Genomic DNA, 57033 nt, shown 5'->3' with positions numbered 1-57033 from the left:
CCGGGAAGATCGTTGCGCGTGCCGCGGCTGAGAAATTGATCCCGGTTACGCTCGAACTCGGCGGCAAGTCGCCGATGATCGTCTTCGCCGATTGCGACTTCGACAAGACGGTGTCCGGCGCGCTGACCTCCATGCGCTTCACGCGCCAGGGCCAGTCCTGCACGGCGGCGTCGCGCATCTATGTCGAGCGCCCGATCTTCGACCGCTTCGTGAAGGCGATGACCGATGCGGTGAACGGGATGGTGATGGGCGATCCGCTCGACGAGAAGACCGACATCGGCACCATCGTCAGCGAAGGTCAGCTCGAGAAGGTGAAGGGCTTCATCGCCGAAGGCACGGCGACGCCGGGCGCGACCGCGCATGTGTGTTCCGCCATGCCGAAGGATCCGGCGCTGAAAAAGGGGCTGTTCATCCAGCCCGTCATCTTCACCGGCCTGACCAAGGACAGCCGCCTGGTGAAGGAGGAGATCTTCGGGCCCGTCACCGTGATCCAGGCCTTTGACAGCCCCGAAGCCGTGCTCGCCGAGGCGAATGATTCCGACTACGGCCTCGCCGCCTCGCTGTGGACGAACAACCTCAAGGTCGGGCTCGATCTCGCGCATCGGCTGGAAGCGGGCCTGGTGCAGATCAACCAGAACCTCGTGGTTCAGGCGAACCTGTCCTATGGCGGGGTGAAGTCCTCGGGTCTCGGCAAGGAAGCCTCGCTGGAAGCGATGCTCGAGCACTTCACGCACAAGAAGACCATCATGGTGAACATGGCGTGACGCCGATGCGTCGGCTCGCGGTCCTGGCGTTGCTGCTGGCCGGCTGTGCGGCGGAACCACCGCCGCCGGCCGCCGAGCCACCGCCGCCCCCACCCCCGGTGGGCTGGCGCCCGATCTCCACGCTCAGCACCGATGGCACCATCACCGGCGGCTATGTGCAGGATCGCGGCCTGGTCACCACCGGTGCGGTGCGTCGCGCCTGGATCCTGCTGAACCTGCGCGAGCCGATTCCAATTCCGGAAACCGGCGGCCGGGCGCAGTCGGTGCGCTTCGTCGGCGAGTACCGTTGTGCGCAGCGGCAATGGCGGCCACTCGAAGGTGCGTGGTTCGCCAAGCCGAACGCGCAGGATCCGGTGCATGCGGAACGCCGCCGCGGCGGCTTCCAGGCGGCTCCGGCCGGGACGCTCGACGGTGCCTTCCTGGACGCGGCCTGCGGGCTGTAGCCGCCGGCCGGGGACGTAGCCCCGGCCTGTCAGTCGTATTCCCCGAACAGCCGGAAGCGCAGCGCGCGGACGGTCTGCGCATCCGCCCCCAGCGCCACGGCGCGGCGATAGGCCTCGAGCGCTGGTTTCACTCGCTTGCGCAGGCGCTCCGCATCGGACAGGCCAACCCAGCCGGCGGGCAGGTCCGGCGCCGCTGCGGTGACGCGCTCGAACAATGCCGCGCCTTCATCATAGCGGCCGTCATCCAACAGTAGCTGGCCGAGGCGTGCCTCGGTTTCGACATGCCCGGGCGCGGCGGCGACCGCCGACAGCAACAGTTGCAGCGCCTCCCGCCGCCGGCCCTGGCGCAGCCAGGCGTCGGCCATGGCCAGGCTCACCGCCGGCGATCCGGCGTCCTCCTCGATGGCTTCGGCAAGGGCGTCGCGCGCGGCCTCCGCCTCCCCTCGCCCAAGCAGCAATTGACCGAGGAGGGCGCGCAGTTCCCGCGCCTCGGGCTGCGCCACCAGGCCGGTCCGCGCGACCTCCTCGGCCTCGGCCAATCGGCCCGCGGCCTCCAGCGCCTCGGCATGGCCGACCCAGGCCTGTCGCGGCGGATCGGCCATCGCGGTTGCGCGGGCGAAGGTCTCGGCCGCGCCATCGTAGTCCTTGTCGTCCAGCAGCATGCGCCCGAGCCGCAGGGCCACATGCACGCTGCCGCCGGGGCCGTCGAGCACGGATCGCGCGTGGCCGATCGCATCGCGGTTGCGGTGCTGCCGGCGCAATGCATCGATGAGGATGAGATGACCGCCATCGGTCGCCGGGGCGAGTTCGACCGCGCGGCGAGCTTCGCGCTCCGCTGCAACGCCGTCGTCCAACGCCAGCAGGAATGCCGCATGCCGCGTCGCGATCAGCGCATCCTGCGGATGCAGCACGGCCGCCCGAGCGGTTACATCGCGTCCGTCGGCATGCCGGCGCAGGACCATCAGCGCATCGGCCAGGCCATGCCAAGCCTGTAGCTCCTCCGGTGCCGCCCGTGTCAGTTCCTCGAAGCAGGCGACGGCGGCTTCCTCCCTCCCCGCGCCGAGCAGGATCCGCCCGCGCCGCTGCGCCAGGACCGTCGCACGCGGGTGCAGGCGTTGCCCGGCAGCGGCCGCATGGAGCGCGCTATCAACCCGGCCGGAGTGCCACAGCCGGTCGATCGCTCGCAGCCACTCCGCCTCCGGCGCCGCTCCGGTGGCGAGGAGGTCGATCAGCACCGCAAGGTGGATGCCGGCCGACCCATCCGGTGACGCCGGCTCCATCGCCGCGAGGCCGAGTCGGCTCGCACGATGGCCGGGCAGCTCCCGCAGTGCACGCAGGAAGGCGGCCTCCGCATCCGCCTCCCGCCTCGCCCAAAGATAGATCTCGCCAAGCAGGGCCAGAGCATCGGCATCGCGCGGCATCGCGGCCACCGCGGCCTCCGCCGCCGCCAGCGCCTCGTCGGTGCGGCCCAGGTGACGCAGCACCCGCACCAGGGCAAGGTGCAGCCTGTCATCGCGCAGCCCGGCGCGCATCGCCTCAAACAGGGCGGCTGCGGCATCCTCGTGGCGGCCAAGCAGTTGCAGGCATTGGATCAGATGCAGACGTGGCGCGACAGAGCCGGGTTCGGCTTCGATCCATTGCCGCGTGACCGCCGCCTCGGCCTCATGCTTGCGCTGCACGCGCAAGGCGCGCGCCTGGATCGCCAGGCGACGGCCCTCGTTGGCCACTACGGGCGCAGCCGCCACGGGCCGCCGCAAGGCGGCCGCGCACGTGCCGTGGCCGCGCGCCTCGAGCGCGTTGGCCAAGGCGGCGCGCAGGGTCGCCGAGGCGCGGCGCGCCTCACGCAGGATCGAAACGGCCCTTGCCCCGTCGCCCTCAAGCGCCACGGTCAGCAGCATGCCAAGCCGCCCCGTCTCCACGAGCATCGTCGCCAATCCCTGCCCGCCGCGCGGGACCGGCACGGCGCGCAGACGATGCATCGCGGCCAGGCGCCGCGCCTGGGCAGTATCCCGCTCCACCAGAGGATCGAAGGCGATGATCGGCAACAGGCTGAGATCGGCCGGCCGGACCGCCATGCCGGCATTGCGCCGTGGATCGAACACGCGCTGCGCACGTGGATCATCGGGCATGTCGGCAGGATCGATCGAATAGGCCGCGGACAGCGCGAGCGTCGCTTCGGCAACGAGGGCGCGGCCGAATTTCAAGGCCGCATAGCCGCCCATGCCGAGCCCGTAGGTAATGCGCGGGCCGGGTGGCATGGCCTGCAATGCCAGCGGCAGCAGCGTCGCCATCTCGTCGGCGGGGTACCAGCTCGGCTGGTGGGCCGCAAAAGCGACGGTGCTCCAGCCCGACCGCGCCGCCTGGCCGTACGCCCACCAATCGGCAGGCCCCGCCGGTTTGCCGCTCGGTGGCGTGAACACCACCAGGGTGCCCGGTCCCTGCCCCGGCCAGTGCCAGAGCCGGATGCTCGCGGTTTCCCCCAGCAGCCGTGGCGCAGGGCGCACGGCGGAGGGCTGCGGCGCCGGCGCAGCCGCGATGATGGGCCGTTGCTGGGGCCGGGCGAGCCGCGCCGCAGCGGCGGCCTCCCGCAAGGCATCACGCAGGCGATCATCGGCGAGGCCGGCCGCGATGGATTGCCGTGCGATGTCCTCCGCCTCGGCAGGGCGACCCAGCGCCATCAGGCGCTCGACCAGGCGCAGGCGCGGCTCGAAATCCCCTGGTGTCGCCGCCAGCCACTCGCGCAGGGCGGCGATCTCCCGCACCTCGTCGCCGATCCGGGCGAAGGCGCGCGCACGGGCCTCGATGGCACGGCCGTCATTGACCGAGCGCCGTTCGGCCTGCCGCTGCGCCAGCGCCGCCCAGCGCGGGTGGCCGTGGGCCTCCAGCAGCGCCGAGGCGGCGAGCAGCACGGTCGGTGCTTCGCGTCGCGCCGCGCGAATGCCGGCGACGGCATCGTCGTGGTGGCCGGCGAGCAATGCCTCGGCCACCGGGACCAACCGTCCCGTCTCGGAGAAGATCGCCGGCGTCGCGTGCCCGGCAAGCCGCAGCTTCACCGCCCGGATCCCCGGAAGCCGGGCAATAGCGCGTGCATGGCGGTCGTCGGATTGGGCTTCAGGATCCCACAGCAGCAACGCGCCATCGGGATAGTCACCGGGCGTGATCCGCATGTCCCTGTGGCGAAGCGGATCGAAGTAGGTCATCCCCCGCTCGCCGGTCGTCCCATCCGCCGGGTCGATCGAGTATTGCGCCGATAGCGCCAGCACCCCGCGTGAGCCGAGGGCCGAGCCGTATTTGAGCGCGGCATACCCGCCCATGCTGAAGCCATAGGTCACGATGGCCGGTTTGGCGGCCGCCCGGATGACGGGCAGCAATTCGGCCATGATGTCGCGCGGATACCAATCATAGGCCGTGGCCGCGACGCCAATGACATCGATCCCCTCGCGGCGGCCCAGGCCCACGCCCCACCACCGGTCGCCCACGAGATGAGCCTGCCGCGGCCCGAAGGTGACCAACGTCCAGTCGGTGCGTCCCGGCCGATGGAAGACTCGGGTACCACCGGCTTCGTGCAGCAGATGGGAGCGGGGCGGCATCGTCATGCCCTTGGGGTTAGAGCAGATCACGATCGGTTGGAATCACCCAGGGCCACGGAAGGACCCCGGTCCGGGAGAGGCAGCCCGGGCTTCCGTTCCGCGCCATGCGCACCCATTGTGACGCCATGTCCTTGATTCTGCGTTGGGCAGGCCGCGCGGCAGCGGCCCTCATCCTCCTTGCCGTCACGGGAACCATTCTGCTCCTCGGCGCGGTCTGGTGGACGCTGCCGGCGCGCGATGGGCGGCTCGTGTTGCCCGGCCTGTCGGCCACCGTCGATGTCGCCTTTGACGGGCACGGTATCCCGCATGTCACCGCGGCCTCCGACTCGGATGCCTGGACCGCGCTGGGCTGGCTGCATGCGAGAGATCGCATGTTCCAGATGGACTCGATGCGCCGCGGCGCCGCCGGGCGCCTGGCGGAGATCACCGGGGCGCCGGCGGTACGACTTGACCGGTACATGCGCATGCTTGGCCTGGTGCCGCGGGCCGAGGCCGATCTCGCCGCCCTGCCGCCCGAGGCACGACGCAGCCTCGAAGCCTATGCGGCCGGGGTGAACGCCTGGATCGCCGTGCGCGGGCGCTTCGCCGGGCCGGAATTCGTCCTGCTCGGCGCCCCGGAGCCTTGGCGGCCGGTGGACAGCCTGCTCTGGGGCAAGGTGATGGGTCTCTGGCTGTCGGGGAACTGGCGCACCGAGCTCGACCGTGCGCGCCTCGCGGCGATCCTGCCGCCGGATCGGCTGGAGGACCTCTGGCCGATCGATGCATCGCCCGGCCGACCGGATGAACCCTCCCGGCCGCGCGGAACCGCGGCGCATTCGGCGATGCCGGACGAACAGGCTACGGCATCGCGGCTGGACGGGCTTGAGGGCCTGGTCGCGCAATTGCCGACCTTCCCGCTCGATGCGCCGCTGCCGGCCATGGCCTCCAACGCCTGGACCGTCACCGGACCGCGGACGGCGCGCGGCGCACCGTTGCTGGCAAGCGACCCGCATCTTGGCTACACCGCGCCGATCCTGTGGTACCTGGCGCGCATCGAACTGCCAGGCGGGCATGTGCTGGCCGGCGCGACGGCCCCCGGCGTTCCCGGCATCGTGATCGGGCGGAACGAGCGCCTGGCCTGGGGTTTCACCACCACCCATTCCGACACGCAGGACATCTTCATCGAGCGTCTGGCGGGCCCCGCCGCCTACCAGACCCCGGACGGCCCCCGCGCTTTTTCGACGCGTGAGGAAGTGATTCGCGTCCGCTGGGGCGATCCCGTCCCGGTGACGGTGCGAGAGACGCGGCATGGCCCGGTGATCTCGGATCTCGACGCGCCCCAGGGGCGCCCGGACGGCACGGTTCTCGCGCTTGCCATGGCGAGCCTCGCACCGGGCGACACCGCCGCGGCGGGGCTGCTGGCATTGAATGCCGCCCGGAGCATCGAGGCGGCGCGCGACGCTGCGCGGCTGATCAGCAGCCCCGCGCAGAACCTGATGGTCGCCGATGCCGGAGGGGGCATTGCCATGTACCTCACAGGCCGGGTGCCGCTGCGCCGGTCGGGAGATGGCAGCCGGCCGGTGCCGGGTTGGGACGGGCGGGCCGATTGGGATGGCTTCCTACCCTTCACTGCCCTGCCCCACGTCGAGAACCCGACGAGCAACCTCCTCGCCAACGCCAATAACCGCATCGTTCCGCCGGGCCATCCCGCCTTCCTCGGCCGCGACTGGTTTGGCGATTGGCGCTTCCGCCGCATCGGGGCGATGCTCGAGGCACGGCCGCGGCTGGAGCCCTCCGACTTCTCGGCCATGCAGGGCGACACGGTATCGTTGTTCGCGCGTGAGGTGCTGCCGGCCATCCTGGCGGCCCCGCGGCCGGATGGCGCCGGCGGGGCGGCCTACGACCTGCTTGCCGCCTGGGACGGATCAATGGAGGGTCAGCGGCCGCAGCCGCTGATCTTCCATGCGACCCTTGGCCGGTTTGCCCGAGACATCCTGGCGCGCGCCGGCGTGCAGGATGATGCCTGGCGTGCGAGCCCGGAGTTCCTACATCGGTTGCTGACGGTGCCGGAACGCGGCCAGGCCTGGTGTGGCGCGCCTGGCTGCGGACCGCTGCTGTCGGCAGCCTTGGGGCGGGCGGTCGCCGACCTTGCGCCGATCCATGGGGCCGATCCTTCCGCATGGCGCTGGGCCGCCGCACACCAGGCCCGGTTCGAGCACCCGCTGTTCCGCTTCATCCCCGGCATCGACAGCCTCACCCGCCTCGTGACCCCGTCGGCCGGGGATGGCGAGACGGTCAACCGGGCGGGGCTGCGCGCCGAAGCGGACGGCAAGTTCGGCAATATCCACGGTGCCGGGTTCCGCGGCGTCTTCGACCTGTCGGACCCGGCGGGAGCGTGGGTGGTGATCGCGACCGGCCAGTCGGGCCATCCGATGAGCCGCCACTGGTCGGACCTGCTGCAGGCCTGGCGCGACGGTGCGTTGCTGCGGCTGGGTCCGATCCAGGGGGAACCGGCAGGTCGCCTGCGCTTGCTGCCATGATCCCGGGCAGTGGTTGATTCCGGGCCCCGGGACGCCGACACTAGCATGCGGATATCGGAGGGCACCGCGGGCGCGGCGGCCTTCATCACGGACCGCCGGCCTTCATCCCCGGCGGCCTGCGCTTCAACACCTTTCGCCGCGGCACGCGGCGAGCTTCGCGGGCAGGACACCAGGGACCCACCGATGCTGCAGCGTTCCGCCCGCCGACCGCAGTTCTTCTACACGACCGCACCGCTTCCCTGCCCCTACCTGGTCGGCCGGACCGAGCGGAAGGTAGTGACGGAACTCTCGGGCACGGATGCCGAGGCGCTGCACGACAGGCTGTCGCGCGCGGGCTTCCGGCGCAGCCACAACATCGCCTACTCGCCGGTCTGCCCGGGCTGCCAGGCCTGCATTCCCATCCGCATCGACGCCCGCGCCTTCGAACCCGATCGGACGCAGCGACGCGTCGCCCGCGACAATGCCGGCATCGTCTCCGCCGAGATGCCCCCGCGTGCGAGCGCCGAACAGTTCGCGCTGTTCAACCGATACCAGAAGGCGCGGCACGCCGATGGCGACATGGCCGCGATGGGCTTCTACGACTACCGCGCGATGGTCGAGGACACGCCGATCAGTAGTAGCATCGTCGAGTTGCGCGACGGCACCGACCGGTTGCTCGGCGCCTGCCTGACCGACCGGCTCTCCGACGGGCTGTCGGCCGTCTACTCCTTCTACGATCCGGGCGAGGAGAAGCGCTCGATCGGCACCTACATCGTGCTTTGGCTGGTGCAGCGCGCGCGCGAATTGCGCCTGCCCTACGTCTACCTCGGCTATTGGGTGCCTGAGAGCCGGAAGATGGCCTACAAGGCCCGCTTCCGCCCGAGCGAGGTGCTGATGGGTGGAAGCTGGCGGGTGTTGACCGAGGAAGCCGCCCCATCGCCGGTCGGCGCCGCGATGACGACCAGCGTCGAGGCTTGAGCCGCCGGCCGGCGCCCCTTCCGGCGCCTGCCACGAAACCTTGTGTCAACTCCATCACTGCCGGATTGCCCGCACGGAAGTAGTGGCTTCGTCCCGGGGCCTTTGGCATGGGAACGCCCGCCACACGCCGGCGCCTTGTTCTCCGATTGTTGGATTTCTTTACATCCGGCGGTTTCATCAGCGCCATTGGGTTTCAATTATTTGATATATCAACAGAAAATGTAACGGCATGCGAATTGCTGCAGGGGCATGGGGCCGGATTGAGCTCACCGCCGGCCGTACAGAAGGGAACCTCCAGATGCGCGCTGGCAGACAAGGCTTTACGCTCCCGGCACTCCTCTTCGCGGCCATGGGGATCGCAGGCGCGCAGGCCGCGCCGACCACATTTTCCGGGATTGACGCGAACGGCAACGGCGCGGTTCCACTGGCCTCCACCCCCAATGCCGACGCCGCCCGCAACGCCTTCTTCTCGAACCTGTCCGGTGTCGGCACGGAGACCTTCGAAGCGCGTTCCGGTGGTGCTCCACTCGCCATCAACTTCGGCGCCGCCGGCACGGCGACCGTTACCGGCCCTGGTGGCGTTTCCATCGTCACGCCGGGCACGACGAACGGATTCGGCCGATACAGCGTGCCGTCCGCCACGTCATCCAGGTTCTGGGAGGCCCAGGCCGGCACCGGCGGCATCAAAGTCACCTTCAGCGCGCCGATCGCCGCCTTCGGCTTCTACGGCATCGATATCGGCGACTTCGCCGGCACTGTTGCCCTGCAACTGACGGATACGGGCGGCAATCTCTCCACGTTGAACATTCCCGCCGCGGCAGCAAACAGCGCGGACGGCTCCGTCCTGTACTTCGGCTTCTTTGACACGGCCGTTCAGTACACGAGCGTGGCCTTCCTCACGACCGGCGGCACCGGCGACGTCTTCGCCTTCGACAATTTCAGCATCGGCTCGATTGAGCAGGTGGTGCCGGTGCCGGAGCCCATGTCGCTCGCACTCTTCGGCCTCGGCTTGGCCGGCCTCGGCATGATCCGTAGGCGCGCATAGGAACGGATCGCGAGAGCCGCGCGGCTCTGCCCTTCGAAGGCGGCCGGCGGCATCGCGCCTGTGTGACGCCACGATACCCATTGGGCTTTTGGCAGCGCCAATGGGTATCGGATGGCGGACGAAATGCTCCCCCAGCCGTCCTCTACGCGGCCTTGCGCACCATCTCCGCCGCGCGTTCGGCCAGCATCAGCACCGCCGGGTGAATGTTGGACGACGGCACCAGCGGGAAGACCGACGCATCCACCACCCGCAAGCCGGACACGCCACGCACCCGCAGTTCCGGGTCCACCACCGACCGGTCATCCGAGCCCATCCGGTTGGTGCCGCAAGGGTGGTAGACGGTCGCGCCATTGGCGCGGATGTAGTCCAGCACCTGGTCGTCCGTCTGCGTGCCGGCACCTGGGAATTCTTCGCTTTCGATCAGGCCGGCGAAGGGCTTGGTCTCGGCGATGCGCCGGCCCAGCCTGTGGCTTTCCAGCATGATGCGGATGTCGGAGGGCGCGGAGAGGTAGTTCGCACGGATCACCGGCTTGATGTCCGCGCTCGGTGCGCGAAGGGTCAGTTCACCGCGGCTGTCCGGCCGGCAGACACAGTAGTTGAAGGTGAAGCCGGGATACTTCGCGAGCGAACTTGCCCCGCGCGACTGGTCGCCCAGGCTGAAGTTGACGAATTGGAACTGCACCTCGGGCTCCTCCGACCCCGGCAGGACGCGCGCGAACAGGCTGGCTTCCGAGGCGCCGACCGCCATCTGATTCTTCCGCCGCAGGAACCAGCCGAGGCCAAGGCCCGCCGCGCGCATCGGGTTCGCCATGATCTCGTTCAGCGTACCGCAAGGCTTGGTACGGAAGGCGTAGCGGACCATGAAGTGGTCCTGCAGGTTCTTGCCGACCTCCGGCGCATGCGCCGTGACGGGGATGCCCATCGCCTGCAGCGCCGCGCCATCTCCAACGCCTGACAGCATCAGCAGCTTCGGGCTTTCTATCGCGCCGGCGCAAACGATGACCTCCCGCCGCGCCAGCCAGGTTTCCTCACCTTGCGGTCCGCGCACCACAACGCCGATGGCGCGCCCGTCACGGAACAGGATGCGCTGGCCGACCCGTTCGGTTTCCACACGCAGGTTCGGCCGATGCAATGCGGGCTTCAGGTAAGCGGTGGCCGGCGACCAGCGCCAGCCGCGATGGACGTTGAGCTGGTTCGGCGCGACGCCCTCGAACCACGCCGCGTTGTTGTCTGGGTTGCGTTCAAAGCCAAGCTGCGTGCAGGCCTGGACGAAGGCGCGGCAGCCTTCGGAGGGTTCCGGCACCTCGCCCACCTGCACCGGGCCATCCTTGCCGCGGAATTCGCTGTCCGGGCCGGCGAAGGTCTCCAGCTTGCGGAAGGCCGGCAGGCAGTCGTCATAGGACCAGCCGCGCGCACCGGATTGCGACCAGCGATCGTAGTCGCGCGGCGATCCGCGCAGGAAGACCAGCCCATTGACGCTGCCGGACCCGCCGATGACCCGCCCGCGCGGCCAGTAGAGGCTGCGGCCGCCGAGTTCGGGTTCGGCCTCGGTCTGGTAGTTCCAGTCGAATTTCCGCGTCACGTAGAGCCGCGCGAAGCCCATCGGGATGTGGATCCAGGGATTGCGGTCCCAGGGGCCGGCCTCGAGCAAGGCAACCTGCGATGCCGGGTCCTCCGACAGGCGCCCGGCCATGACGCAGCCGGCAGAACCACCGCCGAGGATGACGTAGTCGGCTTCCCTGTTGATCAACGCGTAGCCCCCCTTGGGTCTATTCGAGAACGATGTTGGCGCTGCGGGCGAGGCCGCGGAAGGTCTCGAGTTCCCGCACCATGAAGGCCGCAAAGGCTTCCGGCGTCGTCTGCGCGGGCATCTCCAGGAACTGGCGTCGATAGGCCTCGGCCGTGTCCGGCAGGGCGAGGAAGGCCGCGGTCTCGGCAGCCAGCCGTGCGACGACCGGCGCGGGCGTGCCGGCCGGCGCGGCGAGCCCGTGCCACGAGGCAAGCTCGGCGCCCGGATAGGTCTCATTCAGAGCGGGCACGTCCGGGAAGCCGGGCATGCGCGTCGCCATGGTGGTGGCGAGCGCGCGCAGCCGCCCTTCCTGGATCACCTGCGAGGTCGTGGCAGCGACGTCGAGCGTCGTCTCGACCGTGCCGGCGAGGATCGCCTGCAGCATCGGCCCGCCGCCGGTGAAGGGCACATGCGTCAGTTGGATTCCCGCCTTCTGCTGGAACAGCTCCATGCCGAGATGCAGCGAGGATCCGACGCCGGAGGAGCCGTAGTTGATCGTCCCCGGCCGCGCCTTCGCCGCTGCGACGAGGTCGGCAACGGTCCATACATCCGGCAGTTTCTGCGGATTGACCAGCAGCAGCGCCGGCGTGACGGCGAGGTTGGAGACCGGAGCGAAGTCGCGGATCGGGTCGTAGGGCGGCGGCTGGCGTCGCACCGCCGGCAGGATCGCATTGGCCGCGATGTTGATAAGGCCGATCGTATGGCCGTCCGGCGTAGCCTTGGCCAGCAGGTCCACGCCGATTGAGCTCCCCGCGCCGGGACGGTTCTCGACCACGAAGGGCCTGCCGAGCACCTGTTGCAGGCGGGCAGCCAGCATCCGCCCGACAATGTCGGCCGCCCCGGCGGGCGGAAAGGGGACGATGAAGCGCACCGGGCGGTCCGGCCAAGCGGTCCGGGCCGGGGCGAGGCGCGGCGTAGCGGCCAGGGCACTGGCCACCAGCAGGGCACGCCGTGTTGCGGCCATGGTCCATTCCCTCCGCTGTTCTGCTGCGGCATCGTTGCGGGGCGCTTCGCCACGGTCAACGGCGGAGCACGGAGGAGATTGCGCATGGCGTCCCTGCACGGCGTCTTCCCGGTGCTGCCGACACCCTTCGCGCCCGATGGCACGCCGGACAAGGCAGCCTTCGCGGAGCTGATCGATTTCGCCGTCGCATCGGGCGTGCAGGGCGTCGTCTATCCCGGCATGGCAAGCGAAGTGGAGACGCTGAGTGCGGAGGAGCGCGCTGGGATGGTCGCCGCACTCGGCCGGGAACTGCGCGGGCGCTTGCCTTTCGTGGTCGGCGCTTCCGACGCCGATCCGGACCGAGCGGCCGCGCGGGCACGCGAGGGGATCGCGACCGGGGCCGTCGCGGCCATGGTCATGGCACCGCCGGGGGCGGGCCAGGATGTCGCCAAGCAATCAGCCTTCTTCGCCGCGATGGCCGCCGGCGTGCCGGGCCTGCCGATCATGCTGCAAAACGCGCCGCCGCCGAACGGCGCAGGGTTGGCCCCGGACGCGGTCGCCGCCGTGTGCCGCGCGGTCCCCGCCATCCGCTACGTGAAGGAGGAGACGCTACCCTGCGGCCAGCATGTCTCGCGAATCCTCGCGGCGACGGGGGATCGGCTGGACGGCGTGCTCGGTGGGGCAGGCGCGCGCTTCGTGATGGATGAACTCGCGCGCGGCGCCTGCGGCACCATGCCGGCCCTCGAGGTCGCGGATGCGCATGCGCTTCTGTGGTCGCTCTGGCGTGCGGGCGACGCCGCCGGCGCGCGCCGCATCTACGACGCGACCCTGCCGCTGCTGTGCAGCCAGATGGTCTTCCGCGTGCGCGTGACCAAGGAAGTGCTACGTCGCCGTGGCATTCTGGCGCACACGGCCGCGCGCGCGGCCGGCCCGGTGCCGGATGAGGCGGATGTCGCCGAGATCGGCGCGCTGCTCGCCACCGCGGCACCCGTGCTGCCGATACCCCTGCCGTGAGCGCGATCGACGCCATCCGCAAGGTCGAGGCGCTGATCGTCGAGATTCCGCGGGACGAGCCGTACCTAGGGCCGTTGCGCGAGGGGGAAAGCGTCAACCGCCGCGGATACATCGTGCGTCGTGGCAACCGCACGCTCTATCCCACCAAGGACCGATCCGTCGTGGTGCGGCTCGAGGGGGAGAGCGGTACCGTCGGATGGGGCGAAACCTACGGCATCGTGGCCCCCGGCGCCGTGAAGGAGATCATCGAGGATGTGATCGCGCCGGTGCTGGAAGGGCGCGATCCTTCCGCGCCGGCGGCGATCCACGAGGATCTCTACGACCTGATGCGCGTGCGCGGCTTCTTCGGCGGCTTCTACCTCGATGCGCTGGCAGCGGTGGACATCGCGCTGTGGGACCTTCTCGGCAAGCGGCTCGGCGTGCCGGTCTCGACGCTGCTTGGCGGGCGGCGACACCAGCGCATCCCGGCCTATGTCTCCGGGCTGCCCCGCGCGACGCTCACCGAACGCTGCGAGTTGGCACAGCATTGGATCGAGCGTGGCTTCCGCGCCGTGAAGTTCGCCGCCGCGGTGGCCGATGACGGCGTCGTCGCCGAAATGGCTGCGTTGCGCGAGGCACTGGGCGAAGCGCCCGAGATCATGGCCGACCTGCATTGGCGCCACACCGCACCCGAGGCGATCCGCCTGATCCGCCGGCTGGAACCGCATCGCCTGGCCTTCGCCGAGGCGCCCTGCGCGCCCGAGGACATCGAGGGCCAGGCGCTGGTGGCGCGCGCGATCGGCGTGCCGGTGGCGCTGGGCGAGGAGTTGCGCACCATCCATGAATGGCTGCCGCGCCTCGAACGCCGCTGCTGCGGCGTGGCGCAGCCGGAGATGGGCCATACCGGTATCACCGAATTCGCCCGCATCGGCACGCTGGCCCATGCCTTCCACATCGCCGTCGCGCCGCATGCGGCAATCGGGGTCGGGATCTTCATGGCGGCCAGTCTGCAGGCGGCGAGCACGCTGCGCACGCTGACCTGGCACGAATACCAGCACAGCATCTTCGATGCGAATTTGCGCTACCTGGCTGGCGACATGACCTGCGCCGAAGGCTTCTACGGCCTGCCGAGCGGGCCGGGGCTCGGCGTCGAGCCGGCCCCGGCAATGTTCGACCGCGTGGTCGGCTGATCGCGCGTCAGGCGTTCCAGTCGGCGGCGACGAAGCGGAAGCCGTTGCCGTCCTTCGCGATGAAGCCGTTGGATGGGAAGGGAAAGTGATAGCCGGTGACGCGCACCCGATCCGCCGCGGCGCGGTCGAGGATGCGCCGGCGCGACGCCGCCGCCGCCGGCCCGTCAAAGTCGAAGATCGAGACATAGTCCGGCCGCCGGGCGAAGAGTTCCGGCCGATGGGTGATGTCGGCAAGCATCAGGAACTGCTCGTTGCCGTCCGCGACCTGCACCACCGTGTGGCCGGGGCTGTGGCCATGGGCGGCGATGGCACGGATGCCCGGGGCGATCTCTGCCTCAGGCGCGAAGCGGCGGACGCGTCCCTGATAGGGCGCAAAACGGCGGGCGAAATTTGCGAAGTTCACGCGCTGGCCCTCGGGGCCCCGCGCGGCGTTCCCGGCATCGGCCCACCAGGCGTATTCCGTCTCGCAGATCGCAATCTCCGCATTCGGGAAGACAGCCGTCCCATCCGCCGTCGTCAGGCCGTGAATGTGGTCCTGATGGCAATGGGTGATGACCACCAGGCCGATGCGGGCAGCATCGATCCCCGCGGCCGCCATGTTCGCCGCGAGCCGCCCGGCGGTCGGCGTCAATTGCCCGCCGGTGCCAGCATCGAACATCACCAGCTGCCGGCCGGTATCGACGACGGTGACGTTGTAGGGGCCGATGTAGTGGTCGGTCGGCAGGAAGGATTCGGCAAGCACCGCACGCACATCATCGAGCGGCGCGTTGCGCACCAACCCATCGACATTGCGCCTGGCGAAGCCGTCATTGAGGACGGTGACGGTGAAGCCGCCGACCTTGAAGCGATGGAAGCCCGGCGCCTGCTGTGGCTCGGTCGCGGCTTGGGCGGAGGCGGCAGAAGGCATCGCCGCGGCGGCAACTGCGGAGGCAGCGGCAGGGCCCGCCGCGCGACGCGTGAGACTGGTCATGTCATTCCTCCCTGAGTCCAACTGAGCCGAGTTTGGCACGGGCGTGCCGCCGGCGCAGCGGTGGCGGCGAGCCGAACGCCGACCCCTGGCCCGCCTGAACGGTCAAGGCTAGCCTCGAACCACGGAGGAATCACCATGACCGCGACGCTGCTGCCGACCTCACTCGTCGGCTCCTATCCGCAACCCGACTGGCTGATCGACCGGCAGCGTCTGAATGGGCGCCTTCCGCCACGCGTGCGTGTGCAGGAGCTGTGGCGCATCGCGCCGGAGAGGCTCGAACAGGCGCAGGACGACGCGACGCTGATCGCCATCCGCGCGCAAGAGAAGGCCGGGCTCGACATCATCACGGATGGGGAGATGCGGCGTGAATCCTATTCCAACCGCTTCGCGACCGCGCTCGACGGGGTGGATCTCGACAATCCCGGCACGGCGATGGACCGCACCGGCAAGCCCAACCCGGTGCCGCGCGTTACCGGCCGCATCCGCCGCCGCCACGCCGTGGAAGCGCGCGACGTGGCCTTTCTGCGCGCCAACACCGACCGGCTCGTGAAGATCACCGTGCCCGGCCCCTTCACCATGGCCCAGCAGGCGCAGAACGATTTCTACAAGGACGAGGCGGAGATGGCGCTCGACTACGCCGCCGCCGTGAACGAGGAGATCCGCGACCTCTTCGCCGCCGGCGCGGACATCGTGCAGATGGACGAACCCTATCTGCAGGCCCGCCCCGACAAGGCCCGGCAGTACGGCGTGGAAGCGGTGAACCGCGCGTTGGACGGCATCGAGGGCACCACGGCGCTGCATATCTGCTTCGGCTACGCCGCCCACGCGCATGACCGGCCGAATGGCTATTCCTTCCTACCTGAGCTGTGCCGCTGCAAGGTGCGCCAGATCTCGATCGAGACGGCGCAGTCGAACCTCGACACCTCCGTGCTGAAGGGACTGCCGGACCAGTCGATCATCCTCGGTGTCATCGACCTCAACGACCAGCGCGTCGAATCGGCCGAGACGGTCGCGGCGCGCATCCGCCGGGCGCTGCCGCATGTGAACCCACAGCGCGTCATCCTCGCCCCCGATTGCGGGATGAAGTACCTCTCGCGCGACGTCGCGGACGGGAAGATGCGCGCCATGGTGGACGGCGCTGCCATCGTGCGGCGCGAGCTGACCGGGGCCGCGTGATGCAGTCCTGCCTGCCGCCTCTCGACGTCGTGCCGCGGCCGTCCTGGCGCGCGCCGGCACTCGCTTGCGACTGCCACTTCCACATCTTCGGTCCCTATGACCGGTTTCCCCTCGATGCCGGCCGCCACTACGACCCCCAGGCAGCGCCGATCCCTCAGTATCTGCGCGTCGCGGGGGCGCTTGGCATCGAGCGCATGGTGATCGTGCAGCCTTCCGTCTACGGCACCGACAATCACCGCACGCTGGATGCGGCGGCGCAGTTCGGGCTGGACCGTGCGCGGGTGGTCGCGGTGGTCGATCCTGGGATCGACGACGCGGCGCTGCGCGCGCTGCATGATGGCGGCACGCGCGGCGTCCGCTTCAATGCGGTCAGTGGCAATGGCACGCCGCTCGAAGGGCTGGAGGCGCTGGCGCGGCGGATCGCGCCGCTCGGTTGGCACCTGCAGGTTTATGCGACGGGGGAACAGTTGCCGGACCTCGCACCGCGCCTCGCCGCGCTGCCGGTCGAGGTGGTGATCGACCACATGGGCGGCGTACGCACGTCCGATGGCGTCGATGCACCCGGCTTCCGGGCGCTTCTGCGGCTGCTGGGCAGCGGGCGCGCCTGGGTGAAGCTGTGCGGCTACCGCATCTCCTCGGCCGGGCCGCCCTTCGCCGATGTCGCGCCCTTCGCCAGCGCGCTGTTCGCCGCCGCGCCGGAACGCTGCCTGTGGGGTACCGACTGGCCGCATCCGTCCATGTCGGAATGGATGCCCGAGGACGGCGTGCTGTTCGACCTGCTCGGCGCCTGGGTGCCAGGCGAGGCGGATCGGCAGCGCGTGCTGGTGGAGAATCCGGCCCGGCTCTACGGGTTCTGACGTCGCTGACGAGGACGTGCGGAGCCAGCTCAGCGGCACCGCACGTTATCGGATCGATCCGGCCGCGCGACCGGGCTAGGATTGTGCCCTCGGCTCACCTCAGTCCTGGGACACGCACGCATGCGCTTTCTGGCATCCGCTCTTCTCGCGGTCGGGCTCGCGACCTCTGCCACGGCGCAGACGCCGCCCGCCGTCACCGTCGAGGGGCTTGATCGCGGCCTGACCAATCTCGGTCTGATGGCCGGCCATGCCATCCAATGCCTGCCGGAGGCCGAGAAGCCGGCGGCGCAGCGCGCCCTGCTCGCCTTCAACAGCATCCTGATCGCCGAGATGGGCGCGAATGCGGCCTTCCGCTTCGTTTCCGCCTATGGCGCGGGTTCCTCCCATGAGCCGGATCGGCAGTTCTGCGAGCGCAGCCTCGCCGATTGGCGCAAGCTCGTGCAGGACCATGGCCTCAACCGCTGACGCGAAGGATCGGACGATGCGGAAGCTCCTTCTTCTGACGGCAATGGCGGGGCTGGCGGTGCTGCCGGCCGGCGCCGCGCCGATCGACGCTGCCGGCGCGCTGCGTGATGCGCTGCGCGAGGCAGTCCCCGGTGCGAAACTGGTGTGGTGGCACGCCGGCGGCACCACCGCCTGGGGCAACCACTGGCATGCCGGCGGCACCGGCGCCTATGGCTACCATCCGACCTATGCTTATCACGGCTATGGCGGCGCCTATCACTACGGCAGCTACTATCGTCCGCCCGTGCCGGCACCCGTGCCGTATTACAACCCGGCTGGAACCTTCGCGGCCGGCGCCATCGTCGGGGGGGTTGCGGGCGCAGCCATGGGGGCGGCCGCGGCCTCCCGCCCGCCGGCGGCCGCCACCGTCTACAACTACGGCCAGCCGCCGACCGTGGTGAACAACTACTACAACAATTGAGAGCGCGGGCGCGCCGCCATGCCACGGGTGCAGGCCGCGATGGCGGCCCTGCCCTGTCATTTGCCGCCCGGCCAGGCCTGCTGGATCATGGCGTAGAGGAAGGCGGTGGACAGGCCGAACAGGATAACGCCGTTCAGCGCTTCCAACGCGCCCAGCATTTGCCAATGCGGCGCGAGATAGATCGGCGCGTGACCGAAAGTGGTCATCGCGCTGATCGAATAGAGCATGGCACGGTGAGCGTTCGGCATGGCCCCGGTAATGACGAAGGCGGCCGCCCAGAGGGCCGCCTGCAGCACATGCAGAAGCGTCACCAGCGAGACCGTCACGCTCATCATCAGGGCGAAATGCGTCACCTGGCCGCGGATCGACTGGTCGCGCCGCCGGTAGGCCCGATGGAAGGCCGCGCGGATCAACCCAAGGCCGAGCACATGCACCACGACCGTCAGCACGATGATGGGCGCGCCCACTGCCCAGGAATGCCCCCAGCCGACGATCCCGCTCACCGGATCGACCTCGTTCATGCTGGCGGCGCCCGGCCGGCTCAGGGCATCAGGGAGACCATCGCACTCCCGGACGGCACGCCGAGGGCGAGCCCCGCCGGCGCCGAGCGAAGTTCCATCAGCACCAGATTGTCATTGCCAAGGCGTAGCGCCGCGCCGAGGTCCGAGGCGACGCCGCCGACATCGCGATAGGTCCCGGCGAAATCCCCGGTGCGCTGCAGGCCAAAGACGCGCCCAGTCACCGTCGCCCGCGCGGGCGCACCGTCCTGCACGGACAGCCCACTGATGGTGAATCGGAAGGTCTGCGCGTTGGTGCTCAACACGCCCCGCGCTGTCGTCGAGCCACGCAGCAGCGTCAGCTGCACCGTCCCATCCACCGGCGTGCCCGGGGACAGGGTGAAGAGGCTCGGCGAGGGCACCGCGTCGGCGGGCGGCGGCGCTTGCGGCAGATCGCCGGCACAACCCGCGAGCACAAAAGGCGCGAGCAGGGTGAGGCGGCGGGGCATACGGCAGTGGGCGATCGTCATGGCGGCATCCTCGTTGCGGACAGGGGCGACGGAAGGGAATCGCTCCGGCGTCCCCCATCCGATCACGCGTCGCGGCAATCATGATCCGCGACGCAGATCGGCATCAGAGCCCGGCCCCTTCCCGAACGGGCCGGGCGATCCGGACCCGCAGTGGGACGCACCATCCGCCGGCGGTCAATGCGGTCATTGCGAGTCCGGCCGGGGGCGCATAGACCGGCATCGTATCCAGGCCAGGGCGGTCAGGGAGTGCGAGCAGTTGGACGGGTACGACACCCCCCCGCCGGTCCATGTGGCGTCCATCGACGACCCCGACCATCTGGCTGCGGCCCTGCGCGACGTGCAGGTCGAGTATCTGCGCCTCGCCCCCGCACCCTTTGCCGCAACACTCACGGCCATCGATCTCGGACCCATCCGCCTCCAGGTGGCGGCGGATCACGCACACATCAGCCGAGGCCAGGTCGCCAAGGACCAATCCGTGCTGCTGATCGGCATCGCGCTGCCGGAGGGACGCACGCAGGTGAACGGCACGGCGGTGCGTTCAACCGACATTTTCCACCTCGCGGCCGGCGCACCGGTCTTCGCGCGCGTTCTTGATCCGATCCGCTGGGGCGCACTCAGTTTCCACGGCGAGGTGCTGCAGGCCGCCGTCCCCGCGGCGACGTTACCCCGGGACGGGGAATTCCTGTTGCGCCGGGGTGGCATCGGGCACGCAGCCCTGTCGCGATTCCTGGCGGAGGCCTCGCTGCTCGCCGCGCGGGATCCCGCGCGGATGGGCGTGCCCGCCGTGCGGAAATCCATGGCCGAGGACGCCATGCGCTTCAGCCTGGCTGCGGTGGGCCATCCGGTGCATCGGGATGCGGCCCACCGCGCCGTGCAGCGCCGCGTCGCGCTGGTCACCCAGGCCGAGGAGGCGCTTGCCGCGCGGATGGGCACGCCGCTCTACTCGGACGACCTCGAACAGGCGCTCGGCGTGCCGATGCGCACGCTGCACAACGCCTTCGTCGCGGTGCACGGAATGTCCGTGCATCGCTATCTGCGGCTACGGCGGCTGCATCTGGCCCGCGCCGCCCTGCGCGCCAGCGGCGGCTCCATCTCCCATGTGAAGATCGCCGCGCTCAGCAACGGTTTCTGGCATCTGGGCCGGTTTGCCCGGGAATACCGGGACCTGTTCGGCGAGTTGCCCTCGGAGACGATGGCGCAAGGACACGCCACCCTTCTCAGCGGCACCCGATCCAGGGCATAAACGATGCAGGGAAACAGCGGCGCGGCCCGATCATGAAGCGGGAGTCGTGCAACTGCGCGTGCTGCTTGTCGACACCGATGCCACCCGCGCCTGCCAGGTGCAGGCCGGACTCGAAGCCGCCGGCTTCGTGGTGGTTGGCGTGTCATCCGACACCGCCGACCTGATCGGGCTCGTCCGCGAATCCCAGGCCGACATCATCGTCTGCGACCTCGATGACCCCTCGCGCGACGCGCTTGAGAGCATGCGCGTGCTGAACCGTGACGAACCCCGTCCCGTGGTGGTTTTCGCCAGCCGTGGCGATGCGGACCAGATCGAGGCGGCGCTCGAGGCCGGCGTCGCCGCCTATGTAGTGGAAGGCCTGGCCCCCGCCCGAGTCCGGCCGGTGCTGGAGGTCGCGATCCGCCGGTTCCGCGCCTTCCAGGCGTTGCGCGCGGAGCGCGACGAGGCGCGAGCCACCTTGGCCGAGCGGACGGTGATCGAACGCGCCAAGGGCATCCTGATGCAGCGCCGACGGCTCTCTGAGCCCGAGGCCTATAAGCTGATGCGGCGCTGGTCGATGGATCGCGGGCTCAAAATGGTGGCAATCGCGGAGCAGATACTGACGGAAAATTAGCCATATTGGCTAATCTTCGTCCATATCATGTCTTGCGCGCCTGATTTGCCCACATTTCGATCGAATTTTCCCTTCCGCTGCCGCGCCACCCTGGGGCAAGAATTGTGTGCGCTGCACCATGCGGCGCGTCACCGGCCGCAACGGCGTGGTCGGCGTGACCCTACTGCGATCGACCTGGTGGTCCAACGGCGGGCTGCCCTTGCGGGATGAACGACATCCCGTCCGGAGCAGCGTCACGTGGATCGTCCGGCATCGCGCCCCCTGCGCATCGGCTTCGTCCCGCTGACTGATGCAGCGCCGCTGGTGGTCGCGGATGCTTTGGGTCTTTTCCCCCGCCACGGCGTGCGGGTGGTGCTCTCCGCCGAGGCCGGCTGGGCGGCGCTACGTGACAAGCTCGCCTTCGGCACACTGGACGCTGCGCAGTTGCTCGGGCCACTGGCGATTGCGCTCGCCACCGGCGCGGGCGGATTGCGGCGGCGGCTGACGGTCACCTCCGGCCTCGCGCGCAACGGCAACACCTTCATCCTCTCCCCAGCCCTGGCCGCGGCGATCGGCCCGTTCGACGCGCCGCTCGACCCGCGCCGCCTTGCCGATGCGCTGCACGCCCGCGCCGAGGAAGGCCTGCCGCCGCCGACCATCGCCGTCGTCTTCCCCTTCTCCTCGCACAACTACCTGCTGCGCCACTGGTTGGCCGCCGGGGGGCTCGACCCCGATCATGATGTGCGCCTGGTCGTGGTGCCGCCGCCGCGCATGGCGCGCGCCCTGGCCGATGGTGCGATCGAAGGCTTCTGCGTCGGCGAGCCGTGGGGCAGCCACGCCGTGGCGACCGGCGCGGGCCGCTTCGTGCTCGCCACAGCCGATATCTGGCGCGACCATCCGGAAAAGGTCTTCGCCTTTGGCGATGGCGTCGCCGAACGCGACGAGGAGACCGCCCTTGCGGTCACCGCCGCGGTGATCGAGGCCGCGATCTGGCTCGACGACCCGGCCAATCGCGATGCCGCCGCGCGCATCCTGCAGGAACGCGCCTTTCCTGAACTTCCGCGATCGACCATCGCCGCCGCGCTGGAGGGGCGCATCGCCACGCCGCCGGGCGAGGCGCCGCGCGTGATCGCTGCTCCGATCCGCTTCCGCGCTGCCTCCTGCCCGAGCCGGGAGGAAGCCAGTGCCTGGCTCGCGGCGATGCGCCGCTGGGGCCACGCCGCGGCCGATGACACCGAGGCGCTCGCGCCCTGGCGGCCCGACCTGTGGGAACGCGCCGCCTCGCGGGTCTCCCCGAGGCCCGGAATCGGCCAGGCCGCGCCCTCCCCTCTTCTCCCCATGATGCTGGAGTCCGACGCATGAGCCAGACCCCGATCCGCCGCCGCGCGGCCCTTGCCGGCACCGCCGCGCTGCTTGCCGCCGCAAGGGCTGCCCTGCCCCGCGGTGCCTTCGCGCAAGCGTCCACCACCCCGGAGGTGCGCAAGGCGACGCTCGGCTACATCGCACTGACCGATGCCGCGCCACTGATCGTGGCCAAAGAGAAGGGCTTCTACGCCAAGCACGGCATGCCGGATGTCGAGGTGGCGAAGCAGGCCTCCTGGGGCGCGACGCGCGACAACCTGGTGCTGGGCGGCGAGCGCGGCGGCATCGACGGCGCGCACATCCTCACGCCCATGCCCTACCTGATGCACACCGGTCGCGTGACGCAGAACAGCCAGCCGGTGCCGATGGCGATCCTCGCGCGGCTGAATACCAACGGCCAGGCCATCTCGGTGGCGAAGAAGCACCAGCCGCTCGGCACGCGGCTCGATGCGTCCGTGCTGCGACCGGCGCTGAATGGCGAGAGCAAATTCGCCATGACCTTTCGCGGCGGCACCCACGATCTGTGGATCCGCTATTGGCTTGCGGCAGGCGGCATCGACCCGGACAAGGACGTGCAGACCATCGTCGTGCCGCCGCCGCAGATGGTCGCCAACATGCGCGTCGGCACGATGGACGCCTTCTGCGTCGGTGAGCCGTGGAACGCGCAGCTGGTGAACCAGAACCTCGGCTACACCGCGCTGGTGACCGGCGAGTTGTGGCAGGATCACCCGGAGAAGTCCTTCGCGCTGCGCGGCGCCTTCGTCCAGCAGCACCCGCGTGCCGCCGAGGCACTGACGGCCGCCGTGATCGAGGCGGCGCGCTGGTGCGACACCCCGGCCAACCACGCCGAGCTGGCGCAGATTCTCGGCCGCCGCGCCTGGTTCAACGTACCACCCGGCGATATCCAGGGCCGCACGCAGGGCGTCATCAACTACGGCGACGGGCGCGAGGTGACCAACCCGAACCTCGCCATGAAGTACTGGCGCGACCACGCCTCCTACCCGTTCCGGTCGCATGATCTGTGGTTCCTGACCGAGGACATCCGCTGGGGCGTACTGGCGGAGGACACCGACACCACGAAGCTGATCGGCGAGGTGAACCGCGAGGACATCTGGCGCGCGGCGGCCGCGCGCGCCGGCGTGCCGAATGCCGAGACGCCCACCGGCACCTCCCGCGGGCGCGAGACCTTCTTCGATGGCAAGGTCTTCGACCCGGAAAACCCGCGCGCCTATCTCGACAGCCTCGCGATCAAGAAGCTCGGCGCGGGGGCGGCGTGATGAACGCCATCACACCCCCTGTTGCGGCGGAGGCCGCGGGCACGTCGACCGCGTCGGCCCCGCCACGCCGCGGGCCGACGTTGACGGACCGGATGCGCCCGCATGTCCAGCACACACTGGCCGTCATCATTCCGCCCATCCTGCTTCTGGCGGGCCTCGCCGCCGTATGGGAATGGGCCGCGGGCGGACCTGCCGCGACGCTGCCGCCACCTTCGCGCGTCTGGGCGGATGCGAAGGAGCTGATCCTCAACCCGTTCTACGACCGCGGCGGGCTCGACAAGGGCCTCGGCTTGCATTTGTTCGCGAGCCTGCAGCGCGTTGCCGTGGGCTTCACGCTCTCGGCCGTGGTGGGGGTGGCGCTGGGGATGCTGGTGGGATCGTCGCGCTTCGCGATGCGCGCGCTGGACCCGCTGTTCCAGGTGCTGCGCACCGTGCCGCCGCTCGCCTGGCTGCCGCTGTCGCTTGCGGCCTTTCGCGAGGCCCAGCCCTCGGCGATCTTCGTCATCTTCATCACCGCGGTCTGGCCGATCATCATCAACACCGCGGTCGGCGTGCGCAACGTGCCGCAGGACTACCGCAACGTCGCGCGCGTCATCCGGCTGTCGCCGTTCGACTGGTTCCTGCGGATCGTCGTCCCCGCTGCCGCGCCCTACATCTTCACCGGCCTGCGCATCGGCGTGGGCCTGTCCTGGCTCGCCATTATCGCCGCCGAGATGTTGATCGGCGGCGTGGGTATCGGCTTCTTCGTCTGGGATGCGTGGAACTCCTCCAACCTCTCCGACATCATCGTGGCGCTGGTCTATATCGGGGTCGTCGGCTTCCTCCTCGACCGCGTGATGGCGCTGATCGGCCGCGCGGTGACCCGCGGCACCTCCGCGCAGTGAAGGGGCCGGCCATGGAACGCACATTCCTCGACATCTCCCGCGTCGTCGTCCGCTTCGGCACCGGTACGGTGCCCGTGCTGAACGGCGTCGACCTCAAGGTGAAGCAGGGCGAGTACGTCGCCGTGATCGGCCACTCGGGTTGCGGCAAGTCGACGCTGCTCAACGTGGTCGCAGGGCTGCTGCCGGCAACGCTCGGCGGCGTGGTGCTGGAAGGCACCGAGGTCAACGAGCCCGGACCCGACCGCGCCGTGGTCTTCCAGAACCACTCCCTGCTGCCCTGGTTGACCGTCTACGAGAATGTCCGCCTCGCCGTGGACCGCACCGTGGGCCGGTCCATGTCGCGCGCCGAGCGCGACGCGTGGACCCACGAGAACCTCGCCCTAGTGCGCATGGACGCGCATGCGCAGAAGCGGCCGCATGAAATATCGGGCGGCATGAAGCAGCGCGTCGGCATCGCCCGTGCGTTGGCGATGCGCCCCAAGGTGCTGCTGCTGGATGAGCCCTTCGGTGCGCTCGACGCCCTGACACGGGCGCATCTGCAGGACCAGGTGATGGATATCCATGCCCGGCTCGGCACCACCGTCATGATGATCACCCATGACGTGGACGAGGCCGTGCTGCTGTCCGACCGCATCGTTATGATGACGAACGGGCCAAACGCGACGATCGGCGAGATCCTGGACGTCGATCTGCCACGCCCGCGCGACCGCCTCGCGCTGGCATCCGACCCGCGTTTCCTCTCGGCGCGGGAAGCGGTGCTGCGCTTCCTGCATGAGCGCCACGCCTTGCCGGCGGCCGCCTGACCATGCGCGTGCTGGTGATCGGCGCCGGGCCGGCCGGAGCGCGCTGCGCGGAACGCGCGGCGGAAGCGGGGTTGGCGGTGACGCTGTGCGGCACCGAGGCCGCACTGCCCTACGATCGCGTCGCCCTCGGCCGCGTGCTGTCGGGTGACGCCGACGCGCCCGTGCTGATCACCCACGATGCCGCGCGGCTGCGCACGCTCGGCATCACCTTCCGCCCATCGACACGCATCACGACCCTGGATGCCCCGGCGGGTCGTGCCACCACGGCGCGCGGCGAGGTCATCGCCTTCGACCGCGCGGTAATCGCGACAGGGTCCGAGGCGGTGCGCCTGCCCTTGCCTGGAGCGGATCTGCCGGGCGTGCATCTGTATCGCAGCATGGCGGATGTGCTGACGATGCGGCGATCCGTCACCACTGGCACGCGCGTCGCAGTCATCGGCGGCGGATTGCTGGGGCTCGAGGCCGCGGCGTCGGTGTCCCAGCGCGGGGGGCGCGTCACGGTCGTCCATGCCGTGGGCTGGCCGATGGAACGCCAACTCGATCCGGCCGCCGGCGCTTTGCTCGCGCGCCAGCTCGGTGCGACACGCCGCTTAGCCTTCGCCATGCCGGCGAAGACCGAGGCGATCGAAGGCGAGAACCAGGTTCGCGCCCTGCGCCTGGCCGATGGCAGTCGCATCCCCTGCGAGATGGTGGTGATGGCAGTCGGCGTGCGGCCCTCGGTGGCGTTGGCGCGCGAGGCGGGCCTCGATGTGTCGCGCGGCATCGTGGTGGATGACGCGATGCGGACGAGCGTGGCGGGCCTGCTCGCCATCGGCGAGTGTGCCGAACATCGCGGCACGGTCTGCGGCCTGGTCGCGCCGGCGCTCGCCATGGCCGAGACGGCAGCCGCGACGTTGCGTGGGGAGGCCGCGATCTATGCCCCGCGCCCCGACCCGACCGCGCTGAAGGTGTCCGGCATCGATGTCTGGTCGGCCGGCGAGATCGAGCCTGCCGACGCCGAGGCGATCACCCTGTCAGACGATGCGATCGGTCGGTATCGCAGGCTCTGGCTGCGCGGCGGGAGGCTCATCGGCGCGGTGCTCTATGGCGATACCGCCGATGCGCCCTTCTACCTTTCCCTGATGGCCGAGGGCCGCAACGTCGCGCCGATGCGCGACCTGCTGCCCTTCGGCCCGGCCTTCCAGGACGCTGCGTGATGAACGACTCCCCCTTCAATCCGGAGCAGCAGGAATACCTCAAGGGCTTCATGGCCGGTGTCGAGGCGCGGCGAGGGTCCCTGCTGCCCGCCGGCGAAGGCGGCGGCCCGCCCGATGCCTTGCGCGCCGCGCAGGATGCGACCATCGCGCGCGGCGGCAAGTTGGTGCTGCAGGAGGAAGCGAAGCGCGAGAAGCATCCGCTCGATCGTTGGGACGAACTGACAGCGCGAGCAGACGGTGGGAAGTTTCCGAAGCCGATTGACGATTTCATCGGCCGCTATCATGGGTTGTTCTTCGTCGGCCCCGCGCAGGATGCCTTCATGTGCCGGCTGCGTATCCCGGGCGGCATCCTTGCGGCGCATCAGTTGGATGCCATCGCCGGCATCGCGGCGGATTGCGCCGGCGGCTATGCCGATGTGACGACCCGCGCCAATCTCCAGTTCCGCGAGATCCCGGCATCGAAGGGGCCGGAGGTGGTGATGCGCCTCGGCGATATCGGGCTGCTGCCGCGCGGCACCGGCGCCGACAACATCCGCAACATCACGGCGAGCCCGACGGCCGGGATCGACGCGGCCGAGCTGATCGACACGCGCCCCACCGTCCGCGCGCTGCACCATCACATCCTGCATACCCGCGACCTGTTCGCCCTGCCGCGCAAGTTCAATATCTCGGTTGCCGGCGGCGGCGCCGTGGAGGTGCTGCAGGAGACCAACGACATCGCGCTGTCCGCCGTCGCGACGGATGCGGGGTTGCGCTTCCGCCTGACCCTCGGCGGCATCACCGGGCATCGCGACTTCGCGCGCGGCACAGGCGTCGTGGTGACGGAAGCCGAGATCATCCCGGTCTGCGACGCCATCCTCCGTGTCTTCATCGCCGAGGGCGACCGCACCAACCGGGCCAAGGCACGGCTGAAATATGTGCTGGACCGACTGGGCATCGACGCCTTCCTCGCCCTGGTCGAGCAGCGCCTCGGCCGTGCGCTGGAACGGATGGACGAGACCGCCATCCACCCGTCTGCGCCGCCCGCCAAGCACGGCCATGTCGGCGTGCATGCGCAGAAGCAGGACGGGTTGTCCTATATCGGCGTGGTCACGCCACTCGGGCGACTGACGGTCGCGCAGCTGCGCGGCCTTGCCGAGGTCGCGCGGCGCTTCGGATCCGGCACCATCCGCCTGACCGTCTGGCAGAACCTGTTGATCAGCGACGTGCCGGCCGACCGGCTGGACGGTGCGCTGGCAGGCCTCGCTGCGCTTGGCCTGACGCATGGGGCAAGCGCGATCCGCGGCGGCCTCGTGGCCTGCACCGGCAATGCCGGCTGCAAGTTCGCCGCCAGCAACACCAAGCGTCATGCGGCGGAACTGGCGGAGTACCTGGAACAGCGCCTGACCATCGACCAGCCGATCAACATCCACCTGACCGGCTGCCACCATTCCTGCGCGCAGCACTACATCGCCGATATCGGGCTGCTCGGCGCGAAGGTCGAACGTGGCGAGGACCTCATCGAGGGCTACGACCTGCATGTCGGCGGCGGCGCCGGTCCGGAACAAAAGATTGGCCGTCTGATCCGCCCGAAGGTCGCGCATGACGAGCTCGGCCCGGTCGTGCTCGGCCTGCTGCAGGCTTGGCTCACGCAGCGCGTGGCGGGCGAGACCTTCCACCTGTTCTGCGCCAGGCAGGACGACGCGGCGCTGACCGCACTCGCCGATGCGCGCGTCGAGGAAGCGGCATGAACGCGATCATCCCCACGGCTTTTCCCGGCCCCGCGCCGGTTCCGCTCATCCCGGACAGCGCGCCCTTCACGGCGGCCCAGCGCTCCTGGCTGAACGGATTCCTCGCGGGGCTGTACGGCGGCGCGGCTGAAGGGGCGACCAACGCCTCCGCCGCGCCGCCGGCACCGGCGGAGGAGTTCCCCTGGCACGATCCGTCGCTCGAACTCGACGAACGGCTGGCGCTCGCCCAAGGCCGCCCGCTGAACCGACGGCTGATGGCAGCGATGGCACAGCTCGATTGCGGACAGTGCGGCTACCTCTGCCAGACCTATTCCGAGGCGCTGGCCTCCGGCGCCGAGACCTCGACCGCGCTCTGCGTGCCGGGCGCCAAGGCGACGCAGAAGGCGCTGAAGGCGATGCTCGCCGAGGCGCCGGTCGTCGCCGCGACGCCTGCTTCCGCAGCCGTCGTCAAACCGAAGGGCGTGCCGGTGCCGGTGCTCGCCGCTACCCGCCTGACGGGTGCGGGGTCGGAGAAGGATGTTCGGCATGTCGTGATCGACCTCGCGGGCAGCGGGTTGCGTTACGAACCGGGCGACAGCCTGTCGCTGGCCTGCCCGAACGACCCAGGGTTGGTGGATGCGGTGATCGCCGCGCTGCATGTCGAGCCCGCCATGCCGGTCCGCGCCGGCGGCGCGGAGACCACGCTGCGCGAGGCGCTGACCGCGGTGCTGGACATAGCGCGTCCTCTCGACCGCACGCTCGACCTTCTGGCGGGTGCGGCGACGCATGGCCCGCACGCAACGGCTCTGCACGCCCTGGCGGATGGCGATGATGGTGCCGAGCCGGCCGATGCCGACCTGCTCGACCTGCTGACCGCCTTCCCCTCGGCGCGGCCGCCGCTGCAGGCGCTGCTCGACAGCCTGCCGAGCCTCAAGCCGCGGCTCTATTCCATCGCATCCTCGCAGGCGGCGGTCGGTGAGCGCGTGGAACTCTGCGTCGGCGTGGTGCGAGACGCGCGACGCGGGCGCGCGCGGGACGGCGTGGCCTCCTGCCACCTCGCCCATCGCGCCACGCCGGATGCGCCATTGCACGCCGAGATCCAGGTCAGTCATTTCCGCCTGCCCGCCGACGCGACCACACCGATCATCATGGTCGGCCCTGGCACCGGCATCGCGCCCTTCCGCGCCTTCCTGCAGCATCGTACGGCGCGCGGCGACAAGGGTCGGTCCTGGCTGTTCTTCGGCGATCGCCGGCACGCCACCGACTTCCTCTTCGAAGGCGAGATCGAGGCCTGGCGGAAGGCCGGCACGCTGTCCCGCCTGTCACTGGCCTGGAGCCGCGATGGCGCGCGCAAGGACTACGTCCAGCACCGCATGGCGGAAGACGCCGCCGATCTGTGGCGCTGGCTGCAGGATGGCGCGCATTTCTACGTCTGCGGCGATGCCTCCCGCATGGCGAAGGATGTCGATGCGGCGCTGCGCGGCGTCGCGCAATCGGAAGGCGGCATGAGTGCCGACCAGGCGCGCGACTGGATCGTCGCCCTGGCGCGCCAGGGCCGCTACCAGCGGGATGTCTACTGATGGATGGCAGCCTCGCCGCCCGGACGGTGCGCAGCACCTGCCCCTATTGCGGCGTGGGCTGCGGCGTGCGCGCCACGCCGGATGGGCGCGGCGGCGCGGCGATCGAGGGCGACACCGACCATCCGGCCAATCGCGGTCGCCTGTGCAGCAAGGGGGCGGCGCTCGGCGAGACGCTGTCGCTGACCGACCGGCTGCTGCATCCGGAAGTGGGCGGCAAGCGTGCGTCCTGGGATGCGGCGCTGGATGCCGTGGCGGAAGGCTTCAGCCGGGCGCTTGAACGCCTCGGGCCCGATGGCGTCGCGCTTTACGTCTCCGGCCAGTTGCTGACCGAGGACTATTACGCGGCGAACAAGTTCGCCAAGGGCGTGCTCGGCACCGGCAACATCGACAGCAATTCGCGCCTGTGCATGGCAAGCGCGGTCGCCGCGCATCGCCGTGCCTTCGGCGAGGACGTGGTGCCCGGCGTCTATGACGATCTGGAGCAGGCGGATCTGCTGGTCCTCGTCGGTTCCAACCTCGCCTGGTGCCATCCGGTGCTGTTCCAGCGCGTGATGGCGGCCAAGGAGACGCGGCCGGCGATGCGCATCGTCGTCATCGATCCGCGCCGCACGGCGAGTTGCGAAGGGGCCGACCTGCACCTGCCCATCGCGCCCGGCGGCGATGTCGCGCTTTTCGCCGCGCTGCTGGCGCATCTCGACGAGCGCCGCCTCGGCGACGCGGCCTTCCTCACGCACCATGTCGAAGGCATAGAGGCAACACTCGCCACCGCCCGCGCCATCGCCGCGGAGGCGCCCGCGCTGACCGGCCTGCCGGCCGAGGACATCGTCCGCTTCTGCACCGTGTGGTCGCAGACACCACGCGTCGTCACGCTCTGGAGCCAAGGCGTCAATCAGTCGAGCGCCGGTACCGACAAGGCCAACGCCATCATCAACGCCCATCTGTTCACCGGGCGGATCGGCCTGCCGGGCATGGGCCCCTTCAGCGTCACCGGCCAGCCCAATGCGATGGGTGGGCGGGAGACCGGCGCACTCGCGAACGTGTTGGCCGGGCATCTCGACTGGGAAAGGCCCGGCGAGCACGCGGCACTCGCCGCCTTCTGGGACATGCCACGCCTTGCCTCGAAGCCTGGGCTGAAGGCCGTCGAGATGTTCCGCGCGCTCGGCGCCGGCGAGATCGGTGCGCTGTGGGTGATGGCGACCAACCCCGCCGTCTCCCTGCCCGAGGGCGATGCGGTGCGCGGTGCGCTGGCCGGCTCGCCCTTCCTCGTGGTTTCCGAGGTCACGCAGCGTTCGGACACCGCGGCTTTCGCACAGGTGCGGCTGCCGGCACTGGCCTGGGGCGAGAAGGACGGCACTGTCACCAACAGCGAACGCGTCATCAGCCGGCAGCGCGCCTTCCTGCCATGGCCCGGCGAGGCGAAGCCCGATTGGTGGGCGGTCGCGCAAGTGGCGAAGCGCCTCGGTCATGCGAACGCCTTTGCCTGGACTGGCCCCGCGGCGATCTTCCGTGAGCATGCCGCGGTCACGGGCCTTGCCCGGCCGGCGCGGCGCGCGTTCGATATCTCGGGGCTCGCCGGGACAGCGGATGCTGACTACGCCGTCATGCAGCCGACGCGCTGGCCCGTCCCCGCGCAAGGCCCGGGCGCCGAGCGCTACTTCGCCGCCGGCGGCTTTCCCGCCGACCGTGCGCGCCTGGTGCCAACCCCATTTCGGGCACCGATCGCGCAGCCCGATGCCGACTTTCCGCTGCGCCTGCTGACCGGCCGGCTGCGCGACCAGTGGCACATGATGACGCGCACCGGCAGCGTGCCTCGGCTGATGGCCCATGCACCGGAGCCGGTGATGGCGCTGCATCCGGATGACCTGCCGGACCTCACCGAGGGCGCCCTGGTCCGGGCGGAAACGCCCGCCGGCGCCGCCGTGCTGCGCCTTGCGCGCGATAGCGGACAGCGTCGCGGCACGGCCTTCGCGCCCATGCACTGGACGGCGCAATTCGCCCCCGCCGCGCGCATCAATGCGGCGCTAATTGCCGCGACGGATCCGATCAGCGGACAGCCCGAACTCAAGCACACGCCGCTGCGCGTGCTTCCCTATGCGGCGGCGTGGCACGGCTTCCTGCTCGCGCCCCAACGCTGCGAGCCCGACATCGCCACATGGTGCGCTACCGCGCCGATCGAAGGGGGGGCCTGGCGTCATGAACTCGCCGGGCAGGAAGCCCCAGCCGAGGCATTCGCCCGGCTACGTGCCCTGCTGCCCGCCGAGGATTGGGCCGTGCTGGAGGACCCGGTCGCAAACGTGTTCCGCGCCGCGGCGCTGGCGGGAGGCGTGCTGACGGGCTTTGTCGCGGTCGCCCCCGCCGCCCTGTTGCCGCCGCGCGATTGGCTGGCGGCGCTGATGACCTCCGGGCTGCTTGCCCCGGCCGACCGCGCCGCGCTGCTGGTCGGCCGCCGCGCCGACGGGCCGCCGCCCTCGCCCATGGTTTGTGCATGCCATGGCGTCACCGCCTCGACCATTGCCGGCTGTGGCGCGGCGGATGTCGCCGGGGTGGGCGTGGCGACGCGCGCCGGCACCGGCTGCGGGTCCTGCAAGCCCGAGATCGCGTCGCTGCTGGCACGGGAGATCGTCTGACCATGCGCCACTTCCCCGCCTTCCTCGACCTGCTGGGGCGTCGCGTACTGGTGCTGGGTGCCGGCGAGGTCACCGAGCGCAAGGCCGCACCGCTCACCGCCGCAGGGGCTGCGGTGCATCGCGCCGCCCGCTTCGCGCCGACGCTGCTGGACGGTGTCGCGCTGGCGATCGGCGCCGACGCGCCTGAGGAGGATCTGCGCGCGCTGTCGGCCGCGGCCCAGGGGCGCGGCATCCCCGTGAACATCGTTGACCGGCCGGATCTCTGTTCCTTCATCATGCCCGCCATCGTTGACCGCGATCCGGTGACGATCGCCATTTCGACGGGCGGCGCCGCGCCGGTACTGGCGCGCATGGTGCGCCAGACGATCGAGGCGACGCTGCCGCCCGCGCTCGGCGCGCTGGCCGCGTTGGCCGGGCGCATGAGCGCCACGGTGCGGCGCGCGCTGCCGGACCTCGACGCGCGTCGGCGCTTCCTGGAACGCGTGCTTGCCGGGCCGCCCGCCGACCTCGCACTGGCCGGCCGCGCCGGTGAAGCGGAAGCTGCCTTCCTGGCCGCGCTGCAGACCGCCGAGACTGCGCCGGCCGGCGTGGTCCATCTGGTCGGCGCCGGCCCCGGTGCCGCCGACCTGCTGACGCTCCGCGCGCTGCGACTACTCGGAGAGGCCGACGTCATCGTGCATGACCGGCTCGTCTCCAACGCCGTGCTGGACATGGCCCGGCGCGACGCGGAGCGGATCTATGTCGGCAAGGCGCGCGCCAATCACTGCCTGCCGCAGGAGGAAATCAACGCCCTGCTTGTTCGCCTCGCGCGGGCCGGCAAGCGCGTGGTACGGCTGAAGGGCGGCGACCCCTTCGTCTTCGGTCGCGGCGGGGAGGAAGCCGCCGCCCTCGCGGAAGCCGGCATTGCGCATGAGGTTGTGCCGGGTGTGACCGCGGCGCTCGCCTGTGCGGCGCAGTCGGGCATCCCGCTGACGCATCGTGATGCGGCGCGCGCCGTCACCTTCGTGACAGGGCATACGCGTGAGGGGCGGCTCGACGTCGATTTCGCCGGCCTGGCACGGCCCGGCCAGACGCTTGCGGTCTACATGGGCATCTCGACCCTGCAGGAACTGGAGGTGGGGCTGGTGGCCGCCGGGCTGGATCCCTCGACGCCGGCCGCGGTCATCGAGAATGGAGGCACGCCGGCGATGCGGGTCCTGGCGGGCACCCTCGCCTCGGTTGCACACGATGCGCAGGGCTGGTCACGCGGCGGACCTGCCCTGGTGATGGTGGGCGAGGTCGTCAGCCACGGCGGCGCCATGACCGCCGCGCGGGCGCGTTTCGCCGAGCCCTGCACAGCCTGGGAGCGGTCGCACCGCCCCACATCCTGGCCCGGTCGTCACGCGGCGAAGGGGACGGCGCAATCTGCGCCCGTCCTGATGAACGAAACCGTGCGCCGATCCGCAATCTTCCGCCTGCGGACAGGCTGGACCGAATCTGGCGGCTGCTGCGACAACGAGGCTGGGCGCCTTCACAAGCCGTGAAGATGCACGAACCTACTGTCGGCCGCGTCATCCGAACGGCGCCGTCCTTGTCCGCATACCTGGAGCCCGCGCGCGTATGTCCAGCCAGATCTTCAACGACGTGACGCTCGACATGCTGGAGCGGATCGCTGCACGGGTTGATGTCGCCGGCGTCGCCTTCCGTATCGACGAGGACCAGCGATCCGGCACGGCTGCCGGGAACACGCCTCTGGGGGAGGTCGAACTGCGCTTCGATCTCGCTGCCGAGCGCGCGGAGCTTTCCGTGACTATCCTGCGCAAGCCGCCCTTCCTCCCGACCGGGATGCTCTGGTCGGAATTCTCCCGCGCCATCGAGCGTGCCCGCGCGGAATCGGTTGCCGCGATGGCCCGGGACGGCGCGGGCGCCTGATGGCGCGACACCCCGCAGCGCCCGGCGGGATTCGGCGCCGGATGCGCAACGTGTATTCTCCGCATGAATCTCAGGCTCGGGTCCCATGATACGTTCGGTCTTCTTCCGAATCCGCGCGCCGGTGCTGGCGGTCCTGCTGCCGCTGGCGGCCTGCAAGGTCGGGCCCGATTTCACGGAGCCGACCGCGACCCTTGCCGAACGTTGGCTTCAGGCAGGCGAACCCGCTGTGGTGACGGATCGCGCGACCTATGAACGGTGGTGGACCGTCTTCAACGACCCGACCTTGAACGACCTGGTCGACACCGCGTACCGGCAGAACCTGACGCTGCTCTCGGCCGGCACGCGGGTGTTGGAAGCGCGGGCGCAACTGGGCGTCGCGGCAGGTGAATTCTATCCGCAGTCGCAGTCGGTCGGCGGCGGCCTGACCTACCTGCGGCCGAGCGAGAGCGACCCGAGTGGCGTGACCCAGGTGGGGCTCGGCGAGTTCTGGCGCGGGGCGCTGTCCGCCAGCGCGGCCTGGGAGCTCGATTTCTGGGGGCGCTTCCGCCGCGGCGTGCAATCGGCCGATGCGGCCTACCTGGCCTCGATCGCGCGCTACGATGACGTGCTGGTGACGCTGGTGGGCGATGTGGCCTCGACCTACATCGGCATCCGCACCCTGCAGGCACAGATCGCCATTGCACGGGCCAATGTCGTCCGCCAGCGGATGGCATTGCAGATCGCGCGGGACCGCTGGCGTGGCGGGGTCAGCACCGCCCTCGACGTCGCGCAGGCCGAGAACGTGCTGGCGCAGACCGAAGCATCCGTGCCGCAGCTGACGGCACAGTTGGAACAGGGCCAGGCGGCGCTGCGGGTGCTCCTGGGCCTCGCCCCGCAACCGATGGATGCGCTGCTGGCCGGCCGGCCCGATATCCCGACGCCGCCCGAGACAGTCGCGGTCGGCATCCCCGCCGATCTGGTCCGCCGCCGTCCCGACATCCGCGTCGCCGAACTCCGCGCGGCCGCGCAGAGCGAGCAGATCGGCATGGCGCTCGCCGAGTTGTACCCGGCCTTCAAGCTGACCGGCGTCTTCGGGTCACAGGCGAGCAATGTCGGCGCCAATCGCGTGTCGGACATGTTCACGTCCAACGCGATCCAGTTCGCCTTCGGAGCCAGCTTCTCCTGGCCGATTCTGAACTACGGGCAGATCACCAACAACGTCCGGGTCCAGGATGCGCGGCTGCAGGGCTTGCTGGTCGACTATCGTGACGCCGTGCTGCGCGCGCAGCGCGATGTCGAGAATGGGCTGAGCGGCTACCTCCAGGGTGGGCGGCAGGCGGTACTGCTCCGCCGCAGCGTCCGTGCCGCCGAGCAGGCGCTATCCATCGCGATGGACCAGTACCGCATGGGCACGCGTGACTTCACCACCGTGCTGACCGCTATGCAAAACGTCTATGCCGCGCAGAACAGCCTGGCGGTCGCGCTGGGCAACCGCGCCACGTCGCTGACGACCGTGTACAGATCGCTCGGCGGTGGCTGGCAACTGCGCGAAGGCAACGACTTCGTCAATGACGCGACGCGCGACCAGATGCGCGCGCGCACGGATTGGGGACGGCTGCTGCCGCCGAGCGGCACGCCGCAGCCCGCCGCCCCCGGCCTCCCCGGCCCCGCAGACCGTGGCCCCGACATCCGCGCACCGCAATGGTGATGATCATGCATCAGGCTCTGCTCCGTGGACTCACAGTGGCCCGTCGCATGCCGACGCGGCGGATCGCGATCATCGCCGCCCTCGTGCTGCCGATCGCCCTCGCGGCGGAGCGGTCAGGCGCGCAAGGGCTGATCGACCGCTTGTGGGATGACGTGACCGGGCGCGGGACTTCGGCCGCACCGGCGCAACCCGGCGCGGCCGGAACCGCCGCGACACCGGCAACGCCGCGCCCGACGGCGCCGCCGGCGCCCGCACGGCAGACGCCGCCGCCAACGACGGCCCAGACGGCCCCGCAGGCGCCGCCCACCATCCCCGTAACGTCACCGCGCAGCCAATCGGTCGGCGAGACGATGACGCTGACCGGCAATGCCGCGGCGGTGAATAAGGTGAACCTGGTGGCCCGCGTGGTGGGCTATCTGGAACAAGTTCACTTCGAGGATGGCGCGCTGGTGCGTCGGGGTGACCTGCTGTTCACCATCCAGCAGGATCAATACAAGGCCCAGCTACGCCAGGCGCAGGCGCAACTCCAGCTGCAGCGCGCCGCGCTGACCCATGCGACGACCGAGGTCGCCCGGTACACCGCCCTGGTTCGCCGCAATGCCGCGACACAGATCGAGGTAGACAACTGGGTCTATCAGCGCGCCGCGGCCGAGGCGAACATCATGAACGCACAGGCCCAGGTCGATATCGCCAACCTGAACCTGAGCTACACCGAGGTCCGCGCGCCCTTCGACGGGCAGATGGGTCGCCACCTGATCGACCCGGGCAACCTTGTCGGCAGCAGCGGCCAGAATGCGGTGCTCGCGGAAATCCTCCAACTCGATCCGATCTATGTCGAGGTAAACATTTCAGCGCAGCAGGCGCAGCAGGTGCGTGCGAATCTCGACCAGCGCCGCCTGACGCTCGCCGAGATGCAGCGCGTGCCGGTCGAGGTTCAGTTGCAGGGCGAGAGCGGCTTCCCGCATCGCGGCACGCTGAACTACGTCGCGCCACAGATTGATTCCGCGACGGGGACGCTGTTCGTGCGCGGCCTGCTGCAAAACCCGAACCGGACCTTGTTGCCAGGCGTGTTCGTCAACGTGCGCCTGCCGATGGGCCGCACGCTGCAATCCGCGCTGCTGGTGCCGCAGCGCGCGCTGCAAGAAGATCAGGGCGGGCGCTACCTGCTGCTGGTCGACCAGAACGACACGGTGCAGAAGCGCTATGTCCAGCTCGGGCCGGTTGTCGGCGCCTGGCAGGTGGCAACCAGCGGCGTTGCGGCCAATGACCGCATCGTGGTGGGCGAGCTGTGGCGCGCATCTCCGGGCCTGCGCGTGCAGCCGCAGCCCACGACGCTGCCGCAGTAGGAAGGACACCGCATGTCCAAGTTCTTCATCGAGCGGCCGGTCCTCGCCAATGTCCTGGCGATCGTGCTGGTTGTCCTCGGCGCGGTGTCGCTGTTCCGGCTGCCGATTTCCGAGTTCCCCAACATCGTACCGCCGACCGTCATGGTGACGGCGAATTATCCGGGTGCCACGGCACAGACCGTCATCGACACTGTCGCCCTGCCGATCGAGAATCAGGTCAATGGTGTTGACGGCATGCTCTACATGTCGTCCACCAGCGCGCCGGATGGCACCTATCGCCTGACGGTCACCTTCCGCATCGGCACCAACCCGGACACGGCGCAGGTGCTGGTGCAGAACCGGGTGTCGCTCGCGCTCGCCTCGCTGCCGACGCCGGTGCAGGCGCAGGGCGTGAACGTGCAGAAGAAGAACACCGCCATCCTGCAGATGGTGGCGCTCGACTCAGCCGATAATCGCTACGACAGCGGCTTCCTCAGCAACTATGCGACGATCAACTTAGTGAATGTGCTTGCCCGTCTGCCAGGCGTCGGCTCGGTCACGGTGTTCGGTGCCGGCCTCTATGCGATGCGGATCTGGATGGATCCGGAGAAGCTGTATTCCTTCGGCCTCGAGCCCGCCGACGTCATCAATGCCATCCAGCAGCAGAACCAGGTGATCGCCGCCGGACAGGTCGGCGCACCGCCGGCACCTTCGACGCAGCAGTTCCAATACGCAATCAATGTCCAGTCCCGACTGAACGAACCGGAGCAATTCGCCAGCATCGTGGTGAAGGATCAGACCAGCCAGGGCGGCCGGTTGATCTATCTGCGAGACGTCGCGCGGGTCGAACTCGGCGCGCAGAACTATGCGCAGGATTTCCATTTGGATGGGCGTCCGGCAGCCGGCATCGCCATCTACCAGACGCCGGAAGCCAATTCGCTGCAGGTCGGGCAGACCATCCGCCAGACGATGACGCGGTTGTCGCAGCGCTTCCCGGAGGGGATGCGTTTCTCGATCCCCTACGACACCACCACCTTCGTCAACGCTTCGATCAACGAGGTGTATTCGACACTGTATCAGGCCGGTATCCTGGTGCTGATCGTCATCCTCCTGTTCCTGCAGAACTTCCGCGCGACACTGGTGCCGGCGACCACCGTCCCGGTCACCATCATCGGTGCCTTCGCAGGCATGGCGGCACTCGGCTTCACGGTGAACCTGACCACCCTTTTCGGCATCGTGCTCGCCATCGGCATCGTGGTGGACGACGCCATCGTGATCGTCGAGGGCGTGACCAAGCATATCGAGGGCGGCAAGAACGGCGTCGAGGCGGCCATCGAGGCGATGCGCGAGCTGTTTGGCCCGATCATCGGCATCACCCTCGTGCTGATGAGCGTCTTCCTGCCCGCGGCGTTCGTCCCCGGCCTGACGGGCCAGATGTTCGCGCAGTTCGCACTGGTGATCGCCGCGACTGCGCTGATCAGCGCCGTCAACGCCGCGACGCTGAAGCCCACGCAATGCGCCATGTGGCTGCGCACACCCGTGCCGCCGGAGAAGCGGAACTTCTTCTACCGTGGCTTCAACCGCGTCTACGACGCCTTCGAACGCTGGTACACTGCTTTGGTCGCCCGCATGGTGCGTATCAGCGGCGTGATGGTCGTCGCTGCGCTCCTGGTTTCCGGCGGTGCACTTTGGGGCCTGACGCGCATCCCGACGGGCTTCATCCCGATCGACGACCAGGGCTACCTGTTGCTGTCGATCGAATTGCCGGAAGGTGCTGCCCTCGGCCGCACGGCAGCGACGCTGGAACAGGCGCGCCAGATCGTCCAGCAGGTGCCGGGCGTACAGCAGTTCATCGCGCTCGCGGGTGTGTCGCCACTCGACAACTTCGCAGATCTTTCCAATGCCGGTGTTGCCTGGGTGATCCTGAAACCCTTCGCTGAGCGCGACCCGCATCCGGAGATGGGCCTGCTCCCGTTGTACGAACGGCTGACGCGCGACCTCGCGGCCTTGCAGGATGGGCGGGCGGTCGTGCTGCCGCCGCCGCCCGTTCAGGGCATTGGCAATGCCGGCGGCTTCCAGATGCAGCTCGAACTGCTTGGCGGCAGCTTCGACTACGGCAAGCTGGATGCGCTGACGCGCGAGATCCTCAACCGTGCCGGCCGGGAACCGGCGCTGCGCAACGTGCTCACGACGTTCCGTGCGAATGCGCCGCAGGTCACGATCACCGTCGATCGCGAGCGCGCGCAGCAACTGCGCGTGCCTGTGGGCGATGTTTTCGCAATGCTGACGGACTATGTCGGCTCCTCCTACGTCAACCAGTTCAATAAGTTCGGCCAGTCGCTTCAGGTCTATGTCCAGGCGGACTCACGCTTCCGGCTCAATCCGGATGATCTGCTGAACCTGCATGTGCGCAGCCAGGACGGGCAGATGGTGCCGCTCGGTGCCGTTGCCTCGATGGGCCAGGCGGTGGGGCCGCCGCTCGTGACACTCTACAACTTGTATGCTTCCTCGACGGTCGTCGGCGGTCCGGCGCCGGGCTTCAGCTCAGGCCAGGCGATGGAGGCGATGGAGCGCATCGCCCGCAGCGTGCTACCGAGCGATGTCTCCTTCGAATGGACGGCGATGTCCTATCAGGAGAATGTCACGGGCAATACGCTGATCTACGTCTTCGCCCTGTCGCTGCTGCTCGTCTACCTGTGCCTTGCCGGACAGTATGAGAGCTGGATCCTGCCCCTGTCAGTGCTTGCGGCCGTGCCGCTGGCGCTGGTCGGGCCAGTACTGGCGTTGTCGGCCGTGGGGGCGGCCAACAACCTCTATGTTCAGATCGGCCTGATGCTGCTGATCGCGCTCTCGGCAAAGAACGGCATCCTGATCGTCGAGGTGGCGCGGGAAGAACGCCTGATCCACGGCAAACCGATCCTCGAGGCCGCCGTCGAGGCGTCCCGGATGCGGCTGCGGCCGATCCTGATGACGTCCTTCGCCTTCATCCTCGGCGTTCTGCCGCTGGTGCTGGCGACCGGGGCGGGGGCGAATGCGCGGCGTTCGCTCGGCATCAGCGTGTTCAGCGGAATGCTGGCCTCGACCTGCCTTGCCGTGCTGTTCGTGCCATCTTTCTTCGTGGTGCTGCAGCGCCTGGACGAATGGAAGAAACGACGGAAGTCAGGTGGTCCAGCGGCGGAAGCGGTCGGCGGCTGATCGTCGCCCCGCCGATCCGAGATCGCGCTATCGTCGCCGCTCGAACCAGCCGACGATCCCGCGCGGCAGGAACAGGATGAACAGCACCAGCAGAATGCCGTAGACCAGCGGCGCCGCGCCGATGAATGCCGTGCCGAAGGCGACGCGCAGGGTCTCCTCCAACGCGATGGTGAAGGCGGCGCCGACAGTCGGGCCAAGCATCGAGTACATGCCGCCTGCCAGCGCGCCGAAGACGATCTGTAGCGAGATGCCAATGCCGGCCAGCGATTCCGGATTCAGGTAAAGCCGGTACTGCGCCCCCAGCGCACCGCCAAGCGCGGCGAGCCCCGCCGAGATCAGCGTGATCATCATCTTTTCGCGCGTCACGCGGATGCCGATGGCGGCGGCCGCGTCCTCATCCTCGCTGATGGCCGCGAGCGCCTTGGCGGACATGCTGCGATCGATCCACCACCACACCAGGATGCCGAAGGCCCATGCCGTGACGGCCAGCCACCAGAAGCCCTGCTTGCTGAACTGCATGGCAGCAATGGCGTTGTCCGGCGCGAGCCGCGGTGTCATGCCCAGTGACCCGCCCGTATGGTCACGCAGGGCGACGATCAGGATGCGCACGATCTCGCCGGCAGCCAGAGTGACGAGCGCGAAGTAGTGCCCCACCACACGCAGCCGAAAGCAGGGATAGGCCAGCAGCGCAGCGGCCGCGACACCAAGCGCAACACCGGCGGGCAGACCGATCCAGGGCGACAGTCCGATATCGTTCCACAGCAGCGCCATCGTGTAGGCTGCGATGCCGATGAAGGCGCCATGACCGAAGGATACCAGCCCGAAGCGCCCCATCAGCGCCCAGCCCGTGCAGCTCAGCGCCGAGAGCATGGTCGCGATGCCGAGGTGCAGGAAATAATCGGGCAAGCCAAGGATGGGCAACGCCGCAAGTAGGGCGCAAAGCGCGATCGCAATTCGGGTCATCGAGCGAACAGCCCCCGCGGCCTGGCGAACATGACGACGATGAAGCAGGCGAAGGCGACGACGTAGCTCATCTCCGTGTTCCACCAGAACCCGCCGGTGGAGATGATGACGCCCATCAGGAACGCCGCGAGGAACCCGCCAAGCATGTTCCCCAGACCGCCCATGACGCAGATCATGAAGGTGATCGGGCCGAAGCTCAGCCCGATGAAGGGATGCACGTCGAGCTGAACGACCAGAAGGCAGGCCGCCAGACCAGCAAGGCCACCGCCGATCGCCGAGGCGACCAGATAGATGCGGCGCGGATTGACACCCATCAGTGGCATCACTTCGCGATCGCGTGCGATGGCGCGAATGGCCGTGCCGACATAGGTGAATTTCAGGAAGGACCAGAGCACCGCGGCCCCGACAAGCGCGGCGATGAAGGCCACCAGCTTGGTGCCGGAGACGAAGATCTCGCCGATCTCCATCGGCGGCATCTCCACACCGAGGGAGCGGAAATCCGTGCCGAAGGTCAGCATCGCTGCCCCCTGCAGAATGAACAGCACGCCGCCCGTGGCGAGCACCTGTGTGATCGGCGGACTGCCGAGCAAGGGCCGCACCACAAGCTGATGCAGCAGGAGGCCAAGCACGGCGACCACCGGCAGGCAGACGGCAAAGGCGGCGATCAAGGGCCAGCCGGCCTGCGTATGCAGGAACCACACGCAGTACATGCCGACCATCACCAGTTCGGCATAGCAAAGCCAGACCACGTCGACGACGCCGAAGACCAGGTTGAGGCCCAGCACCGGCAGGGCGAAGACGCCGCCAAGCAGGATGCCGTTGACGATCGCTTCCAGCAGGAACGGATCCAACTCAGTGCCCTCCCAGGAAGGCGCTGCGGATCATCGGATCCGAGGCCAGTTGCGCGGAGGTGCCCTCGGCCACGACGCGGCCAGCATCGAGCACATACGCACGGTCCACGACGCGCAGGACCTGCGCGACGTTCTGCTCGACGATCAGCACCGTGAGACCCTCTGCCCGGATACGCTCGACCAGCGCGAAGACCTGCGCGACAACGAGCGGCGCCAGGCCGGCCGAGGGTTCGTCCAACAGCAGGATCCGCGGGCTGCACATCAGCGCCCTGCCGATCGCGCACATCTGCTGCTCGCCGCCGCTCATGGTGCCGGCCAATTGGCGCCGGCGCTCCTTCAAGCGCGGGAACATGCCGAAGACATAGTCGATGCGCTCGGGGAAGCGCCGGCGTGCGCTGGGGATGTAGGCGCCGACCTTCAGATTCTCCTCGACCGTCAGATGCGGGAAGAGGCGGCGGTTCTCCGGCACATGCGCGATGCCGATCGCCGGCAGCGCATGGGCCGGCAAGGTCGCCAGGTCGGCAGCGCCGAAGCGAGCCGTGCCGGCCTTGGGCCGCAGCATCCCCGATATCACGCGCAGCAGGGTCGTCTTGCCCGCGCCATTCGGCCCGACGACGCCCACGGCCTCGCCCGGCGCGACCTTGAGGCCGACGTCGAACAAGGCTTGGAAATCGCCATAGCCCGCGCGGATGCCCTCGAGGCTGAGAGTATCCCCCTCCATCAGCCTTGAACCCCCTCCCGATGTTTGGATTTCATGCGGCCCGCGTCTCCGGCGGTCCGAGATAGACCTCCGCCACCTTCTCGTCCTGCTGGGCTTCGCGTGGCGTCCCCTCGAAGATGACGGCGCCATGGTCGAGCACCAGCACCCGGTCCACGACGGACAGGAGCACGCCCATGATGTGTTCGACCCAGACGATTGTGATGCCGCGCTCGTCGCGGATCCGCTTCAGCATATCCGCCGCCTGGCGCATCTCCGCAGCGTCGAGGCCACCGAGTGATTCATCAGCGAGGAGAAGCTTGGGGCGCGTCGCGATAGCGCGCGCCAGTTCCAGCTTCTTGAGCCCCGCCGCACCAAGGCCGCCCACGCGGGCGCTAGGATCGGTCGGCAGTTGCGCTAGCGTCAGCGCATCGCGTGCGATCGCCTCGGCTTCGTCATGCGACACATGTCCGCCGCTGCCGAAATGCGCGGCCAGGGTGGCGTTCTCCAGCAATGTCAATTCGCGGAAGGGCCTGGGAATCTGGAAGGTCCGGCCGATCCCCCTGCGACAGGTCGCGTCCGCGGTGAGGCCGGCAATCTCCGCGCCGGCCAGTTTCACGCTGCCCGCTGTCGGCTTCAGCATGCCGGCAATGCAGTTGAAGGTCGTGCTCTTGCCCGATCCATTGGGTCCGAGGAGGCCGAGGATCTCGCCCTCCTCAACCACGAAGCTGACATTGTCGACGGCGGTGAAGCCGCCAAACGATTTCGTCAGTCCCGAGACCTGCAGCATGGTCATGCGGCCGCTCCCCCAGGGAGGGAGCGCTTTGGCTTCCGCACCGGATGCACCTTCAACGCAGGGCGAAGGGGCTGCTGGCGGGCAGTGGCATCACCGGCGGGCCGCCGGCGATCGGGGTGGGCCACACGACCTTGGAGCGCGCATTCTCGAACTGCATCACCACAGCGATGCTTCGGGAATTCTGGCCGGCCATCTCATGCTCGGGCGGATTGAACTTCACGCCGTAGCCCTGGATGGTGCCGCCCACCGGAATGTCGACGCCGAGCGCCGCACGGCGCAGGGCATCGATGGACCCGGCGCCCTGCCGCACCGCCGGCTTCAGGACGTATTCGAGGAAGATCCAGGTATTGTTGAAGCCCATGGAAGCGTGGGTCGGCGGGTCATTCGACTGCGTGCGGGCGCGATAGCGCGTCAACAGGATCTGCTGCAGCTCCCGCGCCTCGGGCGTCAGGCGCGCCGGATCAAGCATCTGCGTGCCGGCGGGATCGACATTGCAGAAATGATTCACCTCGGCGCCGAAGGTCTCGGTAAGGCGGTCGATCTGCGAGTAGCCCGCGCCGTGGCCGATGACCATGCGCGTCCGCAGCCCGCCGGCCTTGGCCTGACGCAGGAAGAGCGTGATGTCCGGGTTGTAGCCAACCTGCAGGATGGCGTCGGGGCGCTCGCGCCGCAGCTTGGTCACCAGGGTGGACAGGTCAGGCGCTGTCGCCGAATAGCCTTCCTTCAGCGCAATCGGCATGCGCACGCGCCGCGCATTCTCCTCAAGCGCGGTCGCGACGCCGACGCCGTAGGGTCCGTCCTCGTAGATGATGCCGATCTTGAAGTTGGCGGGGGCGATCCGCGTCGTGCGCTCGCAATGCTCGGCAAGGAACTCGATGCTGCCTTCGCCGTACTGGTCCGAATGCACCGTCGGCCGGAACACGTGGGTGAAGTTCTTACCCCGGAGGACCGCCGAAGCGATGGCGCTGTTGATCCAGAGGATCTTGCCCTGCGCCTGCATGCGTTGCGACAGCGGCACCGCATGGGCGGAGCTGTACACGCCGATGATGACGTCGAGCCGTTCCTGGCTGACCAGGCGCTCGGCCTCATTGATGGCAACCTCGGCGCGGCTCTGGCTGTCGGCGGAAACCGCCTGAACCATCCGGCCATCGACGCCACCACGCTCGTTGAATAACTCGATCGCGAGTTCCGCGCCGGCAGCGAGCGGCACGGAGCCCGCACCCGCAAAGGGGCCGGAAAGATCGTGCAGAAGGCCGAGTCGGATAGGCGCGCCACTGCCCTGCGCGAAAGTTCGGCCTGCGGCGAGCGCACCGGCGCCAGCAAGAAGCGTTCGACGATGGGTGAGCAACGGCGTTCTCCCTTGATATCCGACCCGTATGCGGACCGGCTAAAGGCGAACGAACGGCCCAGTGATCCGGGCCATGCATCCCCCCTTGCCTTGCTCTGCGGTGGCCGTGAGTGGTGGAGAGGACACGGCTGCCCCAGGCGATCCGGCGTTGCGGATAGCCTCCAAGCGCAGGTGCCCAGGCGTCAAGCCCCATAGTTCGGGCCGGAACGTGCCGTGAACGCGAAAGCCCATTCGTGGCATCGCGCAAGTTGGGCATGGTCTCGAGGCCGGCAACAGTGGATCCGGAGGCACGCATCGGCTTACGCCGCACGCGATTGCGGCACTGGCCCGTTGTGCGCCTGCGTTGCCGCGGGGTCAGTCTCTCGTCCGCAGTATCTGGCGCAACAAGCCCAGGCGACCAATCGGTCGGCGGCATCGCGGCGCCGTTTGTGGCCTTTGGTCGTCTCAGCTTGGCGGGGCCACTTCACGGCTTGCGCCTCGACAGGGATCGGGGCGGAGGAAAATGGCCGCGCCACCGCCCGCAGCCGCACAGGAGTCCGTGAACCTGCCTTTCAGTCGGGTATCATGGTGTAGGTTCCACCGTTGGGACGCGCGGCGGATGACGAACGGCCAGCGCCAATCCAGTACCGAACCCCCGCGCAACGACACTGATGTCGTGCGGCTGGCAATGCTGCGCCGGCGATTGCGATCGCGGGCGCTTCTGGTTGTTCTCCTCGGATTGGCGGCGCTGTTCTACGCGATGACCGTTGCGCGCCTTGGCGAACGCCGCAACTCGCCCGACCGCTTTGCAGTCGGCGGCGCCGGTGACGTCGTACATACGGCCCAGCAATGATATGGCCGCCACGTCGGCGGACGGACAGGCGCACATCGAATTCTTGAGATCCATCATACTTGAGGCGTTATCGACGCGTGCGAAGCGCCGCCCGATTTGCTACTACATGCCTTGCAGTTGTTGGCCTGTGACCCTGTCGTTCGACGGACACTTGCCTACCTCGAGCGTCATGGGCTCCCAGGCCGTCCTCCGCGACGCCAGATGGGGGGCTGCGTGTAGCATGAGGAGGAAATGCGATGGCCCAGGTCTCGCTGGCTTCCGAGGCCCACACTGAACAGGCAGAGCCTGTTGTTCGCACAATCGGCTTCTCGGACATCCGGATCGCCCTGGCGAAGGGCTACGACGATTTCATGGAGATGCCGACCCAATTGGTGTTTCTCGGGGTGATCTACCCGATCGTTGGCTTCGTCGCGGCGAGGGCGGCATCCGGTGGCGCGCTGCTGCCGCTGCTCTATCCCCTGGTCGCGGGGTTGTCGCTCATGGGACCGATCGCCGCGATCGGGATCTACGAGTTGAGCCGGCGGCACGAAAAGGAGCTGCCGACCACTTGGCTGAACACCTTCGATGTGTTGCGTTCGCCGGCGATCGGCTCGATCGCGTCGCTCGGCGTGGTGATGTGCGTGATTTTCGTCGCCTGGCTCTTCGCGGCCCAGGCGGTCTATCGGTCAACGATGGGCAATGAGCTGCCCGGATCCTTCTGGGCTCTGCTCGGGCAGGTGCTGACAACCGGCGCCGGCTGGCGGCTGATCCTCTGGGGGAATGTGGTCGGGTTCTTCTTCGCCCTGCTGATCCTCGCGCTGACCGTCGTCTCCTTCCCGCTGCTGCTCGATCGCGATGTCGGGCTGCGCGTGGCGGTGCGGACGTCGATGCGGGCCGTGCTCCGCAATCCGGTCCCGATGGCTGCGTGGGGCGTCATCGTCGCGATCCTGCTCGCGCTTGGATGCCTGCCGCTCTTCGTCGGCCTCGCGGTCGTAATGCCGCTGCTGGGGCATGCCACCTGGCACCTGTATCGCCGCGTGGTGGATGCCTGATCCGACCGGCCCGGCGACCCGTGGGTCGCCGGGCCACGGTTCAGCCGGGATTGGGGCTGAAGAACTGCAGCCGTGACAGCAGCGTGTGGTCGGCTTCCAGCACCATGATGGCGACGAAGACCAGTATCGCCACCGGCGGCACCAGGATGGCATAGCCGAGCGCCAGCCTTTCCCACTTCATGTGCATGAAGACGGCGACGATTAGCCCGGCCTTCAGCATCATGAACAGCAGGATCAGCGACCAGCGCAGCAGGCTCTGCAGGTGGAAGAAGTCCACCAGGTAGGAGAAGGTGCTGAGCACGAACAGCCAGATCCAGACCACGAGGTAGAGCCGGATCGGGTGCTGCTGGCCTTCCTCATGCACGACCGAGGCATGAACGGCCGCGCCGTGGCTTCCATGTGCATCCGCTGCGTGCGCCATGCCTCGCCTCCTACCAAAGATAGAACAGCGCGAAGATGAAGACCCACACCAGGTCGACGAAGTGCCAGTACAGGCCGGTGATCTCGACGATCTCATAGCGGCCGCCGCGGCTGGTGAAGAAGCCCGCCCGGCCAGTGTCGTAGTCGCCTCGCCAGACCTTGCGCGCGACGATCAACAGGAAGATCACGCCGATCGTCACATGCGTGCCGTGGAAACCGGTGATCATGAAGAAGGCGGAACCGAACTGCTCCGCGCCCCACGGATTGCCCCAGGGCCGCACGCCCTCATGGATCAGTTTCGACCACTCGAAGGCCTGCATGCCGACGAAGGTCGCGCCCAGCAGCGCGGTCACGATCAGCAGGATGGCAGTGCGCTTCCGGTCGCGGCGATAGCCGCAATTGACCGCCATCGCCATGGTGCCGCTGCTGGTGATCAGCACGAAGGTCATGATGGCGATCAGGATCAGCGGCATATGCGTGCCGAAGATCTCGAGCGCGAAGACCTCGCTGGGGTTCGGCCACGGCGCCCGCGTCGATATGCGCACGGTCATGTAGGACAGCAGGAAGCAGCCGAACACGAAGGTGTCGCTGAGGAGGAAGATCCACATCATGGCCTTCCCCCAGGAGACGTTTTTGAACGCCCTCTGATCGGAACTCCAATCCGCGACGAAGCCTTCCACGCCATCCGGCCGTTGGGCGGCTTGCGTCTGAGCGATGCCTTCCATCGTCGCGGACCTCCCTTACCCGTGCAGCAGCAAGCCAAACAGCGCGATCCAGGCCACCAGAAGGAAATGCCAGTAGGTCGCGCAAAGCTCGACGCTGAGACGGAGCTGCGCGAGCCCCGCACCGCGCGCCGCGCGGAAGGTGGTCCGACCCAGGACGACGAGCCCACCCGCCAGATGCAGCCCATGCACCGCCGTGATGAGATAGAAGAAGGAGCTCGACGGGTTGGTGGCGACGCCGAATCCCTCCGCCATCACCTGCTGCCAGGCCAAGTATTGCCCGGCCAGGAAGCCCAGCGCGGCGAGACCGCCGGCAACCAGGCCGACCTCGATTCCCTGCCTCCAGCCGAGGCGCGCCGCCACCTGGGCGCGGTGCAGGCCGAAGCTGCTGAGCACCAGCAGGATCGTGTTGAACCAGAGCATCGACGGTGTCGGCAGGGCACGCCAATCCTGCGACATGTGCATGCGCATCAGGTAGGCGCTGATGAACAGCGTCAGCAGCGCGCCCACCACCGCGAGGAACACCCACAGCCCGAGCTTGGCCGCCGGCACCTCGGACGCACCAGTGCCGGGTGCCTCGCCCGCCACTCCGACTTCCAGCCACGGCTTCGCCATCAGCCGCTGCCGCGAAAGCCACCAGCCCGCGATCGTGCCGATGACGGCGACGTAGAGGATGATGGCGCTCATTCCGCGGCCTTCATCGGCGGCTGGTTCTGCGGGATGAAGTCCTGCGCCGCGCCCGGAACGCTGTAGTCATAGGCCCAGCGATAGACCACCGGCAGGTCCTGCCCCCAATTGCCATGCGCTGGCGGCGTCTGCGGCGTCTGCCATTCGAGCGACGCGGCGTTCCAGGGGTTGCCGCCCGCGGGCCGGCCGCGCCGGACGCTCCAGGCCAGGTTGAACAGGAAGACGATCTGCGCCGCACCGACGATCAGCGCCATGACGGTGATGAAGGCGTTCAGCGAATGGGCGGATTCCGGGACGAAGGCTGTCTGCCCGATCTCGTGGTAGCGCCGCGGCACGCCCAGCAGGCCGATGTAGTGCATCGGGAAGAAGATCAGGTAGGCACCGAGGAAGCTGACCCAGAAGTGGATGCGGCCCATGACCTCATCCAGCATCCGCCCGGTGATCTTCGGGTACCAATGGTAGATGGCCCCGAAGATGACGAAGATCGGCGCTACGCCCATCACCATGTGGAAATGGGCGACGACGAACATGGTGTCCGACAGCGGCACGTCCACCACGACATTGCCGAGAAACAGCCCGGTCAACCCGCCATTGACGAAGGTGACGATGAAGGCGAGCGCGAAGAGCATCGGCACGGTCAGGTGGATGTCGCCGCGCCATAGCGTCAGCAGCCAGTTGTAGACCTTGATCGCCGTCGGCACCGCGATGATCAGCGTAGTCGTGGCGAAGAAGAACCCGAAATACGGGTTCATGCCGCTGACATACATGTGGTGCGCCCAGACAATGAAGCTTAGCGCGCCGATGATGATGATCGCCCAGACCATCATGCGATAGCCGAAGATGTTGCGCCGCGCATGGACGCTGATGAGGTCGGAGACGATGCCGAAGGCCGGCAGTGCCACGATGTAGACCTCCGGGTGGCCGAAGAACCAGAACAGGTGCTGGAACAGCAGCGGGCTGCCGCCCTCGTGGTTCAGCCGCTGTCCCATCTCGACCAGCGCCGGCATGAAGAAGCTGGTACCGAGCAGGCGGTCCAGCAGCATCATCACCGCGCTGACGAACAGCGCGGGGAAGGCAAGCAGCGCCATAACGGTCGCGGTGAAGATGCCCCAGACGGTCAGCGGCATGCGCATCAGCGTCATGCCGCGCGCGCGCGCCTGTAGCACGGTGACCACGTAGTTCAGCCCGCCCATGGTGAAGCCGATGATGAAGAGCATCAGCGACAGCAGCATCAGGATGATGCCCCAATCCTGCCCGCCTGGCGTGCCCGACAGAATCGCCTGCGGTGGGTAGAGCGTCCATCCCGCGCCAGTCGGTCCGCCGGGCGCGAAGAAACTCGCCACCAGCACCAGGACGGCGAGCAAATAGATCCAGTAGGACAGCATGTTCATGTAGGGGAACACCATGTCCCGCGCGCCGATCATCAGCGGGATCAGGTAGTTGCCGAAGCCGCCGAGGAACAGCGCGGTCAACAGATACACCACCATAATCATGCCGTGCATGGTGATGAACTGGTAGTACTCGGCCGGGGTGATGAAATCGAAGACGCCCGGGAAGCCGAGTTGCAGCCGCATCAGCCAGGACAGCACCAGCGCTACCAGGCCGATCGCCGTTGCCGTCAGCGCGTATTGGATGCCGATGAACTTGGCGTCCTGGGTGAAGACGTACTTCGTGACCCAGCTCTTGGGGTGGTACAGCTCGACATCGGGGACCTCGGCTGCGGGGATGCGGTCGACGGATCCGGATGCGGTGCTCATCGTTTCCCCCTCCTGGCCGCCCTATCTCGCCGCGGCCATGCGGCGCGCGAAGGTGGGCTGACGTTCGAGCCACGCCTGGTGCTCCGCCTGCTCCACCACCACGACGCGCCCGCGCATCACCGCATGGCCAAGGCCGCAGAGCTCCGCGCAGACTGCTTCGAACGTGCCGGTGCGCGTCGGCGTGAACCAGAAGAAGGTGACCTGGCCCGGCACCATGTCCATCTTTGCGCGGAACTCCGGCACGTAGAAATTGTGCAGCACGTCGATCGCGCGGAGCAGTACCTTCACCGGACGGCCGATGGGCAGTTGCAACTCGCCGCCTTCGACGATCACGTCGTCTTGCCCGGCCGGGTCGGAAGGATCGATGCCGAGTGGATTGTCCGGACCAATGAAGCGGACAGCGACGGTGCCTAGCCGCCCGTCACGGCCCGGCAGACGGTAGGTCCATTGCCATTGCTGGCCGACGATCTCGATCTCTGTCGCGTCTGCCGGCACGGTGACAAACCGATGCCAAACGATCAGCCCCGGCGCGAGCAGCGCCGCGACGCCGACCGTCGTGCCGATCGTCAGCCACCACTCGAGCTTCTTGTTCTCCGGCTCATGCTCAGCCTTGTGCCCGGGGCGGTGCCGAAACTTGATCACGCAATACGCCATGAACAGCACGATGGCCGTGAAGGCGACGCCGGTGATCCAGAAGGTGACGATCAGCGTGTCGTCGATGTAGGTCCAATTGGATGCGATTGGCGTCCACCACCATGGACTCAGCAGGTGGAAGGCGACCGAGCCGACGGCGACCAGGATGAGGGCGATCGCTATGGCCATGGGGGGTTCCCACTTGCGCTCTGGCATCGGCGCGTGAAGCGCGCCGCCGGATCGACGCCGAACATTGGCTGCGGGGAGCGAATTGATGACGCTAGTGTATGGGGTCCGGCCCAACGTGGTCTCGTTATCGAGACTACGCGCGAGGAAGCGAATGCCACCCTACGCGCGCGGCAAGCGCCCGCGATCCGATCAGCCGTACGATCCGCGTACTCCATGGCCGTGTCCTCTCCGTTTCCCTCGGACCAACGGGCGGCCGGGTTACGCAGAAGCTGATCACTGTCGCCTAGTAAGTCGCAGTCGAATTCTTATAAATGAGCCCCCTCCGACAGGCGAGTCAAATTCCCGACCAATCGGCGATGGGGATCTGGCGGTTGGCCGCGGTGCTGGAGCGCCGGGCTCCAGACGCAACAAAGCCCCCGGAACGGCGGTTCTGGGGGCTCTACTGTCAGTGGATGCGGGGACACGCATCGGCTTATGCCGAACTCTGCTGCCTTGCTCCAACAGAGCCAACTGAGCCAACTGAGCCAACTCAGCCAAGCCCACGGCCGCTTAGGGCGGGGCGGAAAGCGGCAGTAGGCCCTTTCCGGTCGGATATCTGCTTTGCTCTCGTGAGCGGGCACGAAAGCAGCCCGCCCGAGCGCGCCCGCTATGGCATGTTCTGGCCGGAAGCGGCCGGTCCGTCATCCAGTGGCCGGACGGGACAGCAGACGCTACCCGGAGGTGGGGACCCCGGCAGCTCTCGGCCTCATCGGTCGCTGAGAGATGTGCCGCGACAGCGGCCGACCAGGGCTCGATACGCCCGGTCAAATGCAGTAGCCGCCCCAGCGCCCTGCCAAGCTTGGTCGCCAATCATCGTGATGCGATGGCGGCCGCAGCGTGCGTGGGCACGGCCTTAGGTGCTAGGGTCCGGCTGGCCTGCCCGGCCCTCCTCAGCCTCCAGTGATTGGCTCCCTGCTGCACAACTCACCCGAGGCGGCGTAACGCCGCGCGATGCCGGCGATGGCCTGCATCGCCGCGCGGGCCGCCGTGGTGGGTAGTGAGTCGGCGCGTGTGTAGAGCCCTATGGGCAGTGGCACGAGCGGCCTCGTCAGCGGGATTTCGATGAGCCGGCCAGCGACCACGCATTGGCGCAGCCGCGGCGGCGGAAGTGCCAGCAGCATATCCGAGGCGGCGACGAGGTCGATCAGTGCGGGATGACCGGCCGAGCACACCGCCGGCACCGGCGCCGGCAGGCCAATCGCTTCGAACGACAGGGAGACGATGTTATCGGGGCTGCCGTGCGAGGTGTTGGTGCACCAAGTGGCCGCCGACAGTTCGCGCAGATCCCGCAGGCCTGCCAAGGGGTGCCCCGGCCGAGCGGCGACGCGCATATAGACCTCGAACAGCGGCCGGTACTGCAGGCCGGCATCGAGATTGTTGCCGCTGCGCCGCGTCACCACCAGGTCGGCGCCATTTTCGCGCAGCATCGGCAGCAAGTTGGGGGGCGCGGATTCGATGATGCGGATCTGCATGCCAGGCTGCTGTCGCTGCAGGCCGATGATGAGTTCGGGCAGCAGCAGACTGGCCGCCACCGAGGACAACCCGAAGGTGACCTGCCCGGTGGCCTCCTTCGTGCTCAGCCTGGCCTCCTCGCTGGCGCGGATCAGTTCGATATGTGCGACCCGGGCGCGGGCCAGGAAATTGCTGCCAGCGGCGGTCAGGGCAGCGCCGCGGATGCCGCGTCGCATGAGCGTCACGCCCAGTTCTTCCTCGAGCTGCTGCAAGGAACGTGTGAGCGCTGGCTGCGACATTCCAAGGTTGCGCGCGGCGCTGCGGATGCTGCCGGCCTCGGCGATGGCGATGAAATGGGCGATGCGCTGCAGCCTCATGGGAACGTCCTGATGATGCCTGCCGTGCATCACCATACCGCATCGCACATCTTCCCGGAACGTCATCCGCCATGGCCCAATCACGCAGGGCGCAAGGGCTTCGCCTGGGCCAATGAAAGGTGCCGCACCATGACCGTCGAACACGCTCCACACGGAAGGCGAGCGATGCTGGGCCTGGGCGCAGCCTTCCTGGCCAGTCCCGGTCGCGCGCAATCCCTGCCCGAGCAACTGCGGATCCTCTGCGGCCAACCGCCGGGCAGCATCCCCGATACGGTGGCTCGGTTGGTGGCGGCACAACTCGCCGCCGGGCCGGCGCCGCGCGTCGTCGTCGAGAACCGGCCTGGTGCGGCCGGACAGATTGCGGTGCAGGCCCTGATCGCGGGACCGGCCGATGGCTCGACCCTCCTACTCGGCGCCGGCAATATTGCGACCACCTTCCCGCACATCTACAGCCGGCTCCCCTATCAGCCGGATACCGACCTCAAACCCGTCGCTCTCGCCGCGGTCTCCTCGCTCGCGCTCGCGGTCGGGCCCGCCACGCCCGCGGGCATCGACAGCCTGCCGGCCTTCCTGGAATGGGCGAAACGCAATCCCGCCCTGGCCAATGTGGGCTCGCCCGGCACCGGCACGCCGCCCCATATCCTCGCCGCTGCGCTGTTCCGGCGCGCGGGCGTGAACTGGCAACACATCGCCTATGCCGGCGGGCCGCCCGCCATGACGGACCTGCTGGGCGGGCGCATCGCCGCCCTTGTGCTGCCGGAGGGGATACTTCGGCAGCCGAGCGAGGCCGGAAGGCTGCGCGTACTGGCGACCAGCGGCGCAACCCGCAGCCGGTTCCTCCCCAACGTGCCGAGCCTGAGCGAACTCGGGCATGAGGGGCTGGTGATGGAGGTCTGGTTCGGCTTCTTTCTGCCCGGGCGGAGTGGCGCAAGTGTCGTGGAGGTCACGGCAGCCGCCCTGCGTCAGGCGCTGGCTCGCCCCGCCGTCGTGACCGCCCTGGCCGAGAACGGGATGGTGACTGCCGATGACACACCCGCTGCGCTCGGCGCGCGAATCGTGCAGGAGCGGCAGCAATGGGCAGTAACAATTCGGGAAAGCCGCATCAGCGCCGACTGAGGCCCGATGCCAGCCCGGAAACGCGTGAGGCTTGACCAGCAAATCCAGAATCCCGCCGTTTCCAGACCCGACGGCCGCAGACGCTCACGCTACGCTGCCCCTCGCGGGCCAGTCGCCGGTAAGCATCGTAACGAGTCGCTCGAAGTTAAGCCGTCCCGGTCCATGCCCTCACCATCCCGTCGTTCCCGCGGATGGTGCCCACGGTGGTGGTCACGCTCCCCCGCCGCAGCCACCGCTGCTTCGCGGAATGTCTGCTTACGAGATCGGATACGATCCGTCCGTACGGCGCAGATGGCCGCAAAGCGGTCCGGCTAGATTTGGCCAATGCCGGACCGTCAGCTTCCGGGTCAAGGCCGGCCAACGCAGTCATTCGCCAGCGCACCGCTAGCTATGGGCGGCGGGCGCCGCGCGCAGCCACCGTGGCGTTTGTCGCGGTGATCAGCCGCCTTGCCAGGGACAATCTCTCTCGCAAAGACAGCTAGGTTCGTCCGCGCCCGAGCACGAGCACCGCCTGAAGCCGCGCCGATGCGCCGGTCGGGGGTGCCGCGTCGCGTCAGCTGCAGCGCGTGTCGGACCATTCGCCCTGATCAGCGCCGGACCGAAGCGGAAGATCGGCTCGTAGCGGCGTCATCCGGCCTGTGCTCAGCCCCCTGACCGCCTGGGGGAAAGCGGATGGGCGACGGATGCGCGGCGCAACCCGTCGCCAGCGCCGCACGCGGATCTCGCAGGAAGCCGCCGGCCAGCCGCGCGGCGCAGGGGGACCGGTTCCGGGCGTCCAGGGTCGCATGGCCGACCCCTCGCAGCAGGACGAGCTGGGCGCGTGGACCGAGTGTCTCGCGGGTCCGGCGCGCGAAGTCGGGGGGCGTGACCGGATCGGCCTCGCCGGCGAGGATCAGCGTCGGTATGGGCGTGCCCCGCGGCTGTAGCGGCGGTCGCTCGGACAGCGGGCGCCAGTCGCAGTAGCGCCAAGTGAAGGCGCTCTCGATGCCGCTGGCCTCCGCGGGAGAAAGGCTGCGCGGGCGGTGAAGGTCGGCGATGTCGCCGCAGGCGACCGCCAGCATGACCGCCCGCGGCAGCCCGTGCGAGACCTCCGCGGCCAACCTCGCGGCCAGAGGGATGGCGCCCTCGCCCCGCCCCTCCGCGACGGCGCGGATCATCTCAGGCAGCGCGCCGTAGTTCGCGGATCGGTAAAGCTCGCGGAACACCGCCTGTTCGAACTCCGCCCGGTTCAGCAGAATGCGGTCGTCAGCCACGCGCAGATCGGGCGATACGGGCACGGCGAGCGCCTCACGGCCAAGCCGCTCCTGCGCCGCGCGGAACGTCGCTTCGAGGCCGCGCGGATGCCTCCTCGCGCAGGCAATATCGGCGGCGCAGAGCCGCCCCAGCGCGGCAACCGAAGACGAGAGGCCCGCGGCGCGGTCCCGGTCACCAGGCTGCGGGTGCATCGGCGAATCAAGCACCACTGCGCGGATGGCCGCGGGATGCAGCGCCATCATCGTCTGGGCGACCACCGCGCCGTAGGAGACGCCGTAGACGTCCCAGCGCCCCACACCGAGAGCGAGGCGCACCGCCTCCATGTCCTCGGCGATGCTCCTGGCGTCGAGCGTCGCCGGATCCCAGCCGCGCGCCCGCATCGCCTCGGCGCAGAGCCGCACCCCGGCCTCGCGGGCGGTGACGTACGCGGCGGGAGGCAGGTCTTGGGCCACGATGCGGAGCAGCTCGGCGCGCGTGTTCGGGCAGACGCCGCCGTCGCGCCCCGAGGGCACGCCCTGCCCGCTGCCGCGCTGGTCCACGAGGACGCGATCGCGGTCGCCGAGTTCGCTCGTCGCGAGGACGCGGACCATCTGCGGCGCGAGATTGGTCACTCCGCCGCCGGGGCCGCCGTGGACGATGAGCAGCGGCTCAGGCCGGGCGCGAGGTCGGCCGGCGCGGACGACGATTACCGCGAGGCGGTAGGTGCCGCCGGCATCCGCCGCCGCGTGCCGGGCCGGCACCTCGACCGTGCCGCAGCGCAGGAATGCCTGTTGTTCCGAGTTCAGGTTCTCGAACCCACAGTCCCGTTCGACGAAGCGCGGCGACGGCGCCTGTGCGTCGGATACGGCCGGAAGGAGCGCAAGAACGGCGGCGGCAGCGGCACGGGGCGCCACTCGGTTTCGCATGGGAGCCTCTTTCCTCCGGACCGAGCGCGAAACGTATCACAGCGCTACATGCGTTCCGCGAGCGTCTGCTCGGCGTAGCGCGCCGGCGCCCTGGCCCGGCTGCACCCCAACATCGCGGGGCTCTATCGCGAGAGGGTGGCGCGGCTGCGCGAGGCCCTGGAGCCCGACGAGGGCGGAGAACTCCTGGATGAGGCGCGTGCGCTCATCGAGCGGGTCGAGGTCCATCCGCCGGCGGAGCCAGGCGGCGCGCCGCGGTTGGAGCTGATTGGCGAGCTGACGGCGATGCTGCGTGCGGCGGGCGTGGGTGGAGGGCGTGGGCCCGTAACAGCAAAAAGCCCACTGGCGGCTGCCAATGGGCTTGATGTGTTCTTGGGTACGCGATCAG

47 protein-coding genes and 1 pseudogene (1 of these 48 only partly in view) are annotated in these 57033 nt (G+C 68.9%); 30 read left to right on the top strand and 18 right to left on the bottom strand.

Features of this window, described 5'->3' with window-relative positions:
- Together AC2YHJ_RS02005 and AC2YHJ_RS02000 are read left to right on the top strand one after the other, a co-directional pair.
- A protein-coding gene (locus tag AC2YHJ_RS02005) for an aldehyde dehydrogenase family protein (RefSeq protein WP_487393632.1) crosses the window boundary here: on the top strand, positions 1 to 764 show its 3' portion. It extends 748 nt beyond the left edge of the window; the window shows 764 of its 1512 coding nt (coding positions 749–1512); the start codon falls outside the window, past its left edge; the stop codon is at positions 762 to 764.
- Positions 765 to 769: 5 nt separating this feature from the next.
- On the top strand, positions 770 to 1207 hold the full coding sequence (locus AC2YHJ_RS02000) for a surface-adhesin E family protein (RefSeq protein ID WP_487393900.1): 438 nt from the start codon (positions 770 to 772) through the stop codon (positions 1205 to 1207).
- 29 nt (positions 1208 to 1236) lie between these two features.
- Here AC2YHJ_RS02000 and AC2YHJ_RS01995 read toward each other — a convergent pair whose 3' ends face one another.
- Positions 1237 to 4797, bottom strand: a complete 3561-nt coding sequence (locus AC2YHJ_RS01995) for a tetratricopeptide repeat protein (RefSeq protein ID WP_487393631.1) — start codon at positions 4795 to 4797, stop codon at positions 1237 to 1239.
- 125 nt (positions 4798 to 4922) lie between these two features.
- On the opposite strand from AC2YHJ_RS01995, the gene AC2YHJ_RS01990 reads away from it, so the two are divergent.
- The 3 genes from AC2YHJ_RS01990 to AC2YHJ_RS01980 all read left to right on the top strand — a co-directional run bounded on the left by AC2YHJ_RS01990 (position 4923) and on the right by AC2YHJ_RS01980 (position 9318).
- A complete protein-coding gene (locus AC2YHJ_RS01990; protein WP_487393629.1) occupies positions 4923 to 7316 on the top strand; it encodes a penicillin acylase family protein in 2394 nt (797 codons plus the stop codon).
- A 183-nt stretch (positions 7317 to 7499) separates the two neighbouring features.
- The gene (locus AC2YHJ_RS01985; protein WP_487393628.1) at positions 7500 to 8273 is read left to right on the top strand and encodes an arginyltransferase; all 774 of its coding nucleotides are present in this window, start codon (positions 7500 to 7502) and stop codon (positions 8271 to 8273) included.
- Positions 8274 to 8571: 298 nt separating this feature from the next.
- Positions 8572 to 9318 carry a PEP-CTERM sorting domain-containing protein gene (locus AC2YHJ_RS01980; RefSeq protein WP_487393627.1) on the top strand — a complete coding sequence of 249 codons (747 nt, stop codon included), beginning with the start codon at positions 8572 to 8574 and terminating at the stop codon, positions 9316 to 9318.
- A gap of 142 nt (positions 9319 to 9460) precedes the next feature.
- On the opposite strand, the gene AC2YHJ_RS01975 is transcribed toward AC2YHJ_RS01980, so the two are convergent.
- Both AC2YHJ_RS01975 and AC2YHJ_RS01970 read right to left on the bottom strand, forming a co-directional pair.
- Complete coding sequence (locus tag AC2YHJ_RS01975; protein ID WP_487393626.1) at positions 9461 to 11068, bottom strand: GMC family oxidoreductase; 1608 nt, start codon at positions 11066 to 11068, stop codon at positions 9461 to 9463.
- A 19-nt stretch (positions 11069 to 11087) separates the two neighbouring features.
- On the bottom strand, positions 11088 to 12071 hold the full coding sequence (locus tag AC2YHJ_RS01970) for a Bug family tripartite tricarboxylate transporter substrate binding protein (RefSeq protein WP_487393625.1): 984 nt from the start codon (positions 12069 to 12071) through the stop codon (positions 11088 to 11090).
- A gap of 84 nt (positions 12072 to 12155) precedes the next feature.
- On the opposite strand from AC2YHJ_RS01970, the gene AC2YHJ_RS01965 reads away from it, so the two are divergent.
- Both AC2YHJ_RS01965 and AC2YHJ_RS01960 read left to right on the top strand, forming a co-directional pair.
- A complete protein-coding gene (locus AC2YHJ_RS01965; RefSeq protein WP_487393624.1) occupies positions 12156 to 13064 on the top strand; it encodes a dihydrodipicolinate synthase family protein in 909 nt (302 codons plus the stop codon).
- A complete protein-coding gene (locus AC2YHJ_RS01960) occupies positions 13061 to 14233 on the top strand; it encodes a mandelate racemase/muconate lactonizing enzyme family protein (RefSeq protein WP_487393623.1) in 1173 nt (390 codons plus the stop codon). Before AC2YHJ_RS01965 ends, AC2YHJ_RS01960 begins: the two co-directional genes overlap by 4 nt.
- A gap of 7 nt (positions 14234 to 14240) precedes the next feature.
- On the opposite strand, the gene AC2YHJ_RS01955 is transcribed toward AC2YHJ_RS01960, so the two are convergent.
- Positions 14241 to 15203, bottom strand: coding sequence for an MBL fold metallo-hydrolase (locus AC2YHJ_RS01955; protein ID WP_487393622.1), 963 nt, complete (start codon positions 15201 to 15203; stop codon positions 14241 to 14243).
- A 135-nt stretch (positions 15204 to 15338) separates the two neighbouring features.
- Between AC2YHJ_RS01955 and AC2YHJ_RS01950 the strand changes: the two genes are divergently transcribed.
- From AC2YHJ_RS01950 to AC2YHJ_RS01935, 4 genes are all read left to right on the top strand, one after another.
- Entirely contained in the window at positions 15339 to 16379 is a 1041-nt protein-coding gene (locus AC2YHJ_RS01950) for a 5-methyltetrahydropteroyltriglutamate--homocysteine methyltransferase (RefSeq protein WP_487393621.1), read from the top strand.
- Entirely contained in the window at positions 16379 to 17236 is an 858-nt protein-coding gene (locus AC2YHJ_RS01945; protein WP_487393899.1) for an amidohydrolase family protein, read from the top strand. Before AC2YHJ_RS01950 ends, AC2YHJ_RS01945 begins: the two co-directional genes overlap by 1 nt.
- Before the next feature lie 120 nt (positions 17237 to 17356).
- A complete protein-coding gene (locus AC2YHJ_RS01940; RefSeq protein ID WP_487393620.1) occupies positions 17357 to 17701 on the top strand; it encodes a hypothetical protein in 345 nt (114 codons plus the stop codon).
- Between the two features lie 16 nt (positions 17702 to 17717).
- Complete coding sequence (locus tag AC2YHJ_RS01935; protein ID WP_487393619.1) at positions 17718 to 18161, top strand: hypothetical protein; 444 nt, start codon at positions 17718 to 17720, stop codon at positions 18159 to 18161.
- Between the two features lie 56 nt (positions 18162 to 18217).
- On the opposite strand, the gene AC2YHJ_RS01930 is transcribed toward AC2YHJ_RS01935, so the two are convergent.
- On the bottom strand, positions 18218 to 18682 hold the full coding sequence (locus AC2YHJ_RS01930; RefSeq protein WP_487393618.1) for a hypothetical protein: 465 nt from the start codon (positions 18680 to 18682) through the stop codon (positions 18218 to 18220).
- A gap of 20 nt (positions 18683 to 18702) precedes the next feature.
- Entirely contained in the window at positions 18703 to 19188 is a 486-nt protein-coding gene (locus AC2YHJ_RS01925) for a hypothetical protein (protein ID WP_487393617.1), read from the bottom strand.
- On the opposite strand from AC2YHJ_RS01925, the gene AC2YHJ_RS01920 reads away from it, so the two are divergent.
- From AC2YHJ_RS01920 to AC2YHJ_RS01850, 15 genes are all read left to right on the top strand, one after another.
- On the top strand, positions 19187 to 20431 hold the full coding sequence (locus AC2YHJ_RS01920; protein ID WP_487393616.1) for a helix-turn-helix domain-containing protein: 1245 nt from the start codon (positions 19187 to 19189) through the stop codon (positions 20429 to 20431). The two genes, AC2YHJ_RS01925 and AC2YHJ_RS01920, sit on opposite strands and share 2 nt — an antisense overlap.
- A gap of 46 nt (positions 20432 to 20477) precedes the next feature.
- Complete coding sequence (locus AC2YHJ_RS01915) at positions 20478 to 21044, top strand: ANTAR domain-containing response regulator (protein ID WP_487393615.1); 567 nt, start codon at positions 20478 to 20480, stop codon at positions 21042 to 21044.
- Positions 21045 to 21281: 237 nt separating this feature from the next.
- The gene (locus AC2YHJ_RS01910; RefSeq protein WP_487393614.1) at positions 21282 to 22385 is read left to right on the top strand and encodes a CmpA/NrtA family ABC transporter substrate-binding protein; all 1104 of its coding nucleotides are present in this window, start codon (positions 21282 to 21284) and stop codon (positions 22383 to 22385) included.
- Positions 22382 to 23662 carry a CmpA/NrtA family ABC transporter substrate-binding protein gene (locus AC2YHJ_RS01905; RefSeq protein WP_487393613.1) on the top strand — a complete coding sequence of 427 codons (1281 nt, stop codon included), beginning with the start codon at positions 22382 to 22384 and terminating at the stop codon, positions 23660 to 23662. Before AC2YHJ_RS01910 ends, AC2YHJ_RS01905 begins: the two co-directional genes overlap by 4 nt.
- Before the next feature lie 92 nt (positions 23663 to 23754).
- The gene (gene ntrB / locus AC2YHJ_RS01900; protein ID WP_487393612.1) at positions 23755 to 24546 is read left to right on the top strand and encodes a nitrate ABC transporter permease; all 792 of its coding nucleotides are present in this window, start codon (positions 23755 to 23757) and stop codon (positions 24544 to 24546) included.
- Positions 24547 to 24557: 11 nt separating this feature from the next.
- Positions 24558 to 25349: an ABC transporter ATP-binding protein gene (locus tag AC2YHJ_RS01895; protein WP_487393611.1), complete on the top strand. Its 792-nt coding sequence runs from the start codon at positions 24558 to 24560 to the stop codon at positions 25347 to 25349.
- Positions 25350 to 25351: 2 nt separating this feature from the next.
- Positions 25352 to 26545, top strand: a complete 1194-nt coding sequence (locus AC2YHJ_RS01890; protein WP_487393610.1) for an NAD(P)/FAD-dependent oxidoreductase — start codon at positions 25352 to 25354, stop codon at positions 26543 to 26545.
- Positions 26545 to 28275: a NirA family protein gene (locus AC2YHJ_RS01885; protein ID WP_487393609.1), complete on the top strand. Its 1731-nt coding sequence runs from the start codon at positions 26545 to 26547 to the stop codon at positions 28273 to 28275. Before AC2YHJ_RS01890 ends, AC2YHJ_RS01885 begins: the two co-directional genes overlap by 1 nt.
- On the top strand, positions 28272 to 29834 hold the full coding sequence (locus AC2YHJ_RS01880) for a sulfite reductase subunit alpha (RefSeq protein ID WP_487393608.1): 1563 nt from the start codon (positions 28272 to 28274) through the stop codon (positions 29832 to 29834). Before AC2YHJ_RS01885 ends, AC2YHJ_RS01880 begins: the two co-directional genes overlap by 4 nt.
- Entirely contained in the window at positions 29834 to 32461 is a 2628-nt protein-coding gene (locus tag AC2YHJ_RS01875; protein ID WP_487393607.1) for a nitrate reductase, read from the top strand. The genes AC2YHJ_RS01880 and AC2YHJ_RS01875 overlap by 1 nt, the downstream gene beginning before the upstream one ends.
- A gap of 2 nt (positions 32462 to 32463) precedes the next feature.
- Entirely contained in the window at positions 32464 to 33984 is a 1521-nt protein-coding gene (gene cysG / locus AC2YHJ_RS01870) for a siroheme synthase CysG (protein ID WP_487393606.1), read from the top strand.
- Positions 33985 to 34060: 76 nt separating this feature from the next.
- Positions 34061 to 34372 carry a hypothetical protein gene (locus AC2YHJ_RS01865; protein WP_487393605.1) on the top strand — a complete coding sequence of 104 codons (312 nt, stop codon included), beginning with the start codon at positions 34061 to 34063 and terminating at the stop codon, positions 34370 to 34372.
- Positions 34373 to 34457: 85 nt separating this feature from the next.
- Positions 34458 to 36059 (top strand): efflux transporter outer membrane subunit, encoded by a 1602-nt coding sequence (locus AC2YHJ_RS01860; protein WP_487393604.1) that lies wholly within the window; start codon positions 34458 to 34460, stop codon positions 36057 to 36059.
- Positions 36060 to 36094: 35 nt separating this feature from the next.
- Positions 36095 to 37405, top strand: a complete 1311-nt coding sequence (locus AC2YHJ_RS01855; protein WP_487393603.1) for an efflux RND transporter periplasmic adaptor subunit — start codon at positions 36095 to 36097, stop codon at positions 37403 to 37405.
- Positions 37406 to 37417: 12 nt separating this feature from the next.
- Complete coding sequence (locus AC2YHJ_RS01850; protein WP_487393602.1) at positions 37418 to 40579, top strand: efflux RND transporter permease subunit; 3162 nt, start codon at positions 37418 to 37420, stop codon at positions 40577 to 40579.
- 27 nt (positions 40580 to 40606) lie between these two features.
- On the opposite strand, the gene AC2YHJ_RS01845 is transcribed toward AC2YHJ_RS01850, so the two are convergent.
- From AC2YHJ_RS01845 to AC2YHJ_RS01825, 5 genes and pseudogenes are all read right to left on the bottom strand, one after another.
- A complete protein-coding gene (locus AC2YHJ_RS01845; protein ID WP_487393601.1) occupies positions 40607 to 41542 on the bottom strand; it encodes a branched-chain amino acid ABC transporter permease in 936 nt (311 codons plus the stop codon).
- Entirely contained in the window at positions 41539 to 42393 is an 855-nt protein-coding gene (locus tag AC2YHJ_RS01840; RefSeq protein ID WP_487393600.1) for a branched-chain amino acid ABC transporter permease, read from the bottom strand. The genes AC2YHJ_RS01845 and AC2YHJ_RS01840 overlap by 4 nt, the downstream gene beginning before the upstream one ends.
- Position 42394: 1 nt before the next feature.
- Positions 42395 to 43039 (bottom strand): annotated as a pseudogene (locus AC2YHJ_RS01835) (ABC transporter ATP-binding protein); the annotation flags it as partial.
- Between the two features lie 106 nt (positions 43040 to 43145).
- Positions 43146 to 43886 carry an ABC transporter ATP-binding protein gene (locus AC2YHJ_RS01830; RefSeq protein WP_487393599.1) on the bottom strand — a complete coding sequence of 247 codons (741 nt, stop codon included), beginning with the start codon at positions 43884 to 43886 and terminating at the stop codon, positions 43146 to 43148.
- Between the two features lie 52 nt (positions 43887 to 43938).
- Entirely contained in the window at positions 43939 to 45234 is a 1296-nt protein-coding gene (locus AC2YHJ_RS01825) for an ABC transporter substrate-binding protein (protein ID WP_487393598.1), read from the bottom strand.
- Positions 45235 to 45832: 598 nt separating this feature from the next.
- Between AC2YHJ_RS01825 and AC2YHJ_RS01820 the strand changes: the two genes are divergently transcribed.
- A complete protein-coding gene (locus AC2YHJ_RS01820; protein ID WP_487393597.1) occupies positions 45833 to 46066 on the top strand; it encodes a hypothetical protein in 234 nt (77 codons plus the stop codon).
- 236 nt (positions 46067 to 46302) lie between these two features.
- Positions 46303 to 47097, top strand: a complete 795-nt coding sequence (locus AC2YHJ_RS01815) for a DUF2189 domain-containing protein (protein WP_487393596.1) — start codon at positions 46303 to 46305, stop codon at positions 47095 to 47097.
- Positions 47098 to 47137: 40 nt separating this feature from the next.
- On the opposite strand, the gene AC2YHJ_RS01810 is transcribed toward AC2YHJ_RS01815, so the two are convergent.
- From AC2YHJ_RS01810 to AC2YHJ_RS01785, 6 genes are all read right to left on the bottom strand, one after another.
- The gene (locus AC2YHJ_RS01810) at positions 47138 to 47518 is read right to left on the bottom strand and encodes a cytochrome C oxidase subunit IV family protein (protein WP_487393595.1); all 381 of its coding nucleotides are present in this window, start codon (positions 47516 to 47518) and stop codon (positions 47138 to 47140) included.
- A 10-nt stretch (positions 47519 to 47528) separates the two neighbouring features.
- Positions 47529 to 48242: a heme-copper oxidase subunit III family protein gene (locus AC2YHJ_RS01805; RefSeq protein ID WP_487393594.1), complete on the bottom strand. Its 714-nt coding sequence runs from the start codon at positions 48240 to 48242 to the stop codon at positions 47529 to 47531.
- 15 nt (positions 48243 to 48257) lie between these two features.
- Positions 48258 to 48926, bottom strand: coding sequence for a cytochrome c oxidase subunit 3 (locus AC2YHJ_RS01800; protein WP_487393593.1), 669 nt, complete (start codon positions 48924 to 48926; stop codon positions 48258 to 48260).
- Positions 48923 to 50683 (bottom strand): cytochrome c oxidase subunit I, encoded by a 1761-nt coding sequence (gene ctaD / locus AC2YHJ_RS01795; RefSeq protein WP_487393592.1) that lies wholly within the window; start codon positions 50681 to 50683, stop codon positions 48923 to 48925. Before ctaD ends, AC2YHJ_RS01800 begins: the two co-directional genes overlap by 4 nt.
- Positions 50684 to 50704: 21 nt before the next feature.
- Positions 50705 to 51505: a cytochrome c oxidase subunit II gene (locus tag AC2YHJ_RS01790; RefSeq protein WP_487393591.1), complete on the bottom strand. Its 801-nt coding sequence runs from the start codon at positions 51503 to 51505 to the stop codon at positions 50705 to 50707.
- A 929-nt stretch (positions 51506 to 52434) separates the two neighbouring features.
- Positions 52435 to 53373: a LysR substrate-binding domain-containing protein gene (locus AC2YHJ_RS01785; RefSeq protein ID WP_487393590.1), complete on the bottom strand. Its 939-nt coding sequence runs from the start codon at positions 53371 to 53373 to the stop codon at positions 52435 to 52437.
- 165 nt (positions 53374 to 53538) lie between these two features.
- On the opposite strand from AC2YHJ_RS01785, the gene AC2YHJ_RS01780 reads away from it, so the two are divergent.
- Positions 53539 to 54489 (top strand): tripartite tricarboxylate transporter substrate-binding protein, encoded by a 951-nt coding sequence (locus tag AC2YHJ_RS01780; RefSeq protein ID WP_487393589.1) that lies wholly within the window; start codon positions 53539 to 53541, stop codon positions 54487 to 54489.
- A gap of 587 nt (positions 54490 to 55076) precedes the next feature.
- On the opposite strand, the gene AC2YHJ_RS01775 is transcribed toward AC2YHJ_RS01780, so the two are convergent.
- The gene (locus tag AC2YHJ_RS01775; protein WP_487393588.1) at positions 55077 to 56648 is read right to left on the bottom strand and encodes an alpha/beta hydrolase; all 1572 of its coding nucleotides are present in this window, start codon (positions 56646 to 56648) and stop codon (positions 55077 to 55079) included.
- Positions 56649 to 56783: 135 nt separating this feature from the next.
- On the opposite strand from AC2YHJ_RS01775, the gene AC2YHJ_RS01770 reads away from it, so the two are divergent.
- On the top strand, positions 56784 to 57033 hold a 250-nt coding region (locus AC2YHJ_RS01770), incomplete at its 3' end, for a hypothetical protein (RefSeq protein ID WP_487393587.1).

Source organism: Roseomonas sp. SRI_022 (genome assembly GCF_057586215.1).
The sequence above is the reverse complement of the archived record's forward strand: the minus strand, read 5'-3'. Positions and strand labels throughout refer to the sequence as shown.

Excerpts from the sequence above, each read along its gene's own strand:
- AC2YHJ_RS02000 (WP_487393900.1), top strand. The coding sequence starts at position 770 with ATGCGTCGGCTCGCGGTCCTGGCGTTGCTGCTGGCCGGCTGTGCGGCG.
- AC2YHJ_RS01995 (WP_487393631.1), bottom strand. The coding sequence starts at position 4,797 with ATGCCGCCCCGCTCCCATCTGCTGCACGAAGCCGGTGGTACCCGAGTC.
- AC2YHJ_RS01990 (WP_487393629.1), top strand. The coding sequence starts at position 4,923 with ATGTCCTTGATTCTGCGTTGGGCAGGCCGCGCGGCAGCGGCCCTCATC.
- AC2YHJ_RS01985 (WP_487393628.1), top strand. The coding sequence starts at position 7,500 with ATGCTGCAGCGTTCCGCCCGCCGACCGCAGTTCTTCTACACGACCGCA.
- AC2YHJ_RS01980 (WP_487393627.1), top strand. The coding sequence starts at position 8,572 with ATGCGCGCTGGCAGACAAGGCTTTACGCTCCCGGCACTCCTCTTCGCG.
- AC2YHJ_RS01970 (WP_487393625.1), bottom strand. The coding sequence starts at position 12,071 with ATGGCCGCAACACGGCGTGCCCTGCTGGTGGCCAGTGCCCTGGCCGCT.
- AC2YHJ_RS01965 (WP_487393624.1), top strand. The coding sequence starts at position 12,156 with ATGGCGTCCCTGCACGGCGTCTTCCCGGTGCTGCCGACACCCTTCGCG.
- AC2YHJ_RS01955 (WP_487393622.1), bottom strand. The coding sequence starts at position 15,203 with ATGACCAGTCTCACGCGTCGCGCGGCGGGCCCTGCCGCTGCCTCCGCA.
- AC2YHJ_RS01950 (WP_487393621.1), top strand. The coding sequence starts at position 15,339 with ATGACCGCGACGCTGCTGCCGACCTCACTCGTCGGCTCCTATCCGCAA.
- AC2YHJ_RS01945 (WP_487393899.1), top strand. The coding sequence starts at position 16,379 with ATGCAGTCCTGCCTGCCGCCTCTCGACGTCGTGCCGCGGCCGTCCTGG.
- AC2YHJ_RS01940 (WP_487393620.1), top strand. The coding sequence starts at position 17,357 with ATGCGCTTTCTGGCATCCGCTCTTCTCGCGGTCGGGCTCGCGACCTCT.
- AC2YHJ_RS01935 (WP_487393619.1), top strand. The coding sequence starts at position 17,718 with ATGCGGAAGCTCCTTCTTCTGACGGCAATGGCGGGGCTGGCGGTGCTG.
- AC2YHJ_RS01930 (WP_487393618.1), bottom strand. The coding sequence starts at position 18,682 with ATGAACGAGGTCGATCCGGTGAGCGGGATCGTCGGCTGGGGGCATTCC.
- AC2YHJ_RS01920 (WP_487393616.1), top strand. The coding sequence starts at position 19,187 with ATGGCGGCATCCTCGTTGCGGACAGGGGCGACGGAAGGGAATCGCTCC.
- AC2YHJ_RS01925 (WP_487393617.1), bottom strand. The coding sequence starts at position 19,188 with ATGACGATCGCCCACTGCCGTATGCCCCGCCGCCTCACCCTGCTCGCG.
- AC2YHJ_RS01905 (WP_487393613.1), top strand. The coding sequence starts at position 22,382 with ATGAGCCAGACCCCGATCCGCCGCCGCGCGGCCCTTGCCGGCACCGCC.
- ntrB (WP_487393612.1), top strand. The coding sequence starts at position 23,755 with ATGCGCCCGCATGTCCAGCACACACTGGCCGTCATCATTCCGCCCATC.
- AC2YHJ_RS01895 (WP_487393611.1), top strand. The coding sequence starts at position 24,558 with ATGGAACGCACATTCCTCGACATCTCCCGCGTCGTCGTCCGCTTCGGC.
- AC2YHJ_RS01890 (WP_487393610.1), top strand. The coding sequence starts at position 25,352 with ATGCGCGTGCTGGTGATCGGCGCCGGGCCGGCCGGAGCGCGCTGCGCG.
- AC2YHJ_RS01885 (WP_487393609.1), top strand. The coding sequence starts at position 26,545 with ATGAACGACTCCCCCTTCAATCCGGAGCAGCAGGAATACCTCAAGGGC.
- AC2YHJ_RS01880 (WP_487393608.1), top strand. The coding sequence starts at position 28,272 with ATGAACGCGATCATCCCCACGGCTTTTCCCGGCCCCGCGCCGGTTCCG.
- AC2YHJ_RS01875 (WP_487393607.1), top strand. The coding sequence starts at position 29,834 with ATGGATGGCAGCCTCGCCGCCCGGACGGTGCGCAGCACCTGCCCCTAT.
- cysG (WP_487393606.1), top strand. The coding sequence starts at position 32,464 with ATGCGCCACTTCCCCGCCTTCCTCGACCTGCTGGGGCGTCGCGTACTG.
- AC2YHJ_RS01865 (WP_487393605.1), top strand. The coding sequence starts at position 34,061 with ATGTCCAGCCAGATCTTCAACGACGTGACGCTCGACATGCTGGAGCGG.
- AC2YHJ_RS01860 (WP_487393604.1), top strand. The coding sequence starts at position 34,458 with ATGATACGTTCGGTCTTCTTCCGAATCCGCGCGCCGGTGCTGGCGGTC.
- AC2YHJ_RS01850 (WP_487393602.1), top strand. The coding sequence starts at position 37,418 with ATGTCCAAGTTCTTCATCGAGCGGCCGGTCCTCGCCAATGTCCTGGCG.
- AC2YHJ_RS01845 (WP_487393601.1), bottom strand. The coding sequence starts at position 41,542 with ATGACCCGAATTGCGATCGCGCTTTGCGCCCTACTTGCGGCGTTGCCC.
- AC2YHJ_RS01830 (WP_487393599.1), bottom strand. The coding sequence starts at position 43,886 with ATGACCATGCTGCAGGTCTCGGGACTGACGAAATCGTTTGGCGGCTTC.
- AC2YHJ_RS01820 (WP_487393597.1), top strand. The coding sequence starts at position 45,833 with ATGACGAACGGCCAGCGCCAATCCAGTACCGAACCCCCGCGCAACGAC.
- AC2YHJ_RS01815 (WP_487393596.1), top strand. The coding sequence starts at position 46,303 with ATGGCCCAGGTCTCGCTGGCTTCCGAGGCCCACACTGAACAGGCAGAG.
- AC2YHJ_RS01810 (WP_487393595.1), bottom strand. The coding sequence starts at position 47,518 with ATGGCGCACGCAGCGGATGCACATGGAAGCCACGGCGCGGCCGTTCAT.
- AC2YHJ_RS01805 (WP_487393594.1), bottom strand. The coding sequence starts at position 48,242 with ATGGAAGGCATCGCTCAGACGCAAGCCGCCCAACGGCCGGATGGCGTG.
- AC2YHJ_RS01800 (WP_487393593.1), bottom strand. The coding sequence starts at position 48,926 with ATGAGCGCCATCATCCTCTACGTCGCCGTCATCGGCACGATCGCGGGC.
- ctaD (WP_487393592.1), bottom strand. The coding sequence starts at position 50,683 with ATGAGCACCGCATCCGGATCCGTCGACCGCATCCCCGCAGCCGAGGTC.
- AC2YHJ_RS01790 (WP_487393591.1), bottom strand. The coding sequence starts at position 51,505 with ATGGCCATAGCGATCGCCCTCATCCTGGTCGCCGTCGGCTCGGTCGCC.
- AC2YHJ_RS01785 (WP_487393590.1), bottom strand. The coding sequence starts at position 53,373 with ATGAGGCTGCAGCGCATCGCCCATTTCATCGCCATCGCCGAGGCCGGC.
- AC2YHJ_RS01780 (WP_487393589.1), top strand. The coding sequence starts at position 53,539 with ATGCTGGGCCTGGGCGCAGCCTTCCTGGCCAGTCCCGGTCGCGCGCAA.
- AC2YHJ_RS01775 (WP_487393588.1), bottom strand. The coding sequence starts at position 56,648 with ATGCGAAACCGAGTGGCGCCCCGTGCCGCTGCCGCCGCCGTTCTTGCG.